The sequence below is a fragment of the Leptolyngbya sp. CALU 1928 genome (assembly GCF_056784215.1).
On the sequence record NZ_JBXBCE010000007.1, the window covers coordinates 1 to 46,240 of the forward strand.

General features: G+C 49.5%; 42 protein-coding genes and 7 pseudogenes. 24 read left to right on the forward strand and 25 right to left on the reverse strand.

Translation table 11 applies throughout. The annotated features are described in order from the left end of the window. Positions 1-807 (reverse strand): cobalamin-binding protein (locus AC1S5B_RS21580; RefSeq protein WP_482037759.1); only part of this gene is annotated, 807 nt, incomplete at its 3' end. A 156-nt stretch (positions 808-963) separates the two neighbouring features. On the opposite strand from AC1S5B_RS21580, the gene topA reads away from it, so the two are divergent. The 3 genes from topA to recD2 all read left to right on the forward strand — a co-directional run bounded on the left by topA (position 964) and on the right by recD2 (position 7,490). Next, positions 964-3,171, forward strand: a complete 2,208-nt coding sequence (topA, locus tag AC1S5B_RS21585) for a type I DNA topoisomerase (RefSeq protein WP_482037100.1) — start codon at positions 964-966, stop codon at positions 3,169-3,171. A gap of 157 nt (positions 3,172-3,328) precedes the next feature. After that, positions 3,329-5,026, forward strand: a complete 1,698-nt coding sequence (locus AC1S5B_RS21590; RefSeq protein ID WP_482037101.1) for a P-loop NTPase fold protein — start codon at positions 3,329-3,331, stop codon at positions 5,024-5,026. Positions 5,027-5,255: 229 nt separating this feature from the next. Then, complete coding sequence (gene recD2, locus AC1S5B_RS21595; protein ID WP_482037102.1) at positions 5,256-7,490, forward strand: SF1B family DNA helicase RecD2; 2,235 nt, start codon at positions 5,256-5,258, stop codon at positions 7,488-7,490. Positions 7,491-7,598: 108 nt separating this feature from the next. Here the strand turns inward: recD2 and AC1S5B_RS21600 are convergent, their stop codons facing one another. From AC1S5B_RS21600 to AC1S5B_RS21615, 4 genes and pseudogenes are all read right to left on the reverse strand, one after another. After that, entirely contained in the window at positions 7,599-8,030 is a 432-nt protein-coding gene (locus tag AC1S5B_RS21600; protein WP_482037108.1) for a Tn3 family transposase, read from the reverse strand. A gap of 3 nt (positions 8,031-8,033) precedes the next feature. Then, on the reverse strand, positions 8,034-8,615 hold the full coding sequence (locus AC1S5B_RS21605) for an IS5 family transposase (protein WP_482037793.1): 582 nt from the start codon (positions 8,613-8,615) through the stop codon (positions 8,034-8,036). 9 nt (positions 8,616-8,624) lie between these two features. Continuing rightward, positions 8,625-8,812 (reverse strand): annotated as a pseudogene (locus tag AC1S5B_RS21610) (transposase); the annotation flags it as partial. 43 nt (positions 8,813-8,855) lie between these two features. Further along, complete coding sequence (locus AC1S5B_RS21615) at positions 8,856-9,434, reverse strand: Tn3 family transposase (RefSeq protein WP_482037760.1); 579 nt, start codon at positions 9,432-9,434, stop codon at positions 8,856-8,858. A 65-nt stretch (positions 9,435-9,499) separates the two neighbouring features. On the opposite strand from AC1S5B_RS21615, the pseudogene istA reads away from it, so the two are divergent. From istA to AC1S5B_RS21630, 3 genes and pseudogenes are all read left to right on the forward strand, one after another. After that, positions 9,500-11,241, forward strand: a pseudogene (gene istA, locus AC1S5B_RS21620) (IS21 family transposase). 12 nt (positions 11,242-11,253) lie between these two features. Then, complete coding sequence (locus tag AC1S5B_RS21625) at positions 11,254-11,697, forward strand: ATP-binding protein (protein WP_482037761.1); 444 nt, start codon at positions 11,254-11,256, stop codon at positions 11,695-11,697. Between the two features lie 7 nt (positions 11,698-11,704). Next, positions 11,705-11,848 (forward strand): ATP-binding protein, encoded by a 144-nt coding sequence (locus AC1S5B_RS21630; protein WP_482037762.1) that lies wholly within the window; start codon positions 11,705-11,707, stop codon positions 11,846-11,848. Positions 11,849-12,050: 202 nt separating this feature from the next. On the opposite strand, the gene AC1S5B_RS21635 is transcribed toward AC1S5B_RS21630, so the two are convergent. The 7 genes from AC1S5B_RS21635 to AC1S5B_RS21665 all read right to left on the reverse strand — a co-directional run bounded on the left by AC1S5B_RS21635 (position 12,051) and on the right by AC1S5B_RS21665 (position 15,856). Then, entirely contained in the window at positions 12,051-12,179 is a 129-nt protein-coding gene (locus AC1S5B_RS21635) for a hypothetical protein (RefSeq protein WP_482037763.1), read from the reverse strand. Between the two features lie 107 nt (positions 12,180-12,286). Then, positions 12,287-12,580, reverse strand: coding sequence for a helix-turn-helix domain-containing protein (locus AC1S5B_RS21640; RefSeq protein WP_482037764.1), 294 nt, complete (start codon positions 12,578-12,580; stop codon positions 12,287-12,289). Between the two features lie 235 nt (positions 12,581-12,815). Then, positions 12,816-13,253, reverse strand: coding sequence for a DinB/UmuC family translesion DNA polymerase (locus AC1S5B_RS21645; protein ID WP_482037765.1), 438 nt, complete (start codon positions 13,251-13,253; stop codon positions 12,816-12,818). Then, positions 13,207-13,866 (reverse strand): DNA polymerase IV, encoded by a 660-nt coding sequence (dinB, locus tag AC1S5B_RS21650; protein ID WP_482037766.1) that lies wholly within the window; start codon positions 13,864-13,866, stop codon positions 13,207-13,209. Before dinB ends, AC1S5B_RS21645 begins: the two co-directional genes overlap by 47 nt. 31 nt (positions 13,867-13,897) lie before the next feature. Further along, the gene (locus tag AC1S5B_RS21655; protein WP_482037767.1) at positions 13,898-14,134 is read right to left on the reverse strand and encodes a hypothetical protein; all 237 of its coding nucleotides are present in this window, start codon (positions 14,132-14,134) and stop codon (positions 13,898-13,900) included. A gap of 90 nt (positions 14,135-14,224) precedes the next feature. Next, entirely contained in the window at positions 14,225-15,214 is a 990-nt protein-coding gene (locus AC1S5B_RS21660; protein ID WP_482037768.1) for a hypothetical protein, read from the reverse strand. A 138-nt stretch (positions 15,215-15,352) separates the two neighbouring features. Next, positions 15,353-15,856 (reverse strand): bifunctional DNA primase/polymerase, encoded by a 504-nt coding sequence (locus tag AC1S5B_RS21665; RefSeq protein WP_482037769.1) that lies wholly within the window; start codon positions 15,854-15,856, stop codon positions 15,353-15,355. Positions 15,857-16,745: 889 nt separating this feature from the next. Here AC1S5B_RS21665 and AC1S5B_RS21670 point away from each other — a divergent pair. From AC1S5B_RS21670 to AC1S5B_RS21680, 3 genes and pseudogenes are all read left to right on the forward strand, one after another. Further along, positions 16,746-17,021, forward strand: a complete 276-nt coding sequence (locus AC1S5B_RS21670) for a hypothetical protein (RefSeq protein WP_482037770.1) — start codon at positions 16,746-16,748, stop codon at positions 17,019-17,021. 61 nt (positions 17,022-17,082) lie between these two features. Then, complete coding sequence (locus AC1S5B_RS21675) at positions 17,083-17,889, forward strand: hypothetical protein (RefSeq protein WP_482037771.1); 807 nt, start codon at positions 17,083-17,085, stop codon at positions 17,887-17,889. Positions 17,890-17,946: 57 nt separating this feature from the next. Continuing rightward, positions 17,947-19,254 (forward strand): annotated as a pseudogene (locus tag AC1S5B_RS21680) (IS701 family transposase). 5 nt (positions 19,255-19,259) lie between these two features. On the opposite strand, the gene AC1S5B_RS21685 reads toward AC1S5B_RS21680, so the two are convergent. Further along, positions 19,260-19,946, reverse strand: coding sequence for an IS630 family transposase (locus AC1S5B_RS21685; protein ID WP_482037772.1), 687 nt, complete (start codon positions 19,944-19,946; stop codon positions 19,260-19,262). Then, positions 19,838-20,227, reverse strand: coding sequence for a helix-turn-helix domain-containing protein (locus AC1S5B_RS21690; RefSeq protein ID WP_482034976.1), 390 nt, complete (start codon positions 20,225-20,227; stop codon positions 19,838-19,840). The genes AC1S5B_RS21685 and AC1S5B_RS21690 overlap by 109 nt, the downstream gene beginning before the upstream one ends. 92 nt (positions 20,228-20,319) lie before the next feature. On the opposite strand from AC1S5B_RS21690, the gene AC1S5B_RS21695 reads away from it, so the two are divergent. After that, the gene (locus AC1S5B_RS21695) at positions 20,320-20,670 is read left to right on the forward strand and encodes a DUF1016 N-terminal domain-containing protein (RefSeq protein WP_482037773.1); all 351 of its coding nucleotides are present in this window, start codon (positions 20,320-20,322) and stop codon (positions 20,668-20,670) included. Positions 20,671-20,863: 193 nt separating this feature from the next. Here the strand turns inward: AC1S5B_RS21695 and istB are convergent. The 6 genes and pseudogenes from istB to AC1S5B_RS21725 form a co-directional block, all read right to left on the reverse strand. Continuing rightward, a pseudogene (istB, locus tag AC1S5B_RS21700) lies at positions 20,864-21,617 on the reverse strand (IS21-like element helper ATPase IstB). A gap of 56 nt (positions 21,618-21,673) precedes the next feature. After that, positions 21,674-21,898 carry a hypothetical protein gene (locus tag AC1S5B_RS21705; protein WP_482037774.1) on the reverse strand — a complete coding sequence of 75 codons (225 nt, stop codon included), beginning with the start codon at positions 21,896-21,898 and terminating at the stop codon, positions 21,674-21,676. Positions 21,899-21,959: 61 nt separating this feature from the next. Next, a complete protein-coding gene (locus AC1S5B_RS21710; RefSeq protein WP_482037775.1) occupies positions 21,960-22,583 on the reverse strand; it encodes a hypothetical protein in 624 nt (207 codons plus the stop codon). 18 nt (positions 22,584-22,601) lie between these two features. Continuing rightward, positions 22,602-23,225, reverse strand: a complete 624-nt coding sequence (locus AC1S5B_RS21715) for a hypothetical protein (RefSeq protein ID WP_482037776.1) — start codon at positions 23,223-23,225, stop codon at positions 22,602-22,604. Positions 23,226-23,447: 222 nt separating this feature from the next. Beyond that, the gene (locus tag AC1S5B_RS21720; RefSeq protein ID WP_482037777.1) at positions 23,448-25,601 is read right to left on the reverse strand and encodes a protein NO VEIN domain-containing protein; all 2,154 of its coding nucleotides are present in this window, start codon (positions 25,599-25,601) and stop codon (positions 23,448-23,450) included. Positions 25,602-25,762: 161 nt separating this feature from the next. Next, positions 25,763-26,154, reverse strand: a pseudogene (locus tag AC1S5B_RS21725) (IS1 family transposase); the annotation flags it as partial. A gap of 124 nt (positions 26,155-26,278) precedes the next feature. Between AC1S5B_RS21725 and AC1S5B_RS21730 the strand changes: the two are divergent. From AC1S5B_RS21730 to AC1S5B_RS21740, 3 genes are all read left to right on the forward strand, one after another. Then, on the forward strand, positions 26,279-26,482 hold the full coding sequence (locus tag AC1S5B_RS21730; RefSeq protein ID WP_482037778.1) for a hypothetical protein: 204 nt from the start codon (positions 26,279-26,281) through the stop codon (positions 26,480-26,482). Next, positions 26,482-26,838: a hypothetical protein gene (locus AC1S5B_RS21735; RefSeq protein ID WP_482037779.1), complete on the forward strand. Its 357-nt coding sequence runs from the start codon at positions 26,482-26,484 to the stop codon at positions 26,836-26,838. Before AC1S5B_RS21730 ends, AC1S5B_RS21735 begins: the two co-directional genes overlap by 1 nt. Positions 26,839-27,084: 246 nt before the next feature. Beyond that, the gene (locus AC1S5B_RS21740) at positions 27,085-27,636 is read left to right on the forward strand and encodes a hypothetical protein (RefSeq protein WP_482037780.1); all 552 of its coding nucleotides are present in this window, start codon (positions 27,085-27,087) and stop codon (positions 27,634-27,636) included. Here the strand turns inward: AC1S5B_RS21740 and AC1S5B_RS21745 are convergent. The 3 genes and pseudogenes from AC1S5B_RS21745 to AC1S5B_RS21755 form a co-directional block, all read right to left on the reverse strand. After that, a pseudogene (locus tag AC1S5B_RS21745) lies at positions 27,620-27,928 on the reverse strand (IS1-like element transposase); the annotation flags it as partial. The gene AC1S5B_RS21740 and the pseudogene AC1S5B_RS21745 sit on opposite strands and share 17 nt — an antisense overlap. A 321-nt stretch (positions 27,929-28,249) precedes the next feature. Beyond that, entirely contained in the window at positions 28,250-28,465 is a 216-nt protein-coding gene (locus AC1S5B_RS21750) for a hypothetical protein (protein ID WP_482037781.1), read from the reverse strand. Positions 28,466-28,683: 218 nt separating this feature from the next. Beyond that, positions 28,684-29,697, reverse strand: a complete 1,014-nt coding sequence (locus AC1S5B_RS21755; RefSeq protein WP_482037782.1) for an ISAs1 family transposase — start codon at positions 29,695-29,697, stop codon at positions 28,684-28,686. 129 nt (positions 29,698-29,826) lie between these two features. Between AC1S5B_RS21755 and AC1S5B_RS21760 the strand changes: the two genes are divergently transcribed. The 4 genes and pseudogenes from AC1S5B_RS21760 to AC1S5B_RS21775 all read left to right on the forward strand — a co-directional run bounded on the left by AC1S5B_RS21760 (position 29,827) and on the right by AC1S5B_RS21775 (position 32,391). Beyond that, complete coding sequence (locus AC1S5B_RS21760) at positions 29,827-30,582, forward strand: ParA family protein (RefSeq protein WP_482037794.1); 756 nt, start codon at positions 29,827-29,829, stop codon at positions 30,580-30,582. Positions 30,583-30,768: 186 nt separating this feature from the next. Continuing rightward, the gene (locus tag AC1S5B_RS21765) at positions 30,769-31,209 is read left to right on the forward strand and encodes a carboxysome distribution maintenance protein McdB (protein ID WP_482037783.1); all 441 of its coding nucleotides are present in this window, start codon (positions 30,769-30,771) and stop codon (positions 31,207-31,209) included. A 187-nt stretch (positions 31,210-31,396) separates the two neighbouring features. Further along, positions 31,397-31,728 (forward strand): annotated as a pseudogene (locus tag AC1S5B_RS21770) (DUF1016 N-terminal domain-containing protein); the annotation flags it as partial. Between the two features lie 87 nt (positions 31,729-31,815). Continuing rightward, a complete protein-coding gene (locus AC1S5B_RS21775) occupies positions 31,816-32,391 on the forward strand; it encodes a PDDEXK nuclease domain-containing protein (RefSeq protein WP_482037795.1) in 576 nt (191 codons plus the stop codon). 44 nt (positions 32,392-32,435) lie between these two features. Here AC1S5B_RS21775 and AC1S5B_RS21780 read toward each other — a convergent pair whose 3' ends face one another. Beyond that, the gene (locus AC1S5B_RS21780) at positions 32,436-33,314 is read right to left on the reverse strand and encodes a DUF6399 domain-containing protein (protein ID WP_482037784.1); all 879 of its coding nucleotides are present in this window, start codon (positions 33,312-33,314) and stop codon (positions 32,436-32,438) included. Positions 33,315-33,417: 103 nt separating this feature from the next. Here AC1S5B_RS21780 and AC1S5B_RS21785 point away from each other — a divergent pair, with 103 nt between their 5' ends. Beyond that, entirely contained in the window at positions 33,418-34,227 is an 810-nt protein-coding gene (locus tag AC1S5B_RS21785; RefSeq protein WP_482037785.1) for an IS1 family transposase, read from the forward strand. 159 nt (positions 34,228-34,386) lie between these two features. Here AC1S5B_RS21785 and AC1S5B_RS21790 read toward each other — a convergent pair whose 3' ends face one another. Beyond that, positions 34,387-34,866, reverse strand: a complete 480-nt coding sequence (locus AC1S5B_RS21790; protein WP_482037786.1) for a hypothetical protein — start codon at positions 34,864-34,866, stop codon at positions 34,387-34,389. A 257-nt stretch (positions 34,867-35,123) separates the two neighbouring features. On the opposite strand from AC1S5B_RS21790, the gene AC1S5B_RS21795 reads away from it, so the two are divergent. The 6 genes from AC1S5B_RS21795 (at position 35,124) to AC1S5B_RS21820 (ending at position 46,074) form a co-directional block, all read left to right on the forward strand. Then, positions 35,124-37,604, forward strand: coding sequence for a two-partner secretion domain-containing protein (locus AC1S5B_RS21795; protein WP_482037787.1), 2,481 nt, complete (start codon positions 35,124-35,126; stop codon positions 37,602-37,604). Between the two features lie 59 nt (positions 37,605-37,663). Beyond that, entirely contained in the window at positions 37,664-40,231 is a 2,568-nt protein-coding gene (locus AC1S5B_RS21800; RefSeq protein WP_482037788.1) for a CHAT domain-containing protein, read from the forward strand. A 219-nt stretch (positions 40,232-40,450) separates the two neighbouring features. Beyond that, positions 40,451-41,449: a DUF928 domain-containing protein gene (locus tag AC1S5B_RS21805; protein ID WP_482037789.1), complete on the forward strand. Its 999-nt coding sequence runs from the start codon at positions 40,451-40,453 to the stop codon at positions 41,447-41,449. Positions 41,450-41,467: 18 nt separating this feature from the next. Continuing rightward, positions 41,468-44,383 carry a CHASE2 domain-containing protein gene (locus AC1S5B_RS21810; protein WP_482037790.1) on the forward strand — a complete coding sequence of 972 codons (2,916 nt, stop codon included), beginning with the start codon at positions 41,468-41,470 and terminating at the stop codon, positions 44,381-44,383. Between the two features lie 2 nt (positions 44,384-44,385). Further along, positions 44,386-45,735: a hybrid sensor histidine kinase/response regulator gene (locus tag AC1S5B_RS21815; RefSeq protein ID WP_482037791.1), complete on the forward strand. Its 1,350-nt coding sequence runs from the start codon at positions 44,386-44,388 to the stop codon at positions 45,733-45,735. A 57-nt stretch (positions 45,736-45,792) separates the two neighbouring features. After that, positions 45,793-46,074, forward strand: coding sequence for a plasmid pRiA4b ORF-3 family protein (locus AC1S5B_RS21820; protein ID WP_482037792.1), 282 nt, complete (start codon positions 45,793-45,795; stop codon positions 46,072-46,074). The last annotated feature ends 166 nt before the right edge of the window (positions 46,075-46,240 follow it).

Sequence of the window (46,240 nt, forward strand, 5' to 3'; positions counted from 1 at the left end):
GTCGGTCAGATAAAGCTGCTGCTGGTTGACTGCCCGTAGCTGCTGCCATTGTGGATGGGTTGCTAATGCCTGCTGCATCTCCTGATGGGTACGAGGGAGGTCAAATCCGCAGGACATGATGATGATCAGGTCTGGGTCAGCTTCAAGCAATGTTTCCCAGGAGAGGTAGGGGGAATGCTGCCCGACTTTCCCGAACAGATCCTGTCCACCTGCCAGTTCCACTAATTCAGGTATCCAATTGCCACTGCCCATCAGCGGGTCAATCCACTCGATCGCGGCGACTTTGGGGCGATCTCCGGCTGAGATGGCTTGTGTTGTCTGCTGACATGCCTCAACACGGGCTTTTAATTCTGTCAGCGCGAGATTGGCATCGACTTCTAGCTGATTGGCAACCCGCTGGATGTCTGCCCATACATCGATCAGCGTGTGCGGTTGCAGAGAAATGACCTGCGGCTGGGGATGGCTGAGGGTGGCAACGGCTTGCTCAACCAGAGCGAAGTTGACGGCGCAAACATCGCACTGATCTTGCGTGACGATGTGGGTTGGTTTAAGTTGTTCCAGCACATCCAGCTTGATTTCATAAATGCTCAAGGTCGCTTGGAGTAGTGTTTGCACGTCGGCATCAATTTGGGCGCTCGGCTTTTCGATGTTGAGTCGAGCAGCGGTACAAATTGGACGGGCTTGAATCTCTGGTGGATAGTCGCACTCATGGCTCCGCCCGACTACAAACTCAGTCAGTCCCAGTGCCGCTAGAATTTCAGTGGCACTGGGCAGTAGAGATACAATCCTTGGCACTGATTTAGGCATCCGATCATTCCTGTCTTCAAACGCCACCCGTTTGTAGTCTAAAGGAGAATCAGAATAATGGGTCTTACAGATCGAATTTGATAGCAACACACTCAGTACAGTTTCCTCTTTTTCAGATCGCCTGTACTATTAAGAAATTGATTGGAAACTAGCTGCATGGCGAACCTGCTGTTGATTGAAAGTCCGGGCAAATCCAAGAAGTTGAGTCAGATTCTCGGTCCTGATTGGATTGTCAAAGCCAGCATGGGGCATGTGCGCGAACTGGCTAATGATGGCGAGGATGCGCTGGGCTTTGATCTGCTTGATCAGCGCATTGAGTGTCGCTATGAGCCGAGAGATGCTAGAAGCAAGAAGGTGCTATCAGACCTACGGCAGGCGGTGAAGCAGGCGGAGACGGTCTACATTGCCACTGACCCCGATCGCGAAGGGGAAACGATTGGCTGGCATTTACAACAGGAATTGCGACTCAAAAATCCGCGTCGGGTAGTCTATAGCGAGATTACGCCCCAAGCGGTTAGAGCGGCGATCGCCCACCCGCGATCGTTGGACCAATCCCTGATTGCCGCTGGACGGGCACGAGATTGCCTCGATAAGCTGGTGGGCTATAAGGGCAGCAAGCATGTGGTCTGGCAGCTTAACATTGGCGCGAAGTCCATGGGGCGGGTGCAAAGTGCCACGCTACATCTGCTCTGTACGCGAGAAAAGGAAATTCAAGCGTTCCAACCCCAGGACTACTGGAGCGTTTGGGTGGAGTATGGGGAAGGGTTCAAGGCGCTTTATCGTGCCAAACGGAATGCCAATCCTGGAGCAAACTCGGCAGCCGTAACCGAACAACCGGATGATGCAGCGGAGGGCAAGGAAAGCCAGGAATCCGATAAAGTAACCAGTCAGGCAGAGGCAGATCGATTGGTGGCGATCGCTCGTTCTACGCCGCATCAAGTCGTAACTGTCGAAGGTAAAGTTGCCCATCAATCGCCACCGCCACCCTTCATCACGTCATCCTTGCAACAGGCAGCGGGTGCGAAACTGCGCTTTAGTCCTGACAAAACGATGAAGGTGGCGCAAGCACTGTATGAAGCGGGTCACATTACCTACATGCGAACGGATTCAGTGATGTTAGCCGAGCCATTTTGTGTAGCCGTGCGGCAATACCTGGAGCAGCATGATTCAACGAATGTGCCCAACAAAACGACGCGACATCGGGCAGTCAAAGGAGCACAGGAAGCGCACGAAGCAATTCGTCCTACGGATGTCAATCAATTGCCTACCCAACTGCAAGCGAGTGCAGATGAGACAAAGCTGTATGAGTTGATCTGGAATCGAGCTGTGGCTTCTCAGTGTTGCCCGGTGCGGTTGCGAAAGACACGAGTGATAACAAAATCGGGTACGGTGCAGTGGGAAGCAACCGGACAGGTGGTGGAGTTTCCGGGCTATACCCGCTACTGGAATAACTTGAGTGCCGATAGCCAATTGCCCGCCTTACAGCAGGGACAGCCGTTGACGCTGAAGCAGGCAGACTCAGAAAAGAAGCAAACCCAACCCCCACCGCGCTATACGGAACCAAAGCTGGTGCAGTTGATGGAACGTAAGGGGATTGGGCGACCCAGTACCTATGCGCCCACCATCAAGACGCTGAAGGAGCGGGAGTATGTGCAGGTAGAGAAAGGTAAGCTGCAACCCACATCGTTGGGAATGGAATTGGATGGAGCCTTGGAAAAACTACTACCAGAATTAATTCAGCCAGAGTTTACGGCAAAAATGGAGTTGGCGTTGGACGCGATCGCTCAGGGAAAGCAGGATTGGCAGGGGTATCTAACCGATTGGCACCGCACCTATTTTGCACCTGCGTTGGAGAAGGCGGGTCAACTCCTGAAATCAAATACGATTCAAAGCGGGAACTCTACGGTTGCGCGATGCGATAAACCTGCCGCTGCGCGAACGTCAAGCTCAACCCAGTCAAAGCCACAGGCAACAGTGACAAAAACTGCCTGTTCCAAGTGCGGGGAGGCGATGAGCAAAGTTCCCTCTAAATCCAAGAAGCTGAAGGCGGATCATTTTCTCAAGTGTGGAGCGGCGGGCTGTGGAGCCGTCATGTTCTGGAATCCCCAGGGAAAACGGTATGAGGTGCCCTATGCTCAGCGCACTCCTGACCCAGAAGCGTTTACGGATGTTCCCTGTCCGGTTTGTGGCGCATTGCTGGAACGGTATCGCTACACGAAGGAGGGGAAGGAGAAGGTGATGTTGCGCTGTTCGCTGCTAGAGAATCGGCGCGGGAAGTGTAAGGAGGTGGCGTTTTTTGAGGGACGGGAGGGCTTTTGGTCGCCCAAATTTGGCACGTTGAAGATCGAAAGTTTGGTGAAGTAAGAAGGGCGATCTCACCTTCTATTTCCTCTACGAGCGCTCTAACGTTTGTCTTGCGCCATTGCTCTCTTCTAGTCGTAGACCAAACTCGGCAACCTCGACTCAATTTCTCTCTACGCTAACTTTAGTGTATGTCTTTACAATACTTCCCATAAACACTATGACTAATCATAAAAGTACATCCAAGGCTGGTTTAGAGCGTAGAGGAGTAGAAGAAGCGCTTCAAGCGTTCTTAGACCTAAACAATAAGGCTAAAGTTTTTGCCCTGAAGGGAGATTGGGGAGTCGGGAAGACGCATTTTGCAAAAACACTCTTATCTAATAAAAATAAGGAATATTACTATGCCTCTGTCTTTGGCATTTCATCTATTGATGAATTGAAAATTCAACTATGGAGTAACTTTCAACCAGTCAATAAGGAAGAAAAAAACAGATTTTGGGGTAATCAGAAGCCTAGAAAAGGTTTAAAGCATATAAAAGAAATATCAGAGAGTATAGAAAAAGCAACAAAAGGCATTCCATTAGGAGGAATAGTCACTTCTTCTTCAATTTCATTGATCAGCAATGTAATCATCAACAATGCGCTTAAAGAGAAATTAATTTGTATAGATGACCTTGAAAGAAGCTCAAAAAAACTGCGGCTAGATGAACTATTAGGTTTCGTTGAAAGTCTTGCCGAAGAATATAAGTGTAAGATTATACTTATATACTGTGAAGATAAATTTGATGAAGAAGCAAAAAAGACTTTAAATGAATATCGAGAGAAGGTTATTGATATTGAAGTTAAGCTAGACCCCAGTGTAGAGGAAAATTTTCATCTAGAGTTTGACAAAGATGATCCCGATGAAGAGATTATCTTTAGTTATTTAAGAAAGGAGTATATTCAGACAAACAATATTCGTGTTCTTAAAAAAATACGATGGGTTTTAGAAAAACTTAGACCTTATATTAAAGATTTTTTACCAATTATTCGACAGCAAATAATCGAAGAAGCCATTTTTATTTCACTGGCAAAGTTTGATAAGAAATTTTCTATCGATTTGGATAGACTACTATCTCTAGATGACTACCAGCAGTTACTCGGTAGCGAAAAGGATAAGGATAGAAATCTCTATTTTGCAGCAATGAATCTTGGCTATTCTGGATCTACAGTAAGTGATGAGATCGTTCATCTGGTCGAGACATCAATATGTGATTACAAAAAAATTTATGAAGCAGGTAAACAACTTAATGACAGAGAGCAACAAAATAAAATTAGAGAAAGACTACGTGAAGTATATGTTTCCTACTCTGAATCCTTTGACTCTTCCGAAACGGAACTGTGCAAAAAAGTGACAGAGTTTCTTGACAATTACTGCCTTTTTCTAGATTACCATGAGCTGAGAGAACTTGAGAATATTACACAAGCTGTTGATTTAGACATGTCTAGTTATAAGAGAGCTTGGCTCAAACATCAAGTTGATAGTTCAGATACTCCTCAGTCATTAAACTATTTACAATCTCTATTTCAAGAGTTTCCTGACTTGATGTCTGAGCTTGAAGAGAAAATCAAGAGCATTGGGGAGACAATGAGTATTACTCAGGTGCTAAGCAAGGCTCTTCAAAATAAATCTTGGTCTGAAGTAGAAGCTAATTATTTGAATGAGCGTACTGTAAAAGACTATAAAGAATGGCTTTTAGAGAGGCATCCTGATAAATCCTACTTAATCAAACAAGGACTAAAAAAAGTAGATGAGAAATGTTCTCAAGCCTTGAAGCAAGCTATCATTGAATTAGCTCAGAAAAGTAAGTTGAATGCTACGATGGCGAAGCACTTATACGGCATAGATATTGAAAATAGAGATACTTCTGAGGTGTAGTTGCCGAGGAATCTGCTGTCTTCAGTTGAAGTAACTCCTGTAATGAGATAGCACTTGCGTTGTCAGAGACCGTAATCTCTCTCAGCAAACGCGCGATTTAAAGGAGCTACAACTAGATTCGTCGCTAGGAAATCCTCACTACCACGCAAGTGATGTATGCCCAATAATCGCGATCGCCCCAAGCGGCTATCTTATAATACGTTTGTCCTGAGTAATCAGAGAACGCGAGTTGAATGAGCAACGCCAACAACCAGGAACCCATCAGGCTCCTCCCGTGGAGTCCCTGCAAGGCGTGGTCGAACGGCTCACCTACCACTCCGAAGAATCTGGCTACACCGTCGCTCGTCTGAAAGCTCCCCGCACCAGCGAACTCATTACCATTACAGGCAGCTTTGCCAACATTCAGGCAGGACAAACCCTGCAACTGCAAGGTATCTGGAAAGATCATCCCAAGTTCGGTGCCCAGTTTCAGGTGACGCAGTACCGGGAAACTAAACCCGCCACCATCACCGGAATTGAGAAGTACCTGGGCAGCGGCTTGATTAAAGGCGTGGGATACGTCACGGCGAAACGCATCGTTGCTCACTTTGGGCTGGAAACGCTGGACATCATTGAGAACCAGATTGAGCGTCTGGTAGAAGTTCCCGGTATCGCCCACAAGCGGGTGAAGCTGATTCAAACCGCCTGGGTGACGCAAAAGGCAATCAAGGACGTGATGCTGTTTTTGCAAAGTCACGGCGTTTCCACCACCTATGCGGTCAAGATCTACAAGCAGTATGGGGATGAGTCGATCGCCACTGTCACCCACAATCCCTATCAACTGGCAACGGATGTCTATGGCATTGGGTTTGTCACCGCTGACGCGATCGCTCGGAATCTTGGCATTGCTCCCAGTTCCCAGTTTCGCTACCGCGCTGGCATTCTGCATGTGCTGGGGGAAGCCTCTGAAGATGGGCACTGCTTCTTGCCCCACGATGAGTTAATTGGGCAGGTAGTGAAGCGATTGGACATTGAGGATCACCATCCCAATCCTGACTCTGTAGAGTTTTTGATTCACTTGATGGTGCAAGAGCGGGAGTTGGTCAAAACCGAAACGCCGATCACTGGACTGGAGCAATTTGGTTACTATGCGCCACCTTTTTTTGCAGCCGAATATAAGCTAGCCGAACGGTTACAACAGATTTTGAGACAGCCGCTTCAGGTTGATGCAACTCGTGTCCAACAGTGGATTGCGCGGTTTATCGAAAAAACGGGAACGCCACTTTCGGAGCAGCAGCGCCATGCGGTCGAGATGGCAGCGAGTCAGCGAGTGTTGATCCTCACAGGAGGTCCAGGGTGTGGCAAGACATTTACCACCCGGACGATCGTGGCGCTGTGGAAAGCAATGGGGAAGTCGATTGCCCTCGCATCGCCCACGGGACGGGCAGCCCAGCGGCTGAGCGAGATGACCGGGCAGGAGGCAAAAACGGTGCATCGCCTGCTGGAGTTTGACCCCAAAACGATGAAGTTTAAGCGCGATGTAGACAATCCCATCCCGGCTGAGGCGATCGTGGTGGATGAAGCCTCCATGTTGGATCTATTTCTGGCAAACTCGCTGATGAAAGCCGTCTCCCCCAATGCCCAACTGTTACTGGTGGGGGACACGGATCAATTGCCTAGTGTGGGACCGGGGTCGGTATTGCAGGATTTGATTACCTCTGAACAGGTTCCGGTGGTGCGGTTAACTCAGGTGTTCCGACAGGCGCAGGCTAGCCACATTATTCGCAATGCTCATCGCATCAATGGAGGACAGTTCCCGCAGTTGGAGCCAGTGTCGAATGCGCCTCAGTCAGATTGTCTGTGGCTGGGTGCATCAGAGCCAGAACACGGAGTCCAGGCTATTCGAGAGCTAATGGGCGACTTGATTCCCCAACAGGGCTTTGACCCAGCCAGCGATGTGCAGGTGCTTTGTCCCATGACACGGGGAGAGGTGGGCACTCGCAATCTCAATATGGTTTTGCAACAGCTCGTCAATCCACCTAGCTCTAACAAATCTGAGATTGTGCGGGCAGGGATGATGCTGAGGGTGGGCGATTGCGTCATTCAAAAGGTCAATGACTACAACCGGGAAGTGTTCAATGGCGACCTGGGCATAATTGCAGCGGTGGATGTGGAAGAACAAGAGGTCGTGGTGCAATTTGGAGAGCGATCCGTGAGCTACGACTATGCGGATCTGAACGAAATCACGCTGGCGTGGGCAGTGACAATCCACAAGAGCCAGGGGAGCGAGTATCCGGTGGTCATTCTGCCCATCTACATGCAGCACTATCTGATGCTGTCGCGGAATCTGATTTATACCGGGTTAACCCGTGCCAAAAAGCTGGCAATTGTGGTGGGTCCGCAGAAAGCGATCGCTCTTGCAGTCAGGCAGGTTAAGGATCGCCAACGCTACACGCTGCTGGATAAACGGCTGCGAGAGAAATAGGCTGGATAGAGATTAATGTAAGGTCTAGAACCCGCGTGCGCATTTGAACAGAAAGTTACGGTTTTGAATTCGAGTATTACCGAAAGCCTTGGACTGTAGGATGTACAGCTATAGATCATCAATGAAATACGTTCCATTAGGCACGACATGCCTGAAGGGGAGCAGAGAGATGTGAGATAGAGTTTCATCCTCAATCAGTTCCCCTTGTGCTCTCATGCTTTCGACGATTTCATTGACCTTGATGGTGTTCCAGTAGAGGATCGCATTGGAAACCAGACTCAAGCAGCTGGCTTTATTCATAATTTCCTCGTAATCCCCCGTCGTGAACTCACCCTGATCAGCAAAGAAAACCCGACGTGGCAGCTTGTGTCGGTATTCCCCTTTGTTGAGTTGGCGTTGCACCGTCTGCCGCAGACTGGCATCGGTGAGATAACGCAAGATATATTGAGTCTTGAGGATACGACCGAGATGGGTAAACGCCTTAGAGGATGTTTGTAAAAGAGTGTTAAGGAGTTTCTTTCTTCCACCTTCTGCGATTATTGTCTAGTCATTGTCTAGTCGTCGCAGCATCAACCGAATCATGGCAACATACACCAACCCCTCATGGTTCTCTGGCAATCGTTCGTAGTCGCGGGTTAATCCTCGACAATTTTCTAACCACGCCCAAGTTCGTTCCACAATCCAGCGCTTTGGTTGGACTGAGAATCCTTTTCCCTGATGCTCCACAATCTCAAAGTCAACCTCATAGACCTGGGCTAAATCAACTTCTAGGTCTCCTCGATAGCCCTGGTCTGCTAGAACCTTAGCCAATCGCCCATACGTGTCTATTGCCCTAAATAATACCCATGGAGCCGCTTTCACATCCACTTGATTCGCCGCTCCCACATGACACTTGAGCACCAGTCCTAAGACATCAACAACAATCGTTCGCTTTCGACCTTTGATCTTTTTGAAGCCATCTACACCAATGTGCTCCCCTTCTCCCAATCTGACTGACTGGCTATCAATGATGCCCAAACGGGGTGCTTCTGCTCGTCCGACTGAGCATCGTACCTGTTTGACTAAAGCCTGATTAATCGATTCCCATATCCCCAAACGCACCCACAAGCGAAAGTAGCCATACACCGTTTGCCAAGCTGGAAAATCAGCCGGTAGGTTGCGCCACTCACTCCATTTTCAACCCGGTAGAAAATGGCATCTAACACCTGCCGTAAATCCACTTCCCGCAAGCGTCCTACGGGTTTTTCTGTGGGTAATAAAGGCTCAATTCTGTGCCACTCGGCATCGGTTAAATCACTGCTGTAGGTTTTAAGTGCTCCCATCTCTCAACCTCACTCAACTCTGGCTTCTTAGTACGCTTTTTAACTAGATTTCGTAAATACTTTCGCAATGTTTATTTACAAACACTCTCTTAGACAGACGGTCAGCCGGGAAACTATTGGTGAGCCTCTGAGCAATCACATTCGCCGGTGCTGTGCGTTGCTTGAGGGAAATGGCTACCCGAATCATCTCCTCCCACTGTTCCTCAATCAGGTTGAGGTCAGCTGTTTTCGTCCATAAGGGCGTGAAGACCCCATAATCATGGTTTCTATCGACTTTATAAAGCTGCTGGTCTTTCAAATCCCGGATACGTGGCATGAAATAGAAGCCCAATAAGTGACACAGCGCAAAGATGATTTCGGTGTAGCCATGGGTGTCCGTCGTATGCTCGCGGATTCTGAGAATCGTGTTGTTTTCCAGCAGCCCATCCAGGACATATAAAGCTTCACGCGGAGTGCAGGAAATCACCTTGGTACTGAAGACTGAGTATTGATCAGAGACATGGGTGTAAATGCCAATCGCCTTTTCGTAATAGCCGTTATCAGACGACAATAAGCATGGCGGGTAAATGACAGGTACTTGGCGGGTGAGAACGAGCATTTCAAACTGCCAATTGTTAGTCAAATTGATGCGTCAAATCAAGCAATGAAAAAGACACTGGGAGTTATCACCCATGCGGGAGCCTCTCCATGCCTGGAAAACGAATTGAAATAAATCAAGTCAGAGTGTACATGAAATCACGAGAGTTCGGCTTAACCCAAGCCGAGTCTGCTGCTGTGGCTGGCTTTTCAGAACGCAGCGGACAACGAATTGAAGGGGGCGACCTCTTACCAGCCGAATCGGGGCAAAGCGCGGGGATGGCGAACCTGTGCTGACCCATTCCTCGAAGTGTGGGAGAGCGAACTGGAACCGATGCTCAGAGGAGCGCCCGCACTCAAGCCGATGACGTTGTATGAGTACTTGCAAGCGAAGTACCCTGGCAAATATGGGCAAGTCTTGCGGACGCTCCAACGGCGAGTGGCAACCTGGAAAGCGTTGTACGGACCCGCGCCAGAGGTGATGTTCGAGTTACGGCATGAACCCGGAATGATGGGTTTTTCTGACTTCACCGAGTTAAAAGGAGTCGAGATCACCCTGAACGGAAAAGTGTTTGAACACTTGATCTATCACTATCGCTTAGGGTACAGCGGCTGGCAGTACGCCCAAATCATCCAGGGTGGCGAGAGCTTTATTGCCCTGTCCGAAGGGTTGCAAAATGCCCTGTTTGCTTGTGGGGGTACGCCGAAACAGCATCGGACTGATAGTTAAGTGCGCCGTACCGGAACTTGGGCGGCGTTCGCAACAAGCCCTTAACCCGATTATATGACGACCTCTGCCATCACCACCGGATGCAACCGACCCGCAACAACACCAGCATTGCCCACGAAAACGGTTCGTACGCCTTCGGCGGAGCGAAGCTCTATGAGTCTCCACACGGACACTTGAAAAACCGGATTAAGCAAGCCCTGCTGCTGCGTGGCAGTTGTGAGTTCAGCAGCATTGCCGAATATCAAGGGTTGATCAATCAAGCGGTGGATGGACTCAATGCCCAGCACAGCGAGAAGATTACAGCGGAGAAACCTTATTTGCAACCACTCCCCAAAGGACGCGTCGCAGACTATGAAGTCCTGACGGCAAAGGTGAGTTGTCTGCACAATGATGTGCGCTGCGTGTTGTACACGGTGCCTGCCCGCTTGATTGGACGGCAACTGGAACTGCATCTGTATCACGACCGGATTGTGGGGTATCTGCACCAACAGCAGGCGGTTGAGCTACCCCGCCTCCGACCCGATGGCAAGGGCAAACGTCGTGCCCGCTGTATCAACTACCGCCATGTCGTTGAAGGACTGCGGCGCAAACCCCGCGCCTTCTTGTATTGCACCTGGCAGCAGATTACTCCCCCGATGAGCAATGGCAAGGATTGTGGCACCAGATAAAAGCACAATTTGAGCTGAACCCGGCGGCACTTTTGATAGTTGAAAGCTTATACATTGCGGCGACCCAAAACCTGCAATCGCAGGTTGCAGACTATCTCCACACTCAATTGGCGCAAAAGACCCTGACCCTTGCTAGTCTCCAACAGCACTTTGGCTTACTCCCCCCGATGCAGGTGCCAGCGCTTGCTCCACCCAACGGGATCTTTCCTCCTATGACCAACTCTTCCCCGCACCAGACCAGCCCTTACCAGAGCTTGAGCCTGCACCTCAAACGGTTACACCTCTCCCACATGCTGACCCATTGGGAAACCCCTCGAAGCCAAAGCGATGCAGGAGGGCTGGTCTTACGCGCAGTTCTTGCTAGCTCTGTGCGAATTAGAGGCACAACGGCGTTGGAGTGCCAGACTTCAACGGGCATTGAGTGTTCGCGTAGCGTGTGCGTAGCGTGTGCGTAGCACTCAGCCCAATTGCCCAACGCCAAAACCCTTGCCAATTTTGACTTTGCTCATTGCCCCAAACTCAATGCTGCACCCTTAATGCAACTGGCAGACGATGCAACCTGGCTGGAACGGGCGGAAAACGTGTTGCTCTTCGGTGCCAGTGGTGTCGGCAAAACTCATCTAGCAGCAGCGGTTGCCCGACGCATGGTCGAGTGGGGTAAACGGGTCAAGTTCTACTCTGCCATTGCCCTGGTGCAGCAGTTACAGCAGGCAAAGTTGCAGTTGCAATTGCAGAGTGCGCTCAAAAAGCTTGACCGCTTTGATCTACTGATACTCGATGACTTGGGCTATGTCAAAAAGTCAGAAGCCGAAACGAGTGTGCTGTTTGAGTTAATCGCTCATCGTTACGAGCGCAGGAGTCTGCTGATTACTGCCAATCAGCCCTTTAGCCAATGGGATCGCGATTTTTAGTGACTCGATGATGACCGTCGCAGCGGTTGACCGTTTAGTGCATCATGCTTTGATTGTGGACATTCAAGCCGACAGTTACCGCAAACAATCGGCAACCGCAAAGTCGGCAAAAGCTGCAACCGCAGCACTCCGGCCTCAGCCCGTCTCCTGATCCTAGTTGTCATTTCGATCCCAATTGTCACTTTGATCCTGACTGTCATTCGATCCTGGTTATCACCCTACAGCGATTGTTTCTTTCTACGGGTCTCTGCATTGCTAACTTGATGCAGCTTTAGTCGAATGTTGGTTTTTATCTTTCTTATTTGTAGTGCTCGATGAAGTTCTTGCGATCCTATGCACCCGTCAAGTAGTTGTCATTTCCTGGCAAGATGCTTGACATTTGATAGCAAGGTTTGCTTAAAAGCTTCTCGCTGCTCTGAGTTCTGCTTAATGTGTTGAGGACGGGCAACTTTGAGCTTGGCTTTAAGACGATGGCGGGTCATCTGGTAGACCGTATGATACTCGGCTTCTACCCTTCAAAGCTCCAACAGCCACTGCTGCACTGCCCCATAGCTGTCAAATCCATTGCTCGGTTCTTGCAATCGCTTGGCTAACGCAACCTCTGCCCGCATCGGAATGACACGATTGCTGCCGCCTCCGGGGATTCGTTAACGACTAGCAATGCTTCGAGTCCTTGCGCTCGGTATAACGCTAACCACTTTTGCACCGTGCCTCGATGTCTGCCAATTGCCACCGCAATCTGGCTGATACTCGGTGCTTGCGCTTGTTTAAGCCAGTACAACACTTGCAATCGCTCTTTGAGGATCGGCTGTTCAACCTGTCGTAAACGCTCACCTAACTCCTCAAGACTTTCCCTGATTGAGATCGTACTCACTCCAGCCATCGGTAGACCTCATCGCTACATCCCTCAGTTCATCTGATCTGTAGCTACTCCAATTTAATTTGGTATGACCGATGGCAATGCCTACTTCAACCGTACGAGTTACATCGGCTGGTGGACTCACTGAGAATCCTGACGGAAATCCTGCACCCGACGGTGTTCGATGCCAAATACAAAGGCAGTGGCTGGAGTCAGTACCGCGAGTAAGAGGCAAACTCAAGACACAACTGCACATGGCTTAAAGACTGAGATGGCTCCAGTAGGTTAGAAACCGTAATTCCAATAATCGCACCTTTCGCTGGGGATCAAGATGGAGCAGCAGTAACTCCTTTCCCAGGTGATAGATACCATCCGCATCCTTCAATAGATCCGAGATCGTTCGACTGCGAGTAATTTGCTCATAATCAGCGTACTTCACCTTCAATGTGAGCGTATAGCCATAGCGCTGATACCGATCCATCCGCTCCTTGACCTGCCTGGAAAGCGATTCTAACTTGCTGAACATGGATTCCAAATCGCTCAAATCTGCTGCAAACGATTGCTCACTGCCAATCAATTTACGAATGCGATTAGGATTCACCGGGCGATCATCCTCTGCTCTTGCAACCCTGTAATAAAAGCGTCCTGCTTTACCGAACCGTTCGATGAGAGCAGCTTCTGACCACTGCTTTTTCAAGTCTGCCCCTGAATGGATGTCTAAAGCATTCATCTTGGCAGCCGTTGCCGCCCAGACCGTGAAACTTTTCAATCGGCAACGACTCCACAAACGCCTCTGCCTGATCGGGTGAAATCAAGGTAAGACCATCCGGTTTATTCAGTCCAGACGCAATCTTTGCCAGAAACTTGTTCATAGAAACTCCAGCAGAGGCAGTCAGGTGCGTATCTTGGTGAATATCTTGCTTAATTGCCCGAGCGATCTCAGTGGCTGAAGGACTGTCAAGCTTGTTGCTCGTCACATCCAAATAGGCTTCATCCAGCGAAAGCGGCTCAACCAAATCAGTGTATCGATGAAAAATCTCTCGAATCTGCTGCGAGACCTCCTTGTAAACCTCGAATCGCGGCTGGATAAAAATGAGGTGAGGGCAGCGCTGCTTGGCAATTCGAGACGGCATCGCAGAGTGAATCCCATACTGACGCGCTTCATAGCTGGCAGCAGCCACCACTCCGCGTTGTTCGGGTCTACCGCCTACCACAATGGGCTTGCCCCGATACAGGGGATTATCCCGCTGTTCCACAGATGCGAAAAACGCATCCATGTCGATGTGAATAATTTTGCGAAGAGGAGACATACATAGCCCCGCCGGGAGTCTAAAATCTACATCAGTTTTCTTTAGGATAGCCGCCGATTTGACTCTCTGGTTCATGCCTTCTGGAATTAGATAGCCCCTCCAGCCACAGATTCCACAGCGCCAACTCCATATCATCCAATTGTGCCTGACTACGCTTACCCAACAATTGCTCCAAGTGATCGCCCACCTGCTCTCGCGTCCATCCCAATCGCTGAATCTGCACCGATATAGCCGCCAGCACCCCAGATAAGATCCCGCGCCGAGTCATCCAACTCCAAAGCCTCGAATAACGGGAGATTCAGGCGCTCCACCTGCAATATCTCTGGATTAATTTCAGCCCACGCGATCGCCTCCGCCATCAAAATTGGATCACCCGATTCCAAATATCGCTGCATCCGAGCAATCGGAGCTGCCTGCATTGCTTCAAGGCGGATTTGATCCGCCGCTTGACCCACATCCAACCCAGTTTGCAGGTTAAATAAGGGGAGTTGAATCGTGGGATCACGTCCATTTGACTCCCTTCCCCTTGTTGAGAACGTCTAGAAGTTCGATCTACCTGAGCATTACCGCCTACTGAGAATAACGCTTGCCCAAGACGATCGCTCAAATCCTTTTCTGATAAGTCATTACCGCCATTCTCTAATAATAAGCTTGTAGGATTGTGCCAGTTAGATGCGTCCCTAACGCAATCTAACTGGGCATCCGTATTTGAAGTTGGGGGGTGTGGGGGGGGTTCCACAGGTTCAGTTGCTAGAAGCAACTGATAGTTGGGATGCCATAAGTCTCGGTGACTATAAAGGGAGGCACCGCCAATGCCATATTGAATGAGTGCTTGCCATCGGGCAGTGGCACCACTGGGTAAGGTGTTGTGGTTGAGGAGATCTGCAATCGCCTGTCGAATCCGTGCTCGTGCCGCTTGGGATTGCTGTTGATTCCAACTGAGTTGTTCTGGCTGACTGGCTTCTGCTTTCGATTTATATTTGCCATTCCCATCTCCATAGTGAAAGTAGCGGCTGCCTTCAATGCATCTTGCCCATTCTTCGGCTCGTTGTTCAATTTCATGCTGATGCTGACACCACTCTTCGTAGCCGGGTAAGGATTGAGCCGTGGTGACTATTGCATCAATCAATGTTTGTCCTGTTAAGGGTTTACCCCCACAGAGGATGTGGTGAAAAATGTAAGCACGCATGGCGATGCGACCGAGCAACCGATTGGTTTGTCCAGCGCCCGTCCAGCCCAGTTCAATTTCAGCGTTCAGGTCGTTGACAAACTTTTCGGCTTTGCCTGAGATGCGATAGTGCTGGCGCTGAAATTGTTTGAGCAGTCGTTGTAGAGTTTTGCGCTCCACGGTGTTGCGGTTCTGGGCAAACTGCCGTGTTCGACGAAGGTCTGCGGGTCACTCCAGATGGCTTGGAAGTCATGGTTCAATAGATAGGAGCCTGCTTGTAGCGGCAACCGATGAGCATTGAACAGGCTGAGACTCCCTTCAAGGGCATAGGGTCTGGGATTGGGAAACAGTTCTAGGTGTCCGGCGCTCAGGCGAAATCCAGCGTTTTCTAATAGGGTTGTAGACGGCAATCGCGAGTTTCCAGGTGTTTTGGGCGACTGGAAAGGGGAAGTAGAGATGTAGACCGCCGCTGTAGGAACTGGTGCAGAGAACGGCATTAACCAGTCCCAAGGGTTCCAGTACCGCCAGGATGCGGGAGACGGCAAAGCGATCTCGCTGGGGATGATAGAGGCTGCTGGTATCGATGTCGAGGACGCAGTGAGTTTTCACCTTGCCAAAGCGCACCCCGAAGAGGGAGGAGCCTTGACGCAGGATGCGATCTGAGAGGGGATGACGGCTTTCGGTTTTCCAATCGGGTGTGTGTTCAGGTTCTGGATGGTTGGCGTAGATATAGTCGTGCCGATGCGGAAAGAGCGCGAGAAATTTATCGTCCCACTCCTGGATATATTGAAACTGTTCTGTAGTTTGACTAACAATACGCATCCATTAGCTCCATCAGTCAGAAGGAGATGGAACAGAACCCCAAATAGCCTTATTTCACACAAAATAAACACAAAAAACTTCAGACCGACTTCTTCATCAGAAATGAGTACTGCTAGTGTATGCATCATGCTTTTGCATAGAAAACAGAGAGAGCAATCGTTCTCTCTGTCACTAGGAAGCCAGAATGTGGGAGATTTTGGCGAGGCTCTGTCCCGGTTTTCTGTTATTTGAAAAAAGATGAATAAAGTTACTCATTGAGTAACGATGTTGATCCGAGCTTCCAAAGAACATCCGAACTAAGAGTAGAAGCAGTGTACATCGGAAAAACTTATTCTTAACATGCTGAAATCGCCTGTACGCTGGAGTTATAGGTATGTAATACGCCAAAGTTATAGGTGGTCTATACGCTGGAGTTACAGGTAAAAATGTACGCCGGAGTTACAGGCATATCAGTTAAGAATACGCTGGAGTTACAGGTAAAAACCTAGGAGTTACAGGCATTTTGAAATGAAATTTTGAGCCTAGTGATTTTTACATTGCCTATAGGAGAAAACTATACGCCGGAGTTACAGGCTGAATCATACGCCGGAGTTACAGGCTACCCAAAAAACTATACGCCGGAGTTACAGGCTGAATCATACGCCGGAGTTATAGGCTAAGTGGCTAAAATCATACGCCGGAGTTACAGGCTAGGTAACTAAAATCATACGCCGGAGTTACAGGCTATCAAAAAGCTATACGCGGGACGTATAGAGTGATGTCCACATTTAGCAGTTTTTTGGATAAGTGTAAGTAAAAACCCTAGATGTAGGAACTTGACAAAGCTCCTGAAAATCTTCTCAGTTCAATGCGTGGCTGGTACAATTTGCTCACGCGATAGGAGCGAATTGTGAGCAAGCGAAACGACACATCATTTCCAGTAGACGGGCAGCTCCTGATGGTGTTACCTAGGGCAGCAGCAGCTCTCAAGAATCCTGATGTGCAGTTGCCCATCTTGCGCTCCGATGCGGACGGATACTATTTAGAAATGCGGGTAGAAGCTGATATTGGTGATCCAACCGAGTTAGCTGTGACCCGCCGAGTGCCTCTGGAAAATCTGTCGGCTGAAGAGTGGGAAGATCTGAAAGATCAGTATGCCAAACTTGATTTAAAGTCGTGCCTCTAATCAGGGAATCAGTAAAGGGCTACCAGAGAAAATTCAGGATCGACGGATTCAACGCTTGATTATGGCGTTGTTGACGTTTCTCAATCCCCGACAGGTTTCTATTGTGCTTTATTTGTATCGACTAGCCGCGCAACAGGGGACGGGGCAGTCAGTATGCTTTCGCTCAAATGATTTGTTGGAAAGTCTAGGATATACCCGCACGAAAGACGGAGGTTTTGCTTCAAAACTGCGATCGCAACTTAATCGCGATCTGGTTGCTCTTCATCGCACAGAACTGGTGTTGGCACAGTCCCTCCGTAAGGGGAATAACATTGGCGCCAAAGTCATGATTAAAAGTGTATTACGGATTAAAGACTACGAAATTGACAATGTTCCGCGAGATTTTGATCTGGCGAAGACCGCAGACTACACGTATGAATTGGCAGATGCTTATACTGTGTCTCTAGAGTTCTTTGAGGGTCCCAGCCGTACAGGCGACTATGTGCTGTTTGCTAACAGCATTGATATTACCCAAAAGCTGGGAAACAACGCAAAGAGTGACTATAAAACGAAGCTACTGATTTATTTGGCAAGCCGGATGAAGTGGGATATTCCCCAAGATGGTCAGTACTTGGTAATTTCTAAGCAATACTTGTTTAAGAATTTGGATTTGCTGGGCAGCAACTCATCTCGAAATAATCAAATCTTTTGGCGAACGGTAGATGAACTCAAACAGGAGGGCTATGTTTTGGGAGCGCAAGAGCTGCCTGGTAAGAAAAAGTGCCTAATATCCAATTTCAAATTAATCCTGAAAAATTGCGTTGCAATTAGTTATGAGTTTGTTGTAGAATCGTATGCCTTGTTGCTACAGTACATACCCCCTCATTAGTCACTCTGAGTAGAAATTATCTAGAATAGGGTTAAGGTTATCCAGATTAAATGATCCATGCCTGCCTCTAGAACCGCTCGACCGACGATTCGCTTTGTAGATGAATACTGCCAACTGTATGAGGGATTATTCCCAGAAGTGCGAAGCTTTGAAGCCTTCAAACTGTTGCACTTGGGGATGGTTAGCGAGATTAAACGCAAATCCTTACCCGCCATTGCCAAAGCAGTGGGCTTAGACAATCAACAAAACTTGCATCGCTTCCTAACCGAATCTCCTTGGCAGGTGCAGCAGCTACGCCAGAAACGACTGGAGTTAACCCTCAAGGTGCTGGGTGGTCGCTCATTGATATTACTGATTGATGAAACCGGAGATTGCAAGAAGGGAAAAAGCACACTGATTACGTCAAACGGCAATACATTGGCAACGTCGGTAAAAAGGAAAATGGCATCGTGGCTGTCACGGCTTATGGATTAGTGGATGGCATGATTTTGCCGTTAAGCTTTGAGTGTATGAACCCCAACGACTCAAAGAAGGAGAGGAGTACTCCAGTAAACCGCAAATTGCCGCAAGGATGATTCGAGACCTGCAAGCCCTGGGATTTCACTTTGAGTTGGTGCTTGCCGATAGCTTGTACGGAGAAAGCAAGGTGAACTTTGTCCATGTGCTTGATGAGTTGAAACTGCCCTACATTCTGGCGATTCGTAGCAACCACGCTCTGTGGTTACCGCAAGAGCCAGGAGGTGTATCAGGAGCCGTGGCAACCGTTTGAACGCACCTTTAGCAATGGCACCACCGAAGTGCGCTACATGGCAGAGGTGATTTACGGCAAACGGCACCGCAAGCCATATTGGCTTTTGACCACTGACCGTGACACCTTGCCAGACAATTCCACTTCCTTTGTGATGGTCTGTGCCCCAGACATCAAACTCAAAGAAATTGGAGACCACTACGGCTTTAGAACCTGGATTGAGTATGGACTCAAACAAGCCAAAGACGCACTCGGTTGGGCAGACTTTCGCATGACAAGCTATGAGCAAATTGAGAAGTGGTGGGAGATAGTGATGAGTGCATTCCTCATGGTCAGTTTGTTTGCCGACCCGTTGAATGACTCATGCCCCCTCGCCCATCAAACGATTTACAGGGCATCCTTGGTGGGATAACCAAAGCGGTTGGAAGAATTTATTAAACAACCTACGTTTAGTCATTCAACCTTTAGTTTGTTTTAACTGGCTTAAACAGTGGTTGACGGTTTTTCCCATTGCATCACTCCAGTTAGGGTTTGAACAACTCACGCAGAAGATGAATGAGTTTATCTGTCCACTGGTGCATCGGCTAAATTTACAACTTATCTTTTCCTCTGCTTAAAGTGACTAATGAGGGATACAGCGGTTTGCAGACTCATGAGGGACAGTAGCAGCAGTGGGCAAACCAGTTCGCAAATGCTTCGGATTCATTAAATCCATCGCCGTTGCAATCAGCGTATCGACCCGTTTCGAGGTCGTCGGCGAGAACTGCCTTAAGAAGGCTTTTAACTGCGACCACCAGTGTTCTATGGGGTTAAATTCCGGGGAGTAAGGAGACAGGTACAGCACCCTTGCGCCAACCGCTTCAATTAGAGGTGCTATCGCGTCTACTTTGTGGGTCGGCAGATTGTCCATGACCACAACAGCCTTGCCAGAGTTGGGCACGAATGCACTGGGAGACATATAGACTTCAAAGGGCGCGTAGATTGAAGCATCCATTGTCATTACAGCCAGGACTTTTGAGACCGAGATCGCACCAATGACACTCACCTTACTACCGCGATAAAAGGGTTTGAAGTCGTAAGCTCGTGCTCCAGACCTTGCACGGGCATGCGTTCGCATCAGTCCCAGCAAAACTCCCATCTCATCAAGAAACACTAAGTCCTTGAGGTCTACCCCCTTGACTTGGGTCCAATACTCCCCTCTTAAGCGTTGTACGCGTTCGCTCGTCGCTTGGTGGGCGCGGAGTGTTTTTTTTGGCGTGGTAAATCTAGTCGCTGGAATGTCCGACACATGGTGCTTTGGCTTACCCATAGTCCAGTCGCATCAAACAATAACTCACAGTATTCTGCCAAGGTCGCATCGGTCTGTTGCTCGAAGATCGCCATCAACTGATCTTGATGCTCCATCACCGCACTCACCGACCCACCCTGCTTGCGTGGCACCACATGACCTTCTGTCCGCTTCTGAGTGACCCACCGCTCGACACAGTTTTTGCTGACACAGAAGCGCTGCGCTACTTTTCTGAAAGAGCTATCTCCTTGTTCAATCGCACTGACAACTCGTTCTCGCAAGTCGATGGAATACGGCTTCATTCGTTACCTTCTTTTGCACCACTTTAGTGTCCCCTATCTGAACGCAAACCGCTGTATTTGTAGTGCTCGCATTGATGTAAAAGGGATTGAGAGTGGAATATCAACGCCTCTTGGACGGAATTGGGCAAATTAATACTTCAGCCCAAGCTCCGATCGCAAAGGCAGTTAATCAAGCCCTTACTCTACGGAACTGGCTCATTGGTGCACATATTGTTGAGTATGAGCAAAATGGGGAAGATCAAGCAACCTATGGGGAAGCCCTTTTAAGAGGTATTGCGGCTGATCTGACAGAACGCGGCTATGAGGGTTTGTCCCTCAGCAACTTGAAAAATTTTCGTAAATTTGCCCTGACTTATCCTGTATTGGCAAAAAACCAAACACTGTCTGACTTATTTCCTTTTCCTGGGGATGCCCTAGCAAAAAGCCAAACACTGTCTGACTAACTCTCTTTGCTGTATTTTCACAACTTCGGCACCCAATTTCTACTAACTTCGGCACCTGATTCTCACCCAACTTCGGCAGGGTAATTTCATCAACTTCGGCAGGTGTGAATTTATCACCTTAATCGTGTGTGAGATCGCATCCAAGTAACCGTCAATGACACAAATCGAAATAAGATTTTTGCGTGAGATCGCATCAAGCACTCTCCAACTGAGGTGCAATTTTGCTGGTAAGCTTTCGCATTGATTCCCCCTTGAGCACCAGTCGCAGAGAGTCATGGACAATGCGGTCGAGAATCGCGTCCGCTAAGGTTGGGTCTTGAATCTGCTGATGCCATTGATTGACCGGAATCTGAGTGGCAAATAGAGATGATGCTTTGCGATACGGTTGAATGGAGCAGGTTCAGCAAGTCACGGGCATCTTGAGGCAGGAGTGGGTCGCGCAGCCAATCATCAAAAATCAGCACACCCAAACTGGCGAGTTGACGTTGGAGTTTCGGGAATGAGCCATCGGCTTTAGCAAGTTTGAATTCCAGTAGCAGATCGGCACTCCGCAAATAGCGCACGGTATGCCCCAAGGTGCAACAACCGTTTGCTAAGACGCAAGAGAGGAAGGTTTTGCCCACGCCCGTCGGACCGACCACGATGAGGTTCAGATGCTCTTGCACCCATTGTCCCTGTGCAAGTTCGAGGAACTTGGATTTAACCAGACCACGCGGAACTGAAAAATCAATATCAGCAACTGAGGCGGTAGTGGAGAGTTGGGCTTGCTTGAGGCGGCGTTGGAGACGTTGTTGAAAGCGCCGATAATGTTCTCGCTCAACCAGCAATGAGAAGCGTTCATCAAAGCTCAGATCGTGATACGTGGCGCTGGTGTGTTGTTCGCTCCAGGCCTCGAGCATCCCGCTCAGGCGGAGCGCTGTGAGTTGTTCAACGGTCGATGGATTCATGTGGGTGACCTTAGCAATAGTATTGGGAACCTCGGACATTGGCGTGTTGATTGACTTCAGACAGGGGTGCCGATTCTGGCAACGGGGCCGTTTGGTTCAAGTTCGAGGATGTTGCGAATCCGGCGCAACCCCACGAGTCCCAGAGTATTGGCTCGTCGGCACGCGGCTTCGAGTCGGGTTGAGTCAAAGCGTCCAACTAATCGTTGAATGCCTTTGAGGGCGCGAAAGGCTTGTTCAGGGTGAGCTTTGGACTCGAAGATGGCTTGCACTTGAACGAGCATCGCACGGCGCCGATGCCCTCTGCCCAGGCGAGAAATCGCTCCTTTGACTGCCCTTTGTAAGCTAAATGCTCCGGTGGCATGTGCTCAGGCACCGTCGTATGCCGATAACGCACCCGAGAGCGCTCATGAGCGGCAACCCGTTGGTGTTCGTGAAGCCAACCAACTGCTCACTCGTTTTGACTTGAACTGCCTGACCCACCAGCGTGTAGGGGACGAGGTTGATAATCTTGTCCTCCACTTCAATGTGGTAATCCAGATTCACCTTGGCGCTTTTCCACTGTCCAAATACAAACGGTTGAGTCGGTAGGGGCTTGAGGGCGCTTTGGTCCACTTGCTCAAATAGTCCTCGCCGGGATACTCCATAGCCATGCATCACGCGCTCATTGAGTCGCTCCAATCGCTCTCGAATCGCCGCATTGAGCGCACTGAAACTGGTGAATTGTTCATGCCGCAGCGGGGCGAGGATTTGCCGTTCCACTTCCTGCACCGCCTTTTCCACCTTGCTTTTATCGCGTGGTTTCTTGGGACGCGCAGGCAGGATGGCCACGTCATAATGTTCGGCAAACTCTTGGTAACTGCGGTTCACTCCTGGCTCGTAGCGACATGGGTCGGTGACTCCTTGACTTGAGATTGTCCGGCACGATGCACTCTGGCACTCCGCCAAAGAAGGATAGGGCACGCTCATGCGCCCCTATCCAGTGCGTCAATTCCTGCGTTGGAGTCGCTTCCGCATACGTATAGTTGCTCGCTCCAGACACCCCACAAAAATCTGAGCCTCAACCACTTCCCGGGTCTGGGGATGAGTCACCCGCACGCTCAACCCACAATAGTCCACAAATAGCTTCTCGCCCCCCTTGTACACCTGGCGCAAACTCAACTTCTCAAACAGCCACCGCCACTCGTTGCAATAACGCCGACAAAAGGTGCCATAGCTCATTTGCCACTGTCCTTTGTCTAACCCTTCCTGCCACAGCAGGGCGAGCGTCACCCCTTTGCGTCCTAGTTCCACCGCAAGGGGGGCAAAGTCAATCGCCTCTCCCTCCCGACTCGCTTTACGTTTGCCTTTACCCAGCAGGTCTTTGACTTCGCTGTCACCCAAGTGTCTGAGTTGCTCGTAGCTCAGGTTTTTTGCCGTCGCTCGTCGAATGTAGTCTTGCACCGTAGAGCGAGCAACTGCACAGCTTTGGGCAATTGCACATTGGCTGTGACCCAACTCATGCAACCGCAAGATTTCTCGAAATTTTGCCATTCGCAGTAATCCTCCTTGTCCGTTTGTCTTGCCCATCTTCCACACTCCTGATTGACTGAACCAGTGCAGTGTAGTCATGGGTGCCGAAGTTGAGTGAGAATTACCTGCCGAAGTTAACTGAATTTTGGGTGCCGAAATTTGTGAGGTTAAAATGTTGCCGAAGTTAACTGAGAATCACCTGCCGAAGTTTGTGAAAATTTGCAGGGATGCCATTCTGGTGGCGGAGGCTCAGGTGTTTTTTGGTTTGATACAGAAGAACTCACAGGGGGCTGAGTAGTAGAACCAGCGGGCGCATCCTTATCAGTCTGCCTCACTCGCTTCATCATCTGCCAACTGCCGCCAGCTATCGTCATAGTAAAACTCACCTACCAAACCAACCGGGTTCTGGATCGGAGTCACCGTTGCCTCATCCATTTCGGCCTGCTCCACCACGTATAGCCAGAAGTCATCTTGCTTTTTATTGCCTGTTTCAAATTGCTTCAGAGATACACAAACTCCTCGTCTGTCCCAGATCCCCCGCAGTGACTTCACCTCGATATAACGTACCGCGCCAGATTGCGTATCCCTCGACTCAATGTCATATCCAGGATGATTTGGTTTGACTTCATTCATATCGTTAGGTTCACGCCCATGCCGACGCTCATACTCCATCACTTGTGCCATTCCAGCTTGGTCAATCTTTCGTGCTTCGGATTCTGTCAGTTCCGTTTCTGCATTCTTGTTCGGATCAACTTCCAGCCCGGAGCGAACACGGACACCATTGCGGTATTGCTGGCTCGAATATGTTGTTCTCGGTTGGGATCGTCGCTTGCCAGCACCTTGAGATCGTCCTGATTCGCCCAATCGTTTTAACCGAATTATATTGTTTCTCTTAGAAATGGAGTGAGTTAGGGTCGGCTGCCGATTCCTCTCCTTAGAATCATTTTGGTCAGCATCCTCAGAATCACTTTGCTCGGCAGGCTGGGCAGCGGATTTTACATCTAGGATGCCTCTTCTCTGTGATGTTAGTGGAGTAGGTTTCGCAGGTTTAATGATTGGATTGGCAGTGGGTTGAGTAAAAGCAGGGGAAACGGGGGATGAAACGGCGGGTGAACTATTTGCTGTAACAGGAGGAGATTTAGGAATGGGTTGTTGTGGAACACTGCCATTGGAGGGGTTAGCAATTGCTTGTCCCGGATTACTGCCATTAGAGGTTGAAGCTGGTGAAGGACTTGCTGATTCCCGCTCATTGATATCTTTGGTTGTGCCCTCATCTGCACTGTTTGTTTCAAACTCATCCAAGAGATCGGCATCAAAAATTTCATCAACTTCGTTTTCGTCTGTTTCTTCAAAGGCTGTCACTAAAGGCGATCGCTTAAGATGCTTAACTCGGAGTTCATCCAGCAATTGTTTGATTTCGGATGGATGACTTTCAATGATTGTCTGTAGACGAGCCGTATCAGCCAGCTTAAGGTTACCTAATTGCTGATTAAGACTATCGGTGAGATAGTTACGCATCAATTTTTCGCTTTTATGGCTGAGGTGGAATATATAACTGTTTGGCTTACAGTAATAGCCTCCTTGTAAACCAGATGCAATGCAGCGATCCTTTAAAAGCAAATTGGTAGTAATTGTCGCTGCCGCTTTAACCTCTGCCCTTGCTAGCCCACTTAGTTCTACTTCAACATCCAATCCATACTGGTCTATAATCAACCGTTCTAATCCGCTGATAAACTCTGATGAGCGCAACAGGCTCTGCCAGTTCTGACAAAATTTACCTACGTTCTGGTCATCTGACAACTCAATCTTCGTTAGTTCTTCGACCACATCACTTGATAAAGACTGGCTACCTGCGGCACTTGCCAAACTATGTGGCACTTCAGGATGCAAAATTTTGACTTGAGCACGACCAACAATTGCATCAAGCTTCCAGGGTGCATCAGGGATAAGAATCTGATCGGGCGGCAACAACAAATTATCGTCTGTCAGCAAGAGTAGGTCGTAATCAGAAACGGGACATTTTTCTAGCTCTAAATCTCGCGTCAGAAGCTGCAAAACTTCATAGACACATTTCACGTCCTCAGCAGTTAAAGATTCGCCTCTGCACTCCTTTGCTAACTGTGTCAAAAAATTAAGATAGTCATCAACACCGGGCTGCCGCTTCTGTCCTAAAAGCTCATACACCTCTCGAATAGGCGAAGATGGAGTAATTTTTTGCCGACGCTTACCAACGAATGTAACATTGACTTGGAATGTATGTTCTGGCTTCCAAAATTCACCATAATTCCACAAACACTTGTAGCCTTGTAACTGGTCTCGTAACCATCGACGGTCTACATCTGTTGCTCGGTTGCTAAGGAATGCGGTATTGAGATAGTTGTAAACACTTCTAAGAGATTGTTGGTATTCTTTATCCTCAGATGCTGAAACTTTGCCTGCTTCCCAGAGTTGTATCAACGCCTTGAAATGATTCACCACATCTTCACGGTTAGGAAGACGGAAGCCTAAAGCTTGTTGAAAGTCATTCTTTGGAAGTTGACTGATTCCATATAGGAGAGGCTTTTGACTAGCTACACGGAAACCATAGAAACTGAAGTAAATTTCATCGGGTCGTGTTCTAGAGTTGTTGTTTCAGGTTAGATAGGTAAGCCAAACTCATAACGGTTAAGGAACAGTCCAATCACAATGTCATGCATCACAACGGACTTGGAAAAGCAAATGGTTTTGCGAGCCAATCTTTTAATTCGAGTCCGTCAGGTTAAAGGCTTGCGCTCAATCTTCTGAGTATTACGTTTACCAACGGTGTGAAGACTTGGATCGAGGTGTCTTTCATAAGCTCCCCAACCATCGGTGTAAAGCCCATAATCCCGAATGGTTCTAACAAGATTTTCAGTTGGATAAACGCCTCATCTTGATGCGATGCTAAGACATAAGCCAATACTGTGCCACTAGCATGGTCAATGGCGTGCCACAGCCATCGTTGTTGTGCTTTAGACTCAACAAAACTCCACATTTCATCGGCTTCTGCTTCTGTATCCTCCCACTGGCAGAGCTTGACGATGCTTTGAGTAGGTTCTAGTGGGTCATTTGCTACGGTTGCTGCCATTCTCTAAAGGCTCGAAAATGATGACATTCTAGCGTGAGGTGAGGCTATGACTCGTCATCAAAAACATCCCCTTCGGAGTCTCACTCCAGAAGAGCAGCAATATTTAGAAAAAGTGAGTCGGTCGCAAAGTGAAAGCGCCAGTCGAGTTACCCGCGCCAAACTATTACTGGCGGTAGCAGAGGGTTGCGATTACACGGATGCAGCTCGAAGAGAGTCGGACGACGCTCTGGAGATGCAGTTGCCCAATTAGTGGCACGGTTGGACCAAGAAGGGATTACAGCACTGAACTTCCGACATGGAGGAGGCCCTGAAGTTGTGTATGGGAGTGAACAACGCTCCAAAATCCTTCAGGCAGTGCAACGCAAACCGGAACGACTAACCGATGGAACGGCAACCTGGAGCTTGAGTACTCTACAGCGGAGCATTCGAGAGCAGGAACCAGAGTTATCGCGGGTGAGTACCTACACCTTACACAAGGTGTTGAAAGAGTCAGGATGGAGTTGGCAGAAGAACCGGAGTTGGTGTGAAACCGGGAAAGTGGTGCGAAAACGAAAATCGGGAGTGGTGACAGTGGTAGACCCGGATGGTGAAGCAAAAAAGCATTAATTGAGCAAGCCTATACCGTCGCAGAGGCAATGGGATTAGCCGTTTGGTGTGAAGATGAAGCAGGTCCGTTTACCACGGTTCCTTACAGGACGAAGATTTAGACATTGCCCAGGAACATCCAGCAACTTATTCGCATGAGTATGTCAAAGATGGGACTGCCAAGCTGTTAACACTCTTTCATCCAGGACAGGGAAAGTCCGAGTCAAAGGGGTACAAAGCTGTACCAATCAGGTATTACATCCTTGGTTGAAACAAGAATTAGCAGAGATTGTCCAATCTCTACCTGCCCCGATTGCTGCAACGAGTGCAACGGATACGCGTTTATTATGGCAACGATGGCGCGAAAATCTGAGCATCAAATTTACATTGCCCCAACCACTGCCGCCCTTAAGAATGCTGTTAATTTGCGACAATCTGGCAGGACATAAAACACCTGAGTTTGTCCTCTGGCTATGCGCTCATGGCATCTTACCCCTTTACACTCCTTTGGGCGGAAGTTGGCTCAATATGGCAGAATCCATCCAACGGATTTTGAAACGACGAGCCTTATCTGGGCAACATCCCCAAACCCCTCAGCAAATTATGGATTGGTTTGAAGCAGTTGCTCAAGCTTGGAATCAGCATCCAACTCCCTTTGAGTGGAGTGGCAAACGGTCTGCGCGACGACAGAGAGCACGAATCCGACGGCAGCATCAGTTGGGTGGTTCAGGTGCTTGTACGGCTTCCCAATTTCTAGAAATCGTCCCTCTAAATATGGCAATACTCATGCCAAATGACCCACTAGTTGGGCGAGTTTAGCTTCATTCACCGCTTTGAGTTGACACTCTTTTTTTAACTCCTTAATCACGGTAGTCGGACTAATATGAAGCACACGGGCAGTATCTCGGATGCCGCTACCATTAATAGCCATATCGCTAATTTGTTGCTTGACTTCCGGCACATATCCTTGATACTCATACCGCAAAATAAAGGGGCGCCGATGGCACTGGGTGTTTTGACAAAAATAGCGCTGTTTGCCGTCTGGAGTGGTGCCGTGTTTGATCACTTCGACTCCATCACATTGAGGGCAGTCAATCGGCTCTAAAACCATGCTTGAGTCTCCGCAATCTTTGAGTCTTTTATCAAGGTAGTCTTTATTATCGAAAACAACAAGTTTGAAACATTACCCCAAACGCAAACTCCCCCAAACCTGATCGTGATTGACCCATCGGCTGACCTCCACCTGACAGTCAGCAACGATTTCTACGCCAATCCATAATTGGCATCCCGCAATCGCGACTTTTATCGGTTGAATTGAACACTTGAAACCCAACATTCATAGACGGTGTTGGGTTTTTCTTGTTTATTCAGCTTGCGAGATCGTTAAGGATGGCTTGACCCTCTTTTTCCATCACCAGGGAAGGCATCTCTTTCAGATCGAATGACTCTGAGCCGAAAAACCTTTCTTTGCTGCTACAGTCCGGTTGACCTCATCCACGACTTCGTCAACGTAACGACGCTCTTTAGCTACGTCACCAGGTGACGCAAGAAAGATCTTTAGTTCCTCCAAGTATGCCATTGCACTTCCATCAAGTATTAATCGTTCGAGGAAGAGTGGAATAACAGTTAAAACTTCACTGACAGCCATTTTTATACTCATTTCCATCTAGTTATAGCCCGTATTATCCAACTTGGCTCAGTCAAAAGCTAATGTTGCTTAAAGGTAAAAGTATAAAAAGCTAAATTTAGCTTTTTAACAAAAGATTTTTTAATTCAATTGAATTTTTGGTAAAGTCTAATTGGTTCAAAGAAGAATTAGCTATGTTAACTATCGCGATTGCCTCCCTTAGTGGCGGCAGGGCTGATTCATTGGCAGAAGGAAAATAGGCGAGGGATATCATGAGCAACCTGTCGAATCGCCTGAGTCAAAGAGTCAAACCCATGCTGCCGGAAGAGATTAAGGGCAAAGGTTCGCACAATTGCCATATTAATCAAAGCGTGACCCTCACACAGTGGAGTCGTATCTTCTTGAAAGACCACATCTTTACACCAGTGGAGGCGATTCTCAATGTGCCAATGCTGCCGGATACGACGGGCAAACTCGGCGGCATCGGTTGCCAGCGAACTGATATAAAACACCGTCTGTGAAACGGGTATGCCTGCTCTTAGTCCGGTGCGTTCGACCCGAATCACTCGTTTAAGAGCGACCCAACTTGGGTCAATGGTGGCACTTGGCTCCAATACACACACACGGCGTTGGGTTGAGCGATTGCGCGTCCGCTCTGAGTCCACGTGACAACTGAGGGGAGACGAGTGTTCAAACTGCTGCTGGATTTGGGCTAATAATTTGGGTTGATTCCCTTTGATGGCAATTAAGTAGTGGTTCTGACTGGCTATAATTTGCTGAACTGTTTTTTTTTTGGCGTGCAGGGCATCAAAACTAAAACACACCCCTTGCAACTGAAGGTGCTCCAACAAGGTTTGTACCGTTACAATTTCACTACTCGTTTTGTTGTGCATGGATTGCACCCCAACGACCAGTCCCAGTCGAGTGCTGACCACCGACACCACACTGACAAAATCTTGATACGCCTGGTCGTAATCTCTCAGACTGACTCGGATGCTCTTGCCGTCAACGGCACAAGCGGCTTGCTCTTCCAGCTCAACCGTTTCCTGTGCCCATTGATTGAAAACCTCGGTTAACGCCTCAAAGTCCACTCGCACCAAAGCGCGGCGAATCGTCGAGTAGCAGGGTAACCGCTCATAGGGCACTTCGAGTACCCCTAACAATTGGGTTTGATGGCGCTCCACAAAGCACGCAATCGCTCGATACCCCACACACCCGCTCATCGTTGCCATCAGTACCAGCAACAAAATCACCCAAGCAATGGATACTGGGGTTGGGTTCGATAGTCTCGTACTTGTTTGAGAGCATCAATCAGGCTCATGGCTAGCTAGGGGTGAAAGAGCATCACCCATTATCATTTTTCTACCACTGATGAACTAGCCCTGCTTAGTGGCGGGCAGGGCAAGACCACTGCTTCTCTAATGCTCGGTCGTCTGCTCTCGCGCCAAGGCTTCCCGACTCTATTGGTTGACGCTGATCCACAGCACAACCTGACCACATACATGGATCTAGAACTCCAGGCAAATCAGCCCACATTGCTAGAGTTCTTGAAAAAAACTGTTTCGGCAGAAGACAGCATCTATCCCAGCGAAGGAAACGACAATCTCTTTCTCATTCCTGCCGATGACCAACTTGATACTGTTCAGGACTACCTTTCTAATAGTGGTGTCGGTGCAACCTTGCTGAAGCGCCGCCTTGAGCCGATCGCTGACGCGTTCAAAGTTTGCATCATTGACGCGCCACCCCAACGATCGCAAATCTGTCTCACTGTCCTCGGTGCTGCGGATGCCCTGATCATTCCCGCTGAAGCCTCTGTGAAAGGCTATGGCTCTTTGGTAAGAACGCTGGATTTACTGCGAAACCTTCAGGATGTCGGTGCAACAGAAGCTCAAGTAATGGGAGTCCTACCCTTCCGAGATCGGTGGATTGGCAATTCCCAAACCCAGGAAAGCCGCGCGGCTGTCACTGGCATGCGTGAAGAGGTTGGTGAGGAATTGATCCTGCCTTCCATTCGAGAATCCGAACGATACAAACAAGCCATCAACCGACGGTCTACTTTAAGCGACATGGGCTACACCGAGTTGGAATATCCCTTCGAGATGCTAATCGACAAAATTATCAAGCTGTCTAAAAAGTAAAAAGCTAATTTTGTCCTTTTAGCTTTTTACTAAAAACTGACATGACAGTGAACCCCAGGTATTCGTTTGAGTTAAAGTGATAAGATAGTAAAATATAAAAAGCTAAAATTAGCCTTTTAACTTTTTTGCTTTCAATAAATTGCTTATTTTAGCTTTAATTAATTGTCCTCAAAGCCTCTAAAGATCATGTCTGATAGTGTTCTAGATCGAATCCGCCAAAACCGCCAGCGCCCAGCCGTCCCAACCAGAGACGATACGCTCATCAGCAGAGTGCAGCAGCCAGAAGCGCCTCAGAGCCTCGACCACATCAAGACTCTACCAGAAGCACAGGCATTGGCTGCTCCCCTAACTAACGATGCCTTAGAGGATTTGAAGGCGGAACTGGCGAAAATTCCAGAAACGAACCGCCACTCAGCGATCGTTCTGGAAAAGGAGCTTGATCAAAGCTTGACGCGCTATTGCAAAGACAATCGCATCACCATTGAGGTATTTCTCGAAGCTGCTTGGGTGCACACCACCGCTAACCCAAAAGCAATGGAAGAGATCCTGGCAGAAGCCAAGCGTCGCTATGCCGATCGCAAACGGGCTGGTAAGCTGCGTCGTCTCATCACCATGCTGGAAGGCTAAGCCTGCTTAAAGATTCATGGAGCCAAATGTGCCCAAACAACCCGAAGATCAACCCACTCTAGACAAGCAACCCACCGAACAACTTGAACTGATCGGTACTGTTGATACTTACACAACTGTACTGGGTGCTGTTGTGGAACTCATGGAGGCAGCCCGTCGTGCTGTTGCGCGATCGGTTAACGCCATTATGACTGCAACTTACTGGGAAATCGGACGCCGCATTATCGAACTAGAGCAGAGAGGGGAAAGCCGTGCTGAATATGGCAAACAAATTATCGAGCGGTTAGCTAAAGACTTGAGCGATCGCTTCGGACGCGGCTTCCAGAAGAGCAATTATTTCAGATGCGTGCCTTCTACCTTGCTTATCCCCATCAGGGACAATCCTTTTCTCCTGAAACGCTCGCGCCTGAGATTTTCCAGACACTGTCCGGAAAATTTCCACTCCCCTGGTCCCACTACGTGAAGTTGCTCACTGTCAAAGCACCGGAAGCGCGTACCTTCTACGAAACAGAAGCATTACGCGGCGGGTGGTCTGTGCGCCAACTCAGCCGACAGATTAGCACACAATACTACGAGCGTGCCTTACTCTCCCGCAACAAAGCAGCCATGCTAGAGAAGGGCGCTGCTTTACGCCCTGAAGATGCCGTTACCCCTGAAGAGGAACTAAAAGATCCGTTTGTTCTGGAGTTCCTTGACCTCAAAGATGAATATTCTGAGAACGATCTGGAGGAAGCACTCATCCGCCACATTGAGAGCTTCCTGCTGGAACTGGGCGGTGATTTTACGTTTGTTGGGCGTCAACGTCGCTTACGAATTGGTGATCAGTGGTTTAGGGTAGACTTACTCTTCTTCCACCGTCGTCTACGCTGCCTGGTGATCATCGACCTCAAGCTGGGCGAGTTCACCTATGCCGATGCAGGACAAATGCATATGTACCTCAATTATGCCCGCGAGAACTGGACTTACCCAGACGAGAACCCGCCTGTTGGCTTGATTCTGTGCAACAAGAAGAATGAAGCGGTTGCTCACTATGCCCTTGAAGGTCTATCCAATATTCTGGCAGCCGAGTACCAGACAGCCCTGCCAGAAGAGAAATTATTAGCAGCTGAGCTAGAGCGCACCCGTAAAGCGATCGAAAATCGGCTCACTGAGGGGACAGACTTGCTCCATGAGCAAATGTAAACCAGAGCAACCAATCACAGTAGATAAGTTTTGCGGCTACCGATTTAAGCCGGGACAGTAGGAAGGAAGGGAGTTCTAGCTTTGGCAGCAGCTTTGCCCCGCCGCGCTTGCGGGAGGACTGGCATCTGTTGAACTAGCCACTCGAAGAGGTCAGGAGAGGGTTTGCCAAAGAGACGTTCAGCCGCTGTTGAGCCATCAGAGCGCTGGAGGTGGAAGTTGTGGATCGTGGTCATCACCCGTAAACGTCGGGTCGATAAGCCTCGGCGATTGTGATGAATCTGACTCAGGTAGCCGTTGCGTCCTTCAACCGGAGAAGAGGTTCGTTGGAATTTAGTCACCATCGAGGTTGCCCAAGTTTGCCAGTGAGTGAACTGCTCACAAGACATCGCCGTGGTGATAGGGTGGCGCATCAACGATGCTTGAGCGTGTTGGGCCGCGATTTGGTAAGCAGCCTTAAGGGTTGGGGTTTTCGTGCGAACACCTTGCTGGTGCCAGTAGTGGACAGGCAACAGGTGTTGCTTCACCCAATCGCTAGTGGATTGCTCACAGTCTCGAACGCTCAAGCTTTGCTCGACCCACTCCCACCAGAGGTCAACCACGGCTGCCAAGTTGTGCCGTTGACGCTCAAACTTGGCGAGACTGCCCGGTTTATCTAACAGTTGATAGGTTTGTTTCAGAGTGCTCAGGGTGGTCGCTTGCTGCTGGAATTCAGATTCAACCATTTTGCTCGTCTGAGGAATGCCTAGCCGAATCGCAAAAGGATGGAGCGTGGTCGTCAGTTGATGCAAGATGGAACGGGATTGGGTTTGAGCCTGCTCTAACCCACTTTGTTGGACTTGCAGTTGCTGCTTTAAGGAGGCGTTTGCTGCCGAGTCATCCAACTCGCGCAGTCGTCGGTTGACTCGAAACAGGTGATCAGACAACTCACTGCCTATCCCTTGCGAAAGTTCCCGCAACGCATGAAACAGATCGGCGATACTCGGACACCCCAGTTCATCCAGCGCAAGTTTGACCGAAAAAACTGCGATGGTACTTGAACCCGTACATTGTCCTGCATGCAACAGCACGAACATCGTTAAACACGGCAAGACGGCTGAAGGCAAACAACGCTATAAATGCCGCAACTCCGAATGCCCTCGTCACAGTTTTGTTTTGGAGTATTCTTACCGAGGCTACTTACCCAGCGTGAAGCAACAGATTTGCGATATGGCGATGAACGGCAGTGGAATTCGAGATACGGCGCGTGTGCTCAAGATTAGCCCCACTACGGTGATTGAAGCATTAAAAAAAGATCGTCATCTTGAACAGGTGAATCAAGCACTATTAGAACAACTCAAGCCAACGGCTGTGACCATGGTCAAACAGGTTGAAGAAGCTGAAGCAGACGAGATGTGGAGTTTTATCCAATCCAAAAAACAGCAGCGCTGGTTGTGGCACGCGATTGATCATGAAACTGGGCAAGTATTGGCGTATGTGTTGGCAGACCACAAAGACCAAGCGTTGGTGGAGTTGAAAGCCTTGTTAGAGCCATTTGGCATTCAAACGTTTTACACCGACGGCTGGGGAGCCTATGCTCGGTTGCTGGATGAAAATCAGCATCAAGTTGGCAAGTGGAACACCCAAAAAATTGAGCGGAAACACTTCACCTTACGAACTCGAATCAAGCGTACGCCCTTGGCGGAGCGAAGCTCTATAGCTCGCAAGACGATTTGCTTCTCTAAGTCCGAGTGGCTGCATGATGTGGTGATTGGATTGTTTATCAATCGCTATGAATTTGGACGTGCGCGTCTACCGTACTCCGCAAGCAAAACGCCGGGTCGTACAAGGCTAAAATAGCCTACAACGCGGTAGGCACAAAGTTGATAAAAATCCTGCCCTGTAATTGATGGCGGCTGACCTGGGCAATCGTGCTGAGACGAGCAATGCGTCGAGTTGTGGCAGCAGTCCCGCCTCTGCGGCTAGTTCCAGCATGGGCAATGGCATCACGAGGTTGCCCTAGGTATCCAGTCCCCGCAGCAGTGCCTCATACCCATAAATCTGAGATGTGTCCTGGATCGAGACGATCGGTTGAAAGTGGCTCGTGAAGCGTTCGGTTTCCAGTATTTCAACCAGCCAGTCGGACTGAGCGAACTTCAGGAAGCGTGGCAAGGAAACCATATCGCTAAAATCTTGTAATTGTGGCGGTACTGTGACTCGCATGAACAAGACGTGTGTCTCACTGAGTTCCCTCGGTGCCAGTCGTTGAGCGAGACTACTAACAGGCTCCTGAGCCTGCCCAGCCTTACAGTTCAAACTCAAACCTGGTCGTTCGGGCATCAGTTCATACGCGATCGCAGTCTGCTCTAAATAAGGTGTGACTTTCGCCAGGGTATGGGGCATGGGAAACCAGAGAAAGAGCCGACCCGCTTCCCCCGTATGGCACTTGTCAAGGTTGTGACAAGTGCAAGGATGGGAGATGGGAGAGTCTTGGCGCATAATGGTTCCTGCGTTAGATGAATGCAATGAGTGTTCCCATATTTTTGCTGAGAAACGATGCATTCTATTGCCACTGTATGAAGTCTTCATGCAGTGGTGTGCCTCTTTAGCTGGGCAATCCCAAGCGCAGGAACGTTGCTGCTTTAGCTACCGGTGCGAGAACGATCGACCCTTAAGCCACCCACCCTGTTGTATCCAGTAGTAGCCTGGGCACTCTAAAAAGAGATTCCGGCTGACAAACGATATTCAGGTTGTTTATGAATTCTAGATTGCTGTTTGGCATAGCTGGTGGATTCCTGTGCGTTCCCTTCATTGCAGCGATCGCGCAAGCTCAGATTACTCCCGATGGCACCCTCAACACCACCGTCACCCAGTCTGGGCTAAACACCACCATCACCAATGGCACGGCGGCAGGCACTAATCTGTATCACAGCTTTGGGCAGTTTTCGGTGCCCACGGTCGGATCTGCGACCTTTGATCTGAATGCCACTCCGAGTATTCGCACCATTTTTAGCCGCGTTACTGGTGGCAGTGTCTCCAACATTGATGGTTTGATTCGTACCCTCAACAGTAGTAATCCCGTCAGCCTTTTCCTAATGAATCCAGCGGGAATTATTTTTGGGGCAAATGCCAGTCTCAATATCGGTGGCTCTTTTGTGGCAACCACTGCTAACAGCATCAAGTTTGCGGATGGCGCTGAGTTTAGTGCCATTAATCCCCAGGCGGCTCCGCTGTTGAGCATCAATCTTCCTTTGGGCTTGCAAATGGGTAGCAATCCTGCCGCTATTACGGTTCAGGGTACAGGGCACGCCCTAAATAACTCCGGTGGACTGCTTCTGGTCACGCTAACACCGAGTACGACAGAATTGCGGGTACAGCCCGGAAACACGCTGGCTTTGGTGGGTGGCAATTTAGAACTGAACGGGGCAACGCTGACCGCCAAGCAAGGGCAAATTGAATTAGGCAGTGTGAGTAGCGCAGGGTTGGTGCGTCTACTGCCAACTGCACTAGGCTATCGGTTGGGCTATGAAACTGGGCAACGCTTTGGTGAGATTCAGCTTACCCAGAGATCGCTCCTGGATGTGAGCGGGGTCAATGCAGGTTCGGTTCAAGTCCAAGGACGACACATTCAATTCACCGAAGGCTCTCTAATACTGGCACGAAATTTCGGCAGTCTCCCTGGCGGCGATATTCTTCTTCAGGCGACGGAAGCAATTGACCTGATTGGCGCGACCCCTAATGGCTCTATTCGGAGTGGGGTGCGGAGTGAAGCGGTGGGTCGCGGCGTAAGTGGAGACATCAGCGTCAGTGTGCCCCATCTGGCTATCCAGCAGGGAGGGGCATTGATTAGTACTGCCTTTGGAGTAGCTTCCGGTGGCAAGATTCACACTGATGCAATCGCGATGGAAATAGATGGCTTGTTTCCAGCCAATCCAAATAGCAATAGCGTCGTTGTGACCTCTACCTATGGCTCTGGCAACGCTGGCGCGATCGCTGTCAATGCCAATAGGTTACTCGTCGCGAATGGTGCCTCACTGACTTCCGCGACCTTTGGCAGTGGCTCTAGTGGAACAGTGGCAATCCGCACCGATGCGACCACCGTGAGCGGCGATAGCCCCGCTGGACTCTATAGCACCATTAGCTCTGTCACTTTTGCGACGGGAAGCGCCAAAACGTTGACGCTGGATACTGCTAGGTTGCAAATTCTGAACGGAGGAGCCGTAGCCGCTACCACATTTTTTGCCGGGAATGGCGGGGATATTCGCATCAACGCCACAGAATCGATCGAAATCAGCGGTCGCAGTCCGAGCAACAACAGCAGCATCAACTCCTCTAGCACGCGGCTGGCTCCACAACTGCGGCAACGCTTTGGTCTACCGGATCGCCTTACGGCAAACGCGGGAAATGTGAGCATCGCCACGCCAAGCCTCACGGTGACAGATGGAGGCACTGTGAGTGTCACCAGTCAAGGGAGCGGCGATGGTGGCAGTCTTAACATCACAGCCAATACCATCCAACTAGACCGCCAAGGCAGCATTCAGGCACAAACTGAATCCGGGAATGGCGGGAATATTACCTTACAAGTTGGCTCCTTGTTATTGCTGCGACGTAATAGCACGATCGCCGCGACAGCAGGTGGTAATGGGGATGGCGGCAATATCACGATTAATGCCCCGATTATCGCTGGCTTTGAAAACAGCGACATCATCGCCAATGCAGTGCGAGGTCGCGGCGGCAACATTCAAATCACCACGCAAGGCATCTTTGGACTCAAGTTTCGTCCCCAACTCACGCTAGAGAACGACATCACCGCCAGTTCGCAGTTTGGAGTCAGTGGCACAGTGCAAATTAATAACTTTGGCATTGATCCGGATGCTGGAATCGTGCAACTGCCTACAAGTTTGGTCGATCCTAGTCAACAAATTGCTACAGGTTGCAATGCTCAAGGTAGCCATTTTGTGGCGACGGGACGCGGCGGGTTGCCACGGAATCCGAATGAATCGGTGGGGAGCGATCGCCCCTGGTCTGACATTCGTGATGTCTCTCAATTTCAACAGCCCGGTCAATCCGTCTCTCATATACCCCATCCTGCACCTCGCACCCCCCAACCCGCGATTATCGAAGCCACCGCCCTGATCCGCTCCACGACGGGAGGCATTGAACTGATAGCATCGCCTGGATCGGGGAATACTGAGATTGGCGATGCTCTAGTGACCTGTGTCCCAGCTAAACCGTAGAACAGTGATATAGCTGCTAGTGGCTCTTAGTGACTAACCCGTAATTTACGATGTTTCCTATGAATGTTCGATCGCCTCATCGTTGGCTAGCAGTGAGTTTTGGGATCATCAGTTTATGGCTGGCGATCTCGTTCCATCCGGCTCAAGCGTCGCTGCCATCCGCAATTCCTGCCATTGCGCCGCAGTCCCCAGCACCGCTAATCGTTGCAGCCGCCACAAACGGACTAGAGCAAGGACGCAGTTTCTATCAAGCCGGACAGTTTAAGAATGCGATCGCCGCTTGGCAACAGGCTGGGCAGCAGTACCAAACGGCGGGCGATCGTCCAAACCAGGCACTCAGTTTTAGCTATCTTTCCCTCGCGTACCAGGAATTGAACCAGTGGAATGAAGCAGAACGGGCGATCGCGCAAAGTTTAGAGATTTTGAAAACAACCCCCACCGCCAGCGCCATTATCTGGGCACAAACCCTCAATGCCCAAGCCAGCTTGCTACTGCACAGCGGTAAAGCGGAAACCGCCCTGGAAACCTGGAAGCAAGCCCAGCAAGATTACGATCAGGCAGGCGATGCAGCGGGAAGCCTCGGCAGCCAGATCAATCAAGCAAAGGCACTGCAAAGCTTAGGCTTTTATCGGCGTGCCCGTCAGCAGTTAGAAGCGTTGAATCAAACCTTAGAAAAACTGCCCGATTCTGACCTAAAAGTGAGTGGATTGCAGTCCCTTGGGTCAGTATTAGAAGGCATGGGCGATGCGGACAAGAGCCAAGCGGTATTTGCCCAAGGCTTAAAGGTGGCTCAAAAAATAGATGCCAAGACAGATTTGAGTCCACTTCTGCTGGGATTAGGACAAACTGCGGTTGATTTAGGCAATCCAAATGATGCTTTCACGTATTTCCAGCAGGCAGAACAAACCACCCCCAACGAGGTCAAGCAATTACAGGCTCGGCTCAGCCAACTCAGGCTTTTGATTGAATATAGAAAATTGCCAGAAGCAACCCCGTTAGCGCAGCAGATTTTGCAGCAATTAAACACTCTTCCTGCCAGCCATGATTCGCTTTATGGTGCGATTAATTTGGTGGCTACGCTCAACAAGCTGGAGCCTCCAACCCAAACTTTGCCGCACACCGATCTGGCACAGCTAATGGCAGCAACCGTGCAAGCCGCCCAACGCCTGCAAGATTCCCAAGCCGAAGCCTATGCGCTGAATCAGTGGGGGCAACTCTACACCCGCACCCAGCAATGGGCAGATGCTCAGCAAGTGACCCTGCGATCGCTGACCATCGCCCGTCAGCTTCAAGCAGACCCAATCATTGCTCAGTCAGCGTGGCAGGTGGGGCGGCTCTATCGTCAGCAGGGTCAGAAATCAGAGGCGATCGCTGCCTACACCGAAGCCATCAAGTCATTGCAGGCAATGCGGAGTGATTTAGTCGCAGTCAATTCAGAAGTCCAGTTCTCGTTTCGTGAAAGCGTTGAACCTGTGTATCGCGAATTGGTGGGCTTATTGCTAGATGATCGCCCCAGTCAAACTGCGCTTATTCAAGCCCGTGGGTTAATTGAATCATTGCAATTGGCAGAACTCGACGACTTCTTCCAGGAGGCTTGCCTGGATAAATCGCAGCAGATTGACCAAGTGGATGCCAATGCAACTATTGTCTATCCAATCATCCTACACGATCGCCTCGCAGTCATTCTTTCCACCGCAGGGCAACCCTTGCATTACCACGTTGCGCCCAAGTCTGAGGCAGACATCAATCAAACGCTTGATCAGTTATCGGCAGCACTGAATCCGGTTTCCGATGCCCAAGAGCGCCAGCGGCTAGCGAACCAAGTTTACAACTGGTTGATCGCCCCCGCAGAAGCCGATCAAGCCCTGAGCAAGACAAAAACGTTAGTCTTCGTACTGGATGGTCGGCTGCGAAATATTCCCATGGCAGCGCTCTATGATGGCAAGCAGTATTTGATTGAAAAATACGCGATCGCCCTCTCACCTGGATTGCAGCTAATGGCAACACGATCGCTGCTCGTTGCCAAAAAAGGGGCGATTATCGGTGGCATTAGCCAAGCCCATGCGGGGTTTGCGAGGTTACCCGCCGTGGAGACAGAAGTCAAGGCGATCGCCCAAATTGTCTCCACTTCTAAAATGCTGAATCAGGAGTTCACCAAAAAAGCGCTTGCCGATCGCGTCAAAAACAGCAATTCTCCCATTGTGCATTTGGCAACCCACGGACAATTTAGCTCCCGCATCGAAGACACCTTTCTCCTAACCTGGGATGGGCGGGTCAATGTGAAAGAACTCTCTACCCTGTTGCAGAGCCGCGAACGTGATCCAGCCAATGCGATCGAACTGCTCGTCTTAAGTGCCTGCAACACTGCTACGGGGGACGATCGCGCGGTTCTAGGCTTAGCAGGTTTGACCATCAAATCCGGTGCCCATTCCACCCTAGCAACCCTGTGGCCCGTCAAAGACCAAGCCGCCGCTCTATTGATGACCTACTTCTACCAACAACTTCAGCAGCCCGGTATCACCAAAGGCGAAGCACTCCGGCAAGCACAAATTCAATTGATTCGCAAAACAGATTTCCGAGAACCCTTCTTCTGGTCATCATTTGTCCTAGTAGGACACTGGATGTAGAACAAAACTTCCGTGAAATTACTGGATATTCGTTTGCTTTAATCAATTTTTTTGAAGTAAACACGTAACTTCCCCACAGCTTTAAGGCACAAAGCCTTTTAAAGTTAAGTATGGTTCCCCTAAGCAGTTGTAGCGCGGTTAAAACTTGTTGTCTAAGTTGTTCACTTACTCTCATCAATCAATCCAGTGTCTAAAATTACATTCAGCAGAGATAACGTTATGAAACATCAACTGGCTGGCATTGTGGGCGCGATCGCGATCGTTGCCAGCAACGCCGGGGTCTCTGGAAGCAGTGCCCACGCCATGACATTCACTCCCCCTCCGGGTGGCAGTGCGCCCAGCCAAGCAACCGGGGGGGCTTCACGCGGCACCATCAACTTCCTGCCTCCACCCAAACAGGGAACGCCCACTCAGACTACAGGCGGTGCTTCACGGGGTAGCTTATTTGTGCCCACAGCAGGCAATGGCGCGCCGCGACAAGGCAGTGTAGGAGGCGCTTCGCGAGATGGCATCTTCACCCCAGCCCCAGGAAATGGCGCACCAAGGCAGGCATCAGGCGGTGCTTCCCGGAATCCAGTCTTCACCCCAGCCCCAGGCACTAGGTCTCCGCAGCAAGCCGCAGGGGGTGCCTCTAGAGAAGGTACTTATTTGCTCAACCCCTCCACCGTAGGTGCAAGTGGACCCGCTGCAATTCTGGCGTTGTTGCCCCAAAACTACTTTGGCACAACCGTATTGGAGCACCCCACGATTTTGGTCTACTTACCAGCATCCACGGCAAAAGAAGCCGTTTTCAGTCTCAAAGACGAAGCAGGGAATCTGAAGCACCAAATGACGTTACCTGTTTCTGGGATGGCAGGCGTTGTGGCGATCAAGCTACCTGCTGAGGTTCCTGCCTTAGATATTGGCAAAAACTATCAGTGGTTCCTAGCGCTCAAAATTGATGACCACCTGAGTCCCAATACGCCCTATGTGGATGGGTGGGTGAAGCGAATCCAACCGGATGCTGCCTTGGCAATAGCATTGCAACATCCTGATGCCTTGAAGCGGGCAACTGCTTTGGGGGCAAAGGGAGTCTGGTACGACTGTGTTGCGACGTTGGCAATGCTGCGGACGACCCAACCCGACGGGGAGGCACTCGCTAAAGACTGGTCTGACCTGCTGGTATCCGTTGGCTTACAGGACATTGCGAAAGCCCCTATCATGCCACCTGCAAACTAGCAAATCCCCCTTCCTGATGTGAGACTGAAATCAACGGGGCACAGTGATACTGCACACTGCGATGCTAGATACTGTGCCCCACCAACGCCCCACCAACCAACCATGTGGCTCAAACTCAGGCACAAACTTCAATACTTTCTCCACCAACATCGCAGCATTTTCATCATTACCCCCAGTGTGGCGCTCACAGTGATCGCTGGACAGACGTTGGGGCTATTCAATCTGCCTGAGTGGAAGATACGGGATGAGTTTTTTCGACTGCAAGCCTCAGACAAAGCCGCCGATGCCATTGTGGTCGTGACGATCGATGAGCAGGATATTCAAACCGTCAAGGATTGGCCCATTCCCGACTGGGCACTGGCAGACTTGTTAGCCAAAATTCGGGCGCAACAACCCAGAGCGATTGGGCTGGATCTCTACCGCGATTTGCCCGTAGGAAAAGGGTATGAAAAACTGAGCAAAATTTTTCAAACGACTCCCTCTTTGATTGGCGTTGAGAAAATTATTAGCGATCGCGTTCCACCCCCACCCGACCTCAAAAAACGCAATCAAGTTGGGTTCGCAGATCTGGTGCTGGATGGCGATCGCCATGTCCGCCGTGTTCTGTTGACAGCAGAAGATGTACAAGAGAAAGGCGCACTCAAGGCAGGATTAGCCACTCAGGTCGCGCTGAAGTATCTTGCCGCAGACGGGATCACCCTGAAAAGCGTTGACGCACAGCAGCAAAAATTTCAGTTAGGCAAAGCTTCTTTTGTGCCTTTAAGCAATCAGGAAGCAGGTTATGGAAGTGTTGATCTGGGCGGCTACCAAATTCTGTTGAACTGGCATGGAGACACATCTGCCTTCCGCACAGTTGCCATGCGCGATGTATTAAACGGTCAAATTCCCGCTGATTTAATGCGCGATCGCATGGTCTTCATCGGCTCCATTGCCCCCAGCACCAATGATTTTTTCGGCACCCCCTACAGTTCATCCTGGTTTACCGCACAAAACCCGACTCCTGGCGTGATTGTTCATGCCAATCTTGCCCATCACCTTGTTCAAGGAGCAACCCTTGGACGCACCAATCTACAAGGCTTTTCTGGTGCAGCATTCTCGACTTGGATTACTCTCTGGACACTGGTTGGCTCAGTCGGCACTGGGTGGGCTGCTAACCGTCGCCACCAAAAGCGCCTGTTGGGAGGTCAAGGGCTAGGAGCAACCATCGGCACCAGCGGCGTGCTAATGGGTGGGGCATATTACCTGTTTTTAAGTGGCATTTTAATTCCCGTTACGCCTGCCCTAACTGCTTTGATTGGCAGCGTCATTGCCACTACGCTTGCCTACAAACAGCAAACATTGGAGGACACTAACCGTCAACTGGAGATAGCCAACAATCAATTGGAGTCAGCCAACAACCAACTATTAGACTACTCCAAAAATCTGGAAGCAAAGGTTGAGGAACGCACCTACGAATTAGTTCAGGCAAAACAAGCCGCTGATGCTGCAAACCAGGCAAAAAGCGAGTTCTTGGCAAATATGAGTCATGAATTGCGAACCCCTCTGAATGGCATCTTGGGTTACGCTCAAGTGCTGGAGCGATCGCGCAGCCTCTCAACCGCCGATCTAGATGGTATTGCAGTCATCTATCAATGTGGCTCCCATCTGCTCACGCTGATTACCGATATTTTGGATCTGTCTAAAATCGAAGCCCGCAAGCTGGAATTAGAGCCAGTCTCAGTTAACTTAGATGACTTTCTCCATGGCATCATTGACCTTTGCCGGATTCGCGCCCAGCAAAAAGGCATTCACTTTCAGGCTGAACTGGATGACCACTTGCCAACAGGGATTCAAACTGACCCCAAATGCTTGCGTCAGGTATTGATCAATTTGTTGGGCAATGCCATTAAGTTTACAGACAGTGGCAGCGTCACCTTGCGGGTTGAAAGCATCGGCAACCAAGCAGCAACCCCCGACTCCCGTCCCCTGATTCGGTTTGCCATTCAAGACACTGGTGTAGGCATTGCACCTGATCAGGTAGAGAAAATTTTTCTGCCCTTTGAGCAAGTGGGCGAAGCAGGGCGCAAAACCGATGGGACTGGCTTAGGGTTGGCAATTAGCCAGAGAATTGTTGCCTTGATGAGCAGCCAGATTCAGGTCACAAGCCAGGTGGGTATAGGCAGCCTTTTTACCATCGATCTGGAATTTGAGCGGATAACCGATTGGGATGTGGGGCAGAAACCAGCCGTATCTCGAAAAATTATCGGCATTCAAAATCGTAGTCCTCGGCTGTTGATTATTGATGACGATCGCACCCATCGGTTGATTCTAAAAAACCTGTTGCAGAAAAAGATCGGGTTTCAACTTTTGGAGGCAAGTGACGGTAAGCAAGGGTTCGCACTCGCAGCCACTCATACACCCGATCTCATCCTGCTCGATCTACAGATGCCTGATATAGATGGATTTGAACTCATGCATCAGCTTCAGACCCAAGCGCAGAGCGCCACAGTACCCATTGTGGTGATTAGTGCTAGCGCGTTTGAAGCGGATCACCAGCGTAGCCTCCAGGCAGGCGCGATCGCCTTTTTACCCAAACCCCTAAAAGTCGATGACCTACTCAACACAATTCAAACCATTCTGCAATTGAACTGGGTGTATGAGGATCAACCCAACGCAACCCAGACAAGGCTACACCCTGCGATCGCTGCTTCAACCAACGGCTCAATGCCTGCCGAAGAAATGATTTTGCCGGAGCAAACTGTCGTTGATCAGATTTACCATCTGGCAATGATGGGAGATGTGGACTCGATTGAGGGAACTCTAAATGAATTGGCAGAAAAAGATGGGCAGTTGATTCCGTTTACAACGGAACTGAGAAAACTAACTGCACAATTTCAAACTGGCAAAATCCGTCAGTTTCTCAAGACTCGCGTATCAACAGGGATAGGCAAATGAGCATGAATCATCAGTTAAGCAAAAACACTCCGATTGATGAGGCGACTCCAAAGAATTTGAATCGCCAGTCTACCCTGGTTCACATTCTTTTAGTGGACGATAACCCAACGAACCTTAAAGTCCTCTCGGAGGCGATCCTGGGTCAGGGCTGGAAAACTTTGATGGCAACCGATGGCGAATCTGCGATCGAGCAAACAGAGTATGCCATACCGGATCTGATTTTGCTGGATGTGATGATGCCAGGAATCGATGGGTTTGAAACCTGCCGCAGGCTGAAAGCCAATCCCACCACTCACCATATTCCGATCATCTTTATGACTGCCCTGGCGAATGCAACCGATAAGGTCGAAGGGTTGGAAATTGGTGCAGTGGATTACATTACAAAGCCGTTTCAACAGGAGGAAGTGATTGCCCGCTTAAAATTGCATCTCAAGCTATCCCATCTGACTCAGACGCTAGAACAACGGGTACAAGACCGCACCGCAGAATTAACCCAATCGCTGCAACAGCTACAAGACACCCAACTGCAACTGATTCAAAGTGAAAAAATGTCGATGTTAGGGCAGTTGGTTGCAGGGATCGGTCATGAGATTAACAACCCCATTGGCTTTATTTCAGGCAATCTTACTTATGTTGAAGAATATGTTCAGGGTCTTCTGCGGCTGGTGAATCTTTATCAAGCAAAATTTCCTGATGCCAATCCAGAGATTACTGATCTGATTGATGAAATTGATTTAGATTATCTCGCGAAAGATTTACCGAAACTGTTCGCCTCTTTCACCCATGGGATCGATCGCCTTCAGGACATCAGCTTGTCGTTGCGAACCTTTGCCCGCGCTGACATTTCACACAAGGCAGAATTCCAGATCCATGAAGGGATTGAGAGTGCATTGATGTTGTTAAAGCATCGCTTGAAAGCGAATAGCGATCGCCCAGAGATTGACGTGATTCAAAAATACGGTGATCTCCCTCCCATCCAGTGCCATCCTGGTCAACTGAACCAGGTCTTTATGAATATTCTGGCAAACGCGATCGAAGCCTTAGAAGAAACTAATCAAAACCGGAGTTTTGCAGAGATTCAAGCCAATCCCAATCGGATTGAAATCCAAACACACCTGGATACCGCCACAAACCAGGTGATCATTCGTATTCAAGATAATGGTGTGGGCATGTCTGATGCCGTCAAACAACAAGTCTTTGACCATTTGTTTACGACTAAAGCAGTGGGTAAAGGAACTGGGTTAGGAATGGCGATCGCTCGACAAATTGTCGAAGAAACTCACGGCGGAAAATTGAGTCTTAACTCTGTTCTAGGTGGAGGCACAGAATTTATCATCGAAATTTCAGTATGATTGGAGAGTGGAAAAAAGTTGGGGATTGCCTCAGAAGTGGTGCATTACCATTAAGGGATGCTTGAACCTTATACCTCTTCAAACTATCAGATCCATGTTTCTCTGATCGGCATCAGCCCGATGATTTGGCGACGACTTGTGGTGAGTGGGGATAGCACAATCGCCGACCTACACTACATTCTACAAATTGCCATGGGATGGAGTGACGACCACCTCAATCGATTCACGATCCACGGCAAGGACTATGGCGTTTATCACCCTGGTGGTATCTGCTTCAGTAACGACCCGATACTGTTGGTGAACTCCGATTGGGATCACATGGCGCTGCTTGAGCTGTAAATTTCCGAATTTTTCTGCACTCAGTCTTCAACGCTATTTTGCACTTTGAGTCAAATTCCCTCGGCTCACCCTGACAAATAGGGTTCATTCCAATTCGTCTGTTGAATGACCAGGAATTTCAAGCGTTGACTGAGCGGCAAAACATCGCCAAAAAGAGTGTACTCTA

Bases quoted from the DNA above. Each gene is read 5' to 3' on its own strand.
- AC1S5B_RS21815 (WP_482037791.1), top strand. From the start codon at position 44,386: ATGAATCATCAGTTAAGCAAAAACACTCCGATTGATGAGGCGACTCCA.
- AC1S5B_RS21640 (WP_482037764.1), bottom strand. From the start codon at position 12,580: ATGGCTGGAGTGAGTACGATCTCAATCAGGGAAAGTCTTGAGGAGTTA.
- AC1S5B_RS21630 (WP_482037762.1), top strand. From the start codon at position 11,705: ATGATGACCGTCGCAGCGGTTGACCGTTTAGTGCATCATGCTTTGATT.
- AC1S5B_RS21675 (WP_482037771.1), top strand. From the start codon at position 17,083: ATGGCGTTGTTGACGTTTCTCAATCCCCGACAGGTTTCTATTGTGCTT.
- AC1S5B_RS21805 (WP_482037789.1), top strand. From the start codon at position 40,451: ATGAAACATCAACTGGCTGGCATTGTGGGCGCGATCGCGATCGTTGCC.
- AC1S5B_RS21765 (WP_482037783.1), top strand. From the start codon at position 30,769: ATGTCTGATAGTGTTCTAGATCGAATCCGCCAAAACCGCCAGCGCCCA.
- AC1S5B_RS21665 (WP_482037769.1), bottom strand. From the start codon at position 15,856: ATGCGTATTGTTAGTCAAACTACAGAACAGTTTCAATATATCCAGGAG.
- AC1S5B_RS21590 (WP_482037101.1), top strand. From the start codon at position 3,329: ATGACTAATCATAAAAGTACATCCAAGGCTGGTTTAGAGCGTAGAGGA.
- AC1S5B_RS21715 (WP_482037776.1), bottom strand. From the start codon at position 23,225: ATGACTACACTGCACTGGTTCAGTCAATCAGGAGTGTGGAAGATGGGC.
- AC1S5B_RS21685 (WP_482037772.1), bottom strand. From the start codon at position 19,946: ATGGGTAAGCCAAAGCACCATGTGTCGGACATTCCAGCGACTAGATTT.
- AC1S5B_RS21775 (WP_482037795.1), top strand. From the start codon at position 31,816: ATGCTAGAGAAGGGCGCTGCTTTACGCCCTGAAGATGCCGTTACCCCT.
- AC1S5B_RS21730 (WP_482037778.1), top strand. From the start codon at position 26,279: ATGACTCGTCATCAAAAACATCCCCTTCGGAGTCTCACTCCAGAAGAG.
- AC1S5B_RS21710 (WP_482037775.1), bottom strand. From the start codon at position 22,583: ATGAGCGTGCCCTATCCTTCTTTGGCGGAGTGCCAGAGTGCATCGTGC.
- AC1S5B_RS21820 (WP_482037792.1), top strand. From the start codon at position 45,793: ATGCTTGAACCTTATACCTCTTCAAACTATCAGATCCATGTTTCTCTG.
- AC1S5B_RS21800 (WP_482037788.1), top strand. From the start codon at position 37,664: ATGAATGTTCGATCGCCTCATCGTTGGCTAGCAGTGAGTTTTGGGATC.
- AC1S5B_RS21655 (WP_482037767.1), bottom strand. From the start codon at position 14,134: ATGACTCGGCGCGGGATCTTATCTGGGGTGCTGGCGGCTATATCGGTG.
- dinB (WP_482037766.1), bottom strand. From the start codon at position 13,866: ATGTCTCCTCTTCGCAAAATTATTCACATCGACATGGATGCGTTTTTC.
- AC1S5B_RS21785 (WP_482037785.1), top strand. From the start codon at position 33,418: ATGGTACTTGAACCCGTACATTGTCCTGCATGCAACAGCACGAACATC.
- AC1S5B_RS21705 (WP_482037774.1), bottom strand. From the start codon at position 21,898: ATGCTCGTTCAAGTGCAAGCCATCTTCGAGTCCAAAGCTCACCCTGAA.
- topA (WP_482037100.1), top strand. From the start codon at position 964: ATGGCGAACCTGCTGTTGATTGAAAGTCCGGGCAAATCCAAGAAGTTG.
- AC1S5B_RS21690 (WP_482034976.1), bottom strand. From the start codon at position 20,227: ATGAAGCCGTATTCCATCGACTTGCGAGAACGAGTTGTCAGTGCGATT.
- AC1S5B_RS21795 (WP_482037787.1), top strand. From the start codon at position 35,124: ATGAATTCTAGATTGCTGTTTGGCATAGCTGGTGGATTCCTGTGCGTT.
- AC1S5B_RS21635 (WP_482037763.1), bottom strand. From the start codon at position 12,179: ATGACCCGCCATCGTCTTAAAGCCAAGCTCAAAGTTGCCCGTCCTCAA.
- AC1S5B_RS21790 (WP_482037786.1), bottom strand. From the start codon at position 34,866: ATGCGCCAAGACTCTCCCATCTCCCATCCTTGCACTTGTCACAACCTT.
- AC1S5B_RS21750 (WP_482037781.1), bottom strand. From the start codon at position 28,465: ATGGCTGTCAGTGAAGTTTTAACTGTTATTCCACTCTTCCTCGAACGA.